Genomic DNA, 46,752 nt, shown 5'->3' with positions numbered 1-46,752 from the left:
ATGATAAAATCTTGCTGTGACATAGCCTTTTGTTCCTTTATTTCTCTATTTTTGACGACTTAAAGTTATAAAGGAGCGGCTATGTCATTTCAACTCACCCTAAAAGTCGAGCATCGCGTTATTTTACAAAAAATGTATCTTAAAAATAAATAGTTACAACAAAATGCATTATACAAAGAAAAATTATCTGGGGTGGATGTTAACACATCTGATATTCTCACGGCTATTAAGTGTGCCTTTACCCGTTGATTAGAATCAAGGCAATAAATTGCTCTTAGTCAACAAGGGCATTTTCAGTGCCATTTCCCGTAATACAACTGGAGAATTTTTACTCGCACCTTAGAAAGCAGTCCGGTACATTTATCATGGTATATACTTAAGTATGTTTTAAATTTTTTAGAGTAAAAACATGCTGGAATATATCGTAAAGCACGGTAATGATATGGTGAAGGTCTTGGGAACTATCGGGACTTTTATTGGTATTATTTTGTCTGTATTAAAGAAGCTTTATGCAGATGTGAGTGTTTTTAGAGAGAGAAGGGCAATAAAGTATATAAAATATCTCAATGAGTACAATATTTATTTAGATGAGCTGAGTAAAGACTATATTAAATATGAAATTGCCTCTGAAATAATGTTTGATGTTACAAAAATAAAATCTGATAAATTTAGAAATATATTTATCAAGTTGAAAAAAGATGGATTAGAGCCGGAATATATAGCTCTCCTTAAAAAATTGAAAACATGTACTGTTTTAAATTTTGGTATAGTTCAAGTCAATATTGGCACTTCTTATTACTTTTCTTATTGTTTTGAAAAAATATTTTCAACTTATTTTTTCACATTGGCATTTGTTGTATTGGTTGTGTTTTTATTCAAAGTGGATACCTTGAGTAATACTATCGGGAGTGCTTCAGATTTCTTTTTGGTTGTTTTAAGTATGATATTACTTATGGGGATTGGTATCTATTTATTAATGTTAAGTCCATCAAAATATCAAATCCGGAAGTTAAATGAAGAGTTAATGAAATATAAAATCGATGATGTTAATTTGTAGACTAGATTTGTTGATTTGACATTGTATCTAAACTTGAAGTCTGTTAGACAGTGAGTTTAATTCTGTTTATCTTCTGGAGCTACTCAAATGAAAGCAAGCTGTTTAACGGAAATTATATTACCTGATAATTATCATGCGAGAGATTTTTTAGCCTTTCATCAAAGGGATGAAATGGGTGTTTCTGAAATCGTGCAGCAGAATCAAATTAAAAAAGGGGTTATTTGGCATGAAAAACCCGCCCTTTTGACCATTATAATGGAAAAAAATAGGGCGAAAATACAGCTTGATATTGATGGTGATAAAGATTGTTCTTCACAACATGAAGCATTATCGACGCTAGCTTCCCATATGCTTGGTTTGAAACAACCTGTTGATATATTCGAATCTATCTATCAAGATCATCCTGTTATTGGAGAATTGGTTAGCAGGCAAATGGGCTTACGCATTTATCAATCTGCGACACCTTTTGAAGCGCTTACTTGGGCGATCATCGGGCAACAAATTAGCTTAAGTGCAGCAATTTCCATTAGACGGCGTTTTATTCAGGCAGTGGGGCTTCAGCACTCTTCTGGGTTACTGTGTTATCCGAATTATAAGCAAGTGATGCAATGTTCACAGCATGAGCTCCGTCAATGTGGTTTTTCTGTGGGTAAAGCCAATGCCTTATTGAATGTTTGCCAACTTATTGATTCTGGAGTATTGGAGCTAAATAGCCCAGAGGGAGAAAATGGGGTGAAACGGCTGACGGATGGCTTGCTGGCTATCAAGGGCATTGGCATGTGGACAGTTAATTATACCTTGCTACGAGGATTCAGTTACCTGGATGGTTCACTGCATGGCGATGTTGCTGTCAGGCGTAATCTCCAATATTTGCTCAGCCAGAAAGAAAAAGTGAGTGCGGAACAGGCAGAAAAATGGCTGGCAGATTTTTCTCCCTGGAAAGCGTTGGTAGGAGCGCATTTATGGCAACAGCAATCCAGTAGTGGATATTAATACCATTCTAACTTCCTTGTCAGATACTTTTCATCAAGTAGCAAGAAGACTGGAAAGAACATGGATGACAAGTTGGAGTTCATCATGATTCGGTGATTTGAGTATAACCACCGGATTGGTTTGGGGAAATAGGAGAAATTTTGGTTATGTTATCTTTTTTACCGTTTGAAGATTTGGCGCAACAGCTTTTACCTATGGCAATAGAAGGTGATGATGGTGCACATGATATTGCTCACCTTCATAGGGTATGGCGAAATGCCAAACAAATTTGTGAAGCGGAATCGGGTAATTTGCGATTAGTATTTGTCGCTGTGCTATTGCATGATTGTGTGAGTGTTGAAAAAAATTCGCCAAACCGACATCTTGCCTCACGCATGGCGGCAGAAAAAGCAGCATTGCTACTGAAAGATTTGGCATGGAACGAGGAGGAGATTAATGCTGTCTGCCATGCCATTGAAGCACATAGTTTTTCAGCAGGTCTATCTCCCAGAACTTTGGAAGCAAAAATCGTGCAAGATGCGGATCGGCTGGATTCTATTGGCATGATTGGTGTTGGACGTTGTTTTTACACCGCTGGCCGTATGGGTTCTTCATTGTATGACTTGCATGATCCACTGGCAAAGCAGCGCGAATATAATGATAAGGCTTATACTATCGATCATTTCTTTACTAAGCTGTTTAAAATTGAATCAGGATTTCAGACTGTATCAGGTAGAAAAATGGCGAATGAAAGGACAGAGCGAATGAAAATGTTCCTTGATGATTTTCTTGATGAGATTCAGGTTGAAGTAGCGGATTGAGGAGATTAGGTATAATAGGCGAAATTTTTATAAGTAAGAGAATGGGCAGTGACAGAATTATATACAGTAACCGAAAATTTTAGTGATGAATATTGGATGCATCGGGCAATAGATTTAGCAATGCAAGCGCAAGCAAAGGGAGAAATTCCTGTTGGTGCTGTATTGGTAGCAGATAATAAGGTGATTGCTGAGGGGTTTAACCATCCAATCACTGACCATGATCCCACCGCCCATGCAGAAATCATTGCCTTGCGGCTGGGCGGAAAACAATTGCAGAATTATCGTCTGTTGAATACGACACTGTATGTCACTTTAGAGCCTTGTGTCATGTGCGCAGGTGCGATGGTACACAGCCGGATACAACGGTTAGTTTATGGTGCCAGCGATATGAAAACCGGAGCGGCAGGCTCATGGATTGATATCTTGCGCCATCCAGGCATGAATCACCAAATTGAAATTACCGGCGGTGTGTTGGCGAAAGAGTGCTCCACTATGTTGAGTGCTTTTTTTAAACAGCGTAGGGAACAGCATAAGGCATTGAAAAAATGAAAGCTCAGCAACAGGAAATGCCATAGTCAGTTATATGTGAGATCTCTGACTTCGACTGACAGATAAAGTCGCGACTCATATAAATAAAGAATTCAATAATTAATTTTATTGAATTCTTTTCAAAAAATATCGTTTCCATATTTTTTTATTTTAAAATGTAACAATATGACCTGACCAAATACCACCATATGTCACATCTCTATCATTATCATCACCAACCTGATAATCAAAGAAGATCTCTCCATCATGTTCAGGAAATGCCAAATTATTATTTAATAGGTCATAAGGTATATTAAATTTCAATACGGCTGTTTTTCCATCTTCATTATCTGGCTGATATGGCATTGTATTTTTAAAAGGATAAGTTATTGTTTTGTTTCTAGAGTTAATATATAAAGTCAGAATGATTTCTGAACCAAGTTTTACTTTAGTGTTATCACTATTATCATTGGTTCCTGTTATTGTGACAAATAAACCCGCATCATCTGGATTATTTGTATGGTTAGATATTTTTTGATTATTTATACCGCCATCTTTTTCTATAAGCACATCGAAGCTAGAATAAACCTTACAGGATTCATATATTCTATCAATGTCTTTCCACGGTTTATTTGGTCTTCCTCGATAAGTAACACTTACAGGATAGGATTTAACTAAAGTATCTCCATTTCCTCTTATTACAAGATAAGAAAGTTGTGATAATTTATTTTCCTGAAAAATAAAGTATGGCAATTTAATTAAACATTGATTGTCTCCATTTATATCAATGGCTCTAGCGTAATACTTGTATTCACTATTAACATTAAATAATAAGAAATCATCAACTTTATAATTTTTACATGGCGTTGTATCTATCCAAAATTTGCTTTCTCCTTCTGATGTTAAATTACCGTCAATAGCAGTAACCACTTCAGGTGGTTGTTGATCATACCCCACATCATCAATAATGATAAAAATAATGCTATCAGAAACAGAAAAGTCGCTTGGTATTTTTATTATTGAAGACAAATAAATAATTAATGGTAATGGCTTAATAGGAGAGATGTAAAATTCCACCTTCCCTTCATTATCTGAGTTTATAGAAAAACCAGAATAAAGAGAAAGTTTTTGAATATTTATTTTCGTTCTTCCATCATTAGCATAAATGTATACTTCTTCTAGCTGATCAAATATCCTACTCTTTATAAAAATCGGAATTCCTGGTAATGGATTCCCATTTTTATCTTTGATAATTGTATGTACTTTAGTTGATATAGTATCTATTTGAGAACTATTAAATGACGCTGGCACTGATAAGAATTCATTATCCACGATTAATTTCAATGACTCAGGGTAAATTTCTTTTGAGATATATTGCAATGTTTTCTGCTGAACACCATTCAATGATGTTTTTACACTAAAATAAATTTCTTCATTTTCTGCTATAGAATTAATTACGGTAAGCGTCACTGTTGCCGTAGCCTTTTTATTATCACTCTCCAGAGTTAAGGTAATATCTTCAGTTGGTATAGAAATGTTTTTATTTTTAAAAAATGAAATTGTTGAACTGCTATCTATGATCTCATCAGATAATAATGTCACTGTAAACAAAAAACTCTGCCCTATGATTAAATTCCCTTTTTCTGGCAGTGAAAAAGTCATATCACTAGACATATATTTATTCCTCTCATATGTTTCATGTTTTTTATTTATTTTCTGTGCTAGCCAGACCCCATAATTATTCTTTCTATCGGAAAGAAATTTCCTTGCCGAAGTTATTTAATTCAATATCTAATATGTATATAAACTAAAAGATATAGTTAAATTTATAAAACTACCGAACACTCCCTTACTCCTCGATACATGAGGAGTAAGGAACTGTCTTATGTTCAGTTACTCACTAGAATGCAAGGCCATTTTTGTTAATTGTTTTATAAAATTACATTATGTTTGCTTTATATTTCAATCAATTAGAACCAGGAGGTGGTGTAGTACCAATATATCCGTCCCAAACAGCACTATACTGAATAGTTTCATCTTTAAAAAATTGATAGTCAAAACTGATATTACCCCTCCAATTAATATCAATAATATCGTTATAAGGAATATGAAAGTAAATAGAGTTTTTATTACCTGGGCCACCTATTTCTTTTAAACCAATCTGTTTGGTATAAGATTTAGTGAAATTTTTATTATCTGAATTAATATACATGTTTAGAGTAATATCTGTTATATCTAATGGAACTGGATTCAATTTCTCTTTAGAATCATTGCCTTGAGAGCGTATAATCTCAATAAATAATCCATTATAGGTGTACCCAGGATATTTCATAATGTTATCATAACCAATACTGTTAACAGGTGGTATAGCAATATTGGGGTCAACACCAATACTGGGATGAACTATGCACATATCATAGTTTCTCTTAACTTCTGACTCAGGTTCATAGAATACACCACCTAAATAAGTGACTGGTAGTGTTTCAGAATATAAGGTATCCCCTGTTGGTTTAACTACAGAATAAGAAAATTCATATGGTTTAGATTGTTGTTCAAATATTGAATAAGGAATTTTTATATTATACTGATCTAACTGTTTTTTAGGATTCGAAATAAGCACCTTATGACCAGTAAACTTAAGATTATTGGCCTGTATATCTTTAACAAAAAATAAAATTGTATCACCTGGTGATACTGTATCGTAACTACTTACTGATGTCATAAAGTATGGTAGTCCTGAATTTGCATATATACCACTGGGATCATAACCAAAAATATCAGGTGTTCCTATAGAATTCATATAACCTGGTTCAATATAATTAACTATATAGATTATTTTCTTAGCCAAAGATTCAATGTTATCCAGAATAATAGCCTTTAACTCAACTGTACCTACCAATGCTAGTTTAGGATGTAGATAAAACTTAACTAAGCCATCACCATCTGAAGTGAGCATTATCCCATCATTAGGTCCAATCTTTTCAGGAATAATATCAATATTGCTAGCATCCTTAAAATTAAACTCGTTCATTTTATGTGCAGCCACGGATGTAATAAATATAGGCGTACCAACTAGTTTTTTCCCAGATTTACTTTTCAAAGTCGTGTATACTGGCGTGAAATTATTCTCTAATGGTTTGCTATTACTGATGAGCGGTGTTTGCAAATAAGGTTTCTCAACAAAAAGAGCTAACGAGCCTACATCAATTTCATTCGCCTTGCCTATAAATCCTATAAAGTTGAAATCACCTTCACTAGTCGCTGCATCAGTATGAATTTCAAACTTAATCTCAGAACCATCTTGCACTGTTCCACCACTTGGATCTTCCACAGTAAAATTTAATTTGGCAGATGCTTTTTTATAACCGTCTGTGTAAATAAGTGAAATAGGATTATTAATATCCTGATCAAATTTTATATTTTTACTGATATTTTTTATAGTAACATGTTTGTCTGGTAAAATAAGTTGATCTGAACTTAATGTTACTGTAAAACTCACACTCTGGCCTATCACTAAATCTGCTTTCTGATTAATTGAAATCTCCATTTTATTATTATTCACAGCCTTAGCTTTGCCTGTGAAATTCACGTTATTAAATATAATTCCACTCGATTTTGCATCTGTATCTATTTCAAATATAATCTCATCACCATCATGTACTGGATTGCTTCCTACCGTCTTAAGTACTGTAAAACTCAAATCGGCAGTTGCAGTGAGACTTTTATCCCCATAAACAAGCTGAATAGGCTTACTAACATCTTGATCAAATTTTATATTTTTACTGACTTTTTTTACTGTTATAGACTTATCAGTATCAATACCTGTATCCGATGTTAATGTTACTGTAAATTTCTTTTGCTGACCTATAAATAAATCATCAGCCGGTTTAAGTGAAATGTCCATATGAGCCTTAGCTGTCATTTTATCACCTCGAATTATTATTATTACCACTAATAGATTGTATTAATTTTATTCAGTTTAAAAAACTTACTACATGAAAATAATTTTAATATTACCTGTTATGTAACCATTTCAACTTTGATGCTCAACATAGCCGTATAAAAAATAAAAAACCAATGAAAAAAAGTTATCAGTTGATAACTTTTTTTCATCACGACAGTTGATTATATTTGTACAATCCTTTTTGAACTTGTGTTTTTATTTTTTTCTGGATTTTAGAATATCTGGTAACAAAAAAGAATACCCTCCGTCTGTTTATCGAAGGTATTATTTTTAGAGTCATAAACCCTAAACGGTTTACTCTGACTATCAGAACCGGTATTTCTTACTATAATTGTGGCTTTATTGGGGTCTTTGTTATCGATTTTATCAAATATTCCCCAATCGTATAAATCAAACTTCCCACCCCATTCATTATATAGAGAATAAAAATCTGTGGGATTGTCAGGATCATATGCTTCTTTATCTGAATAGAAATCTCCCTTTGTTGAGTTTGAGGAATTATCAATGCAAGTAATATTGGGGCTGGGACTTAAGTAATGTGTATATTGTGGGTTAATGTCTGACACATTATTAATAGTAATTTCATACTTGTATAATTTAATCTCTCCGCTTTTCATTGTTACTTTTGTATTTATTTCAGCAGTTCCATAGGCATTAAATTGTATTGCTCCGCTTTTTTTATCACCAAAGGTTAACATTGCTTTTCCATATGGTGATTGGTTTTTATCTGCCGGTAAGCTATAAACAATATCGGTAATTTTCTTATCATCATAAAAAGAACCAGAATTTTCTGTCTCTCTTAATTCCCCTCGCAGCGAAGGAAAAATAGTGTGTGGATGATCCTTTCCACCTGTATTATCGAAATATTTAAATATTGCTGTATTATTTTTATTATAAACATATAGTACCGCAGGTTTCGGAACAGGACTAAATGCCACTTGTTCATCTGCATCATTCTTTACATCAGTACCATCTGGTTCAGTCATTTTTAATGTTACTTTGACCTTTTCAACACCGACCGAACTTTTTAATTTTGCATATAAATATCCATTCCCATCTGTTTTAAATTTATCCTTCTCGTTTGTGGGATCTGTCGGTGAATAAGCTTCAGGCTGAGGGAATTTAGTGTTCTCGATTTTGTCATGGTCGTGTATCCACTCCACATTTTTGAACGTATAATGAGGAATAGGCTCTGTCGTCCCTTTTTTTACTATCAATGCCTTGTAGTGATATTCTTTTGTACCATTACCTTGTAATGGATTGTTTTCATCAAAGTCCGTCACTTTAACCCAGGAAATATCGAATTCCGGCGGGGGCTCAACAAAATTCATCATATCTGAACATGTCGGCAAAGCCAGTTTTCTACCGTCGATATCAATACAAGCTTTCACTTGCTGTGCCTTACTGCTAACGACATTCGCTTTCAGCGTGCCATCATTGGGGTTCACTGATTGGGTGCTATCTGTTGATGGCGATAAGGTTGCACCTATCGCCTCTGTACCATTCTGGTTTTGAGGTTTAGACCACCTGAACCTAATACCTTGCCCTTTATAGGCTGTCTTATTTTTTTCACGCCATGCAGTTGCAGTGAGAGAATATTTTTCCTGCCCGCCAATAGTGACATCATGATCTTTTGGTGCCGTCTCTATGGTAATTTCCGGCCAACTAAAATTAATTTTCTCCTTTGATTCTCCTTGACTGGATTGACCAGTAACAGAAGCTATAACGACAATATTTGAAGCCTCAGTAGGACTGGTTAATGTTGCCGTTACTATCCCATCACCATTGGTTTTCTCTGAAGAAGGCGTCAATTCAAGGTTAACATGATCTTTAACCTGCCAATTTACTATTTTACCTGTTACGCCTTGACCAGCCACATCGGTGACTGTTGCTGTACAGGTGTAGGTTTCAGTGACTAATACAGGGTGTTCCCCATTAGCTTTACAGAGCACATTAATATTTTCAGACTTAATCGAAACCGGATCGGCGATAACGGCAGCCTGGTGTTCAATAGCCAGTGAAACCTTCACACCATTTAATGGCGCTGAGCTATCCAGTGTGGCGATTAATTCCCCTTTTTCATTTGTCTCTGTTTTTTGTGTTGTTAACTTAACATCCTGCCCTTTATCGTCTTTTGCTTGCCATATCACTCCATCGATAGGCTGGCTAATCACCTTGTTCTTCTGGCGATCAATAACAGTCGCTTTGAAGGTATAGAATTTTCCATCACCAACTGTCAGAGGGCCTTTGGGGTCAACGGTAAGGCCATCCTTAATATGGTAACTGGCTGTATCCGCGATAAAATCAACAGGGGTAGCTAAACTGGGGGGTTGCTGATTTTCAACAGAAAGCGAAACGATAACATTATCGACAACCGCTATACTGCTTAGTTTTGCCGTGAGTGTTCCACCAGGCCCCGTGCTATCAACCCCATTTTTAAAAGTGAAATTAAGCCCCTGGATATCATTGTTTTTATCCCAGTGAATGTTGGAAATTTTCTGACCTTCAGGCAAAGCATTTCCGCTTTGATCGACGATATAGGCTGTATAAGTGTAAATATTTTGAGTATTTGCGATTAACGGACTTTGATTATCAACCATAATGCGATCAACACGATATTCTTTCGGATCAGCAACAAAAGAAACCGCTTCGGCTGAAGCCGATTCCTTGTTTTCAATCGAAAGTGTCACCACAACATCTTTTAATGGCGTTTTACTGCTTAATGTTGCCTTTAATTTCCCGTTATCCGTCTTCACCGTACCTGTTGGAGCTTCGACAGAAATATCCTTAATTTCCTCACCCGCTAAATTTTTGCCGACAGCACTCCATCTCACATTATCAACTTTGTCGGCCGCTAAGCCGCCATCAATGATAATGTCTGCTGTATAAGTATATTTTTGTGTACCATCCGCTACCAGTGCTTTTTTGGGATCAGGCATCACACTCAATTTATTGTCTTTTATTTTGTAGTGGGGTTGCTTTTTATTAAACGTCACTGAACCTATTTTTTGCTGTGGAGCACCGTCTAGCTGTATATAAACATCGACTTTGTCATGTGGTTTTTTACTGATTAAAATATTAGGCGTTAATTGCCCTTTTTCATCGGATAATTCACCTTTTTCATTTGTTTGGGCAGGTTTATTATTCCATAGAAACTTTAAACCTGAGTCAGTGCCTAAAGCCGGCTCAGTTGTCCAGGAAACCTTATCGATTCTGGCATTCTTAACAAATTTTCCGGATGGTGAACCTTCATAAGTAATAATGGGAGCGTTAAATGTATATCCATTTTCTTTTTCACCCGTTGCTACTGATGATTCAGGTGAGATGATATTCACTTTTCCCTCTATGATAAAAGGCAAAACCTTCATAGGAACCTGAGTAAGTTTTGTCTTTACCTGACCATCTGTCATATATTCTAATAATATATCAAGCAGGTAATCATTTTTATGGTTTTCTTGATAGCTGGGGAGAGTAATAACAATACTCTGACCTGATTCAGAAGAAAGTTTACCATTGTTCTGTAGAAATGCTTTATCTGTAACAAGCCAGCGAACTTTTTTAATCTCAACATGAGAGGGGAGTGGGACATTAATTGGTATCTCTTGATGTCCATATCCAACAATAGGCTCTAGTGCGATCAATACTTCTTGTTCTCTTTTTAAGTGATCTAAAATAATATGGTTATTTCTTTCTACTAGATCATAACGGCTACCCGCTAATGTCCGCATTGAAGCGACATTAGCGGGTGATAATTGAATACTAAAGGGAGCCCCAAATTTATAATTCAAGTTTGCCAAAAACTGTGTTTCAGTATGGCCACTTTCTCCTTGTTTATAGTCCACACTCATAGTGAATAGTGGGATCGGGGTATAAGTCAGGCCTAATTTAGCCAGGCTGGGGTTTTTCTGTTTGGTGTCACGGTTAAATAAAGTTACATTATCACCAAAATATTGCTCATAGGTGAGTTTCATTCCCAGATTAGGGTAAGCAGGAAAGAAAAACTCCCCATTAATATCATAACCGTTGGCGGAGCGTTCATAATAATCTTGAAAGTTTCGTGATTTTTGCCAATCACTTAAACGATAATAGGTATTAGCTGAAAGTTTAATATAGTCGCCCCAAATTTCTCCTCCCAGCCCCAAACGTTGGTTTTTTCCAGTAAAGTCGTGATCATAAAACGTATTTAAGCCATACATCCAATTCTGATAAAAATAGCGACCACCTAAACCCAGATTCATGGTATTTCGGCTATCTTTGTTACGATAACCCAATTGGGAAAAGAACAGCCAATCTGCTTTGTTATCGTAAAGTGGTAGTAGTATATCGAGTGAGTTATCTTTCAGCGTCCATTTCCTATCTAGCCCAAAGTTAATTCTGGCAGTACCAAACTGCGATAACCATTTTTGAGTTTCTGAAGATAGGGAGCTATTAAATTTACCCAAAGCATAGGATTTTGCTTGTTTCGCGAGTTCTGAAGGGGAAGAAGATAAAATATGACTGACTGTTTGGACATTGCTAACAATAGTATGTGGGGAGCTAAGCGCCGAGGTATCATTAGTTTTTTGTAAATGAGTATACAGCTTATCATCAGCTCCAGCTAAAGCGTTAATCACTGTAGAAGGAATAAATAATGCATAGAAGAAAATAAACAAGCTAATGATTTTTCTAGTATATGATAACATATATAGGCGCCTCAAGAATTTTATATCAACTGATATATTCACTTAATTTTTCATCTTTTAAATAACCCATTTATTCCCGTCTATAACTTTAGTAATAAAATTAAAATTAGCATCATTTAAAATAGTTATCACTTAAACAGCAGAATATGCTGGATTTGTTCCTCTACTCAATGAGATAGCGGTTTGAATATACTGATATTTACTTTAATGATAGCCGTGTTGCTTTTATTATTACATAAAAATTCCAATAACAAAAAGTTATCAATTGATAATTTTTTATCATTTGTTTTTGGATTTTTGTCTGTTTATTCTAACACAGCATTAAAAAAACAATTTTTTAGTGATAATAACATTGAGTTTCTATTTTGTTAAATTGGGAATATTCACATCAAAAATAATTAATTTAATAGATTTATCTTCACTGAAATAGAAAAATACATTAGCCATTAATTATAACTAATATTAATTAAAACATGAGGTGATAACATGCCAGATCAGAACAATAAAATGGAAATAGCAATTCTGCATAATGCAGATTTAGTCATTGGTCAGTATGTTAGTTTTGTTGTCACATTAACTTCGGATGAAGCGATTTTTCCATTGAAAAAATAGTCATAAAAAATATGAAAAATCATTTCCATTAAAATATTTAAGTATATTTAATGAATAATGATATATCAATATATAAAACCATCATAATATTTTTTGATTTCAAAAATTGATTTTTTAAAAGGTTTTTTTATGAATAACAAAAGTAAAAATACTTTATTTACACCTAAATTTCCTCAAGGAAATTTAAGTGGCGTAATTAATATTTCCGATATTATAGCAATGAAAACTAAGTATATAGTTATGCAGGTGAATAAATATGAAGATGCAGAGCTATTGGATAAAATAGAAGGGGAGATTTATTTAAAAGATAATGTGAACACTAAGGTAAAAAGTGTTACTTATCATGTTACATCAGATGAAGAATTAGAATATGATTTTTATTTCTTATTGTTTCATGTTAATGAAATGGAGATATCTGGATTATGTGAAGCCAAATATACGGTAACAGATTTAAATGGTAATCATCTTGATTCGCCAACATCAAATATCACTATTATAGGGGATAATGACATGAATAATGCAGACAATGCAATAATTTTTCTTGATGCCAAAGATTCCAAATTAAGTTTACACACAATAAACCTTAAAGAAGGTGTTAGGCTTCGTGCTAAATTTAAAGATCTTGTGGTTGGTGATACTATAATAATAGAGGCTAAGTTTTTGAGAGAAGATGGTACAGAATTAGTAATTATACATTCTGATAATATAGATTTAGAGTCGGATGCAATAAATGATGGGCATAAGGATCATACAATTAAAACAAATCAAGTTAATTTTTTAGAAGTGAAAAATATTGTTGCAAAATTCACTGTTATGAATAAGAAAATAAACGAAAATCCTACACAAATTTCCATTATAAATGATTTGGATACTGTAAACATTAAAGTGCAAACAACCAAAAACATTGGCATCCCCCTGAGTGACAATCTCGATATAAAGCCTTTTTTAACCGCAGTAATATATACTGGCTCAAATAACAGTCCAATAAATGCTCGACTAACAAATGCTAAATTTATTGATGGTACATCTGATGCAGTGGTAGATAAGATCGATGAAAATGGTGTAGCTTATCTTCATATCTATAGTGATGATATTACTAAAAATAGTGTGTTAATTCTTAACTATGAAGATCCGGTTATTTCCCATAAAGTTCCTTTGGATTTTGGTAATTGGATATCATCTTCAGGGCAAGAACTCTTTTATACCTATAGTTCTTATGGTGTCGCTGATGGTACTTGTCAATGTCTACTTCTTATTAAAATCTTATCAAAGGACATTACAGATATTACAGTGAGTTTCGATAGTCCTGATATTAAAATTAATGGTTCGAATAATACTTTAGAAATAGCTAATCCTGATAGTAGCAAGATATTAGTTTATGAATTGACATCCATGAAAGCTGTTCGATCTAGTTTTACTATTAATGTTAGTGGTATTTCTATGGATCAAATTAGAAATACTATTGTTTTTGTCGACCCTCTTACATTTTGAGTAGAATAATATGAATATTTCAGTGAAATTTTTTCGATCTTATCAACTCTATCAAGGAAGATCTGCTATTGATATTCAGCTTTTAGTCCATGAAGGATTCATTGAGATTGCTGAATTAGACTTGGTTCTTGAATGCTCATTAGGTAGCTTTGTTGTTAATGGTCAGGATACAGGCCAGAAAAAATTGTCTTGTTCCACAGATGGCATAGGAGAAATTTCTGTTTCGATCGTCGGCTCAGAAATAGGGGGTGATGGCCAGTTAACTGTCTCCCTTCAAGAGAATGGTAGACAAATTGGTGTACAACCCTACCATCTCAACGCTACGGCATTTTATACACTTAACTTTGATTTTATTCATGTTATTGATGACTATGCAATGGCTGATGGTATGCAAAGTAATAAAGTCCAAGCGACGCTTACCGGAACCGGTTCAGGGGTAAATCTCGCCAATCGTAAGTTGGATTTAAGTGTTACAGGCTCAGCTTCTTTTGAGCAAGACTGTATTGTTCAGACCACTTCTATACATACTGACGCATCAGGAAATGTGAGTTTTGAACTTTATAACACAAATAAAAACGGTGAAACGGTAACACTCACTGGTTTCTTGGATGTTAGCAAAACAGCTCATGCGACTCAACAAATCCATTTTCAACCTAATCTGGACTGTGAAGATTTTCCCCCTGCTGATGGAAAATATATTAGAACAATTTTTACTTATGCCATTAATAATCAACAGTATCTTTTGCGTCAGAGTAAATGTAACCATTTAGTGACTGTATATCAACTGGTGGCAGGCGGAAAGCAGAGCGGTCAAACTTCCACTGGGCAAAAGTGGGTAAATTTTTATGATTTAATGTTTCCTTTTGTGCTTGGGAAAGAGCAATATATTTTTGGGTTAGCCAAGAATTTTATTAATACGTCAAAAAATACATATAATTCCTATTGGATAATTGCAAAACTAGATGAAAAAGGACACAAAGAAGTCATAGATAGTGGCTATTGGGATAGTGATTATGATGTCGGATTTGCTTATAAAACAGGTGGAGGGCAATTTATTTATCTCCATAGTAAAGGTAAAGATAATAAAGGAAAATTTCCTTATATTATACGAGAAATACTTCCAAATGGAAAAATGGGAACAATAATAGAACAAGGTGGCTGGGATAATTTCTACGGGGCAACATTTTTCTTTTCAATGGAAGGGAAAGAATATATATACATCCATACTAGCGATAATCGGGCAGTTTTTACTTATGAATTAAATGAAAATGGAAAGATAGGTAACTTAGCCTACTCTAATACTTGGGCATATTATTACTACCCGCAGTTTCCATATTCTATTGGAAATACTTATTATTACGCAGGACAAAGATTCTACGATAATTATTGGTTTGTCAGTTACCTATATAATGAAGGTGTGCCCGATCGAATAAATGAACATGACGATCTATGGAGTAGGAGTTATCAATATATGGTTCCATTCTCCATTGATGGGCACCAATATTTTTTAAGGCAGGATCAAAGTAAAGACCATTGGTTTATTACAGAAATTCTTGCTGATACTAGCATGGGAAGTGACACTGATGGGAGATTGTAACCTCTAAAAACTCTCAACACAAAAAATAAGATCAATTTTGCACTCACCAATAAATGACCTTATTGTGTATCCGTCATTTCGCAGCTATATCTGTAATATGCTGATTTTAAATGATTTATGTGAAATTTGATCACTTGTTAATTTTTAATTAAAACAATAAATTACGAATGCGGTGCGGAATGTCGAGTGCCAGACTTTTTCATGCGTTTTCAAGGGGAAAATAAATTCATCGCTTTTTTTAGCAAGATCCCTGATAGCAGCGTTAATCGCTAAGTGTTGTATCTCATAAGGCGTTTTACCTTTCAAGCCATCGGTGTGGTCTGTGATAGTTGTAAAACGCCTCTCATTCGCCAATTTGATTGTTAAATTTGTTATTGTTTTCAGTATTAGCCGTGTCGGTTTTAGCCTTTTCCACTTGGGGAGCGCTAATTATGGTGGTATCCGTTGGTGCTTCACTTCCCTCGGCTTTCTCGCGGTTGGCTTTTGCCCTCAGGTATCCCTCCAGGCTCAAATAGTAGCGTCGAATATTTTCAACGTAGCGATAAGCTTCATAGCCACGGGCATAACCATATGTCGTATTAGCGTAGTATTTTTTCTTGCTGAGCAGGGGAAGACGCGCTTTAACATCCAGCCAACTGTCCGGATTACCTTTTTGCGCCGCGGTTAATTTACGGGCATCAAGAAGGTGTCCATATCCCATGTTGTAAGCTGCAAGAGCAAACCAAATGCGCTCATCTTCAGGAATGGTTTTTGGCAAACGCTCCATCAGATAGTTCAGGTAAGCCATTCCACCTTTGACACTCTCTTCTGGATCCAGCCGATCGTGAACTCCAGCCCATTCGGCTGTCGGCCGCGTGAGCATCATCAAACCACGCACGCCAGTAGGTGAAGTGGCTTGTGGCTCCCAATGTGACTCTTGCCATGCAATAGCGGCCACTAATTGCCAATCAAGCGCTCCCGCGTATGCTTGAAAAATTGGCTGATAGGTTGGTAAGAGATTATTAATGGCGCGAATAAAGGAAATCGTATCGAAGTAATCGAATGAACCGATATGGCTGAAATATTTTTCTTGTAGCCGCGACATGATACCGTTTTCCGTCAACATACTGAAAAAATCGAGCATAGCGGAGTAGAGACTATAATCACTATTACGTTTTAAATACCAGGTCAGCGGATTCTCTTCACTGACATCAAACGCAACCGCCAAATTTGGGTGAATACGCTGTTGCAAGGCTAAACTGAGAGAGTCACTGATTGTATAGTCGATTTTTCCCTCAGAGAGTTGTTCGAGCAATTGCTGCGTATTTTGGTGTGGCGTTTCTTGCCAAGTGAGTTCAGGATAAGATGTTTCTTTCCACCTTTTCAGTTCGCTTACATGGGCTGAACCGGCCGTGACGATGAGTTTGCCTTTGAGATCACCAAACGAATGTGGACGTGTCGTTCCCTTACGATAAACCAGTTGTTGTATGACTGAAGCGTAGGCAGGGCCAGTGCGTGTTTGATTCAGCCTGTCTTTATTGTAGATAAGCCCGGCAGCCAGAAAGTCGGCTTTATCGTTTTCCAGATCGTCAAAAAGTTGCTTAATGTTGGGACGAAACTTAATGATAAGTTTAACCCCCAGATAATCGGCAAACCGCTTGATTAGCTCATAGTCGAATCCTGTTGGTTCGTTTTTGCTGTTAAGAGAGAGCAGGGGAGAGTTGATGGTACTAACCCGTAGCTCTCCTCGTGCCAGGATTTTGTTTATCTGCTCCTGCTGTTTATTGGGCCAATTGATGTTAAGGCCGATGATGGCAGCAGAGAGGAGCGCGATAATTACGATAACAAAATAATTTATCTTTATGTTATTCAAATAGTTATCTCTTTGCAGAACGATTAGGAACCGTGCGAAGTACAAGATAATAGCATGGTTAAATTTCCAGTAATCAAAGATTTTGCGTAACAAAAAGAGGATGTGCAACCCTATTAAACCCATTTTGGCACTTTATTGAATGTATCGCAGGGTGGATAAATAACCACGCAAACGGTTTCGTCAGAGGAAACATTCCTCTATAATGCTTGCAGTTTCCCCTGAGGCATCAGTCAGGCTTTGCTTCTAAGATGAGAGAACCTATTATTATGGAAATTCTGCGTGGCTCACCCGCTTTATCGGCATTTCGTATCACTAAGCTCCTTTCCCAGTGTCAAGATCAACATCTCCCTGTTACCGACATTTATGCAGAATATGTGCATTTTGCAGAAGTTAGTGCCCCAATCATGCAAAATGAGCGAGAGAAATTAAATAACCTATTAAAATATGGTCCCTCTTTGGCCGAACTTGAGCCTAAAGGACAACTAATATTAGTCACACCTCGTCCAGGCACGATATCCCCTTGGTCATCGAAAGCGACAGACATTGCCCACAATTGTGGACTGAACCAGATTGTTCGTTTAGAAAGGGGGATTGCTTATTATATTCAGGGTATTGGCATGGATGATGGGCACTGGCAAACGTTGTCGGCATTATTGCACGATCGCATGATGGAAAGTGTGTTCACTCAGTTTGAACAAGCCGAAGCCCTGTTTTCTCATCAGCAACCTGCGCCGTTAAAACAGATTGATATCTTGCAATCGGGACGGGCAGCACTGGAATCGGCAAATATTGAACTAGGGCTGGCTCTGGCTACAGATGAAATTGATTATTTGATGAGCGCTTTTCAGGCGTTGGGACGCAATCCAACAGATGTTGAGCTGTATATGTTTGCACAGGCAAATTCTGAGCATTGTCGCCATAAAATATTCAATGCAGATTGGGTTATTGATGGTCAGGATCAACCCAAGTCTTTGTTCAAAATGATCAAAAACACGTTTGAACAGACGCCAGATTATGTGCTTTCTGCTTATAAGGATAACGCGGCGGTTATGGAGGGTTCTCCGGTTGGCCGCTTTTTCCCTGACGCTGCAACCGGTGTTTATGATTACCATCAAGAACCTGCTCATATCTTAATGAAAGTGGAAACCCATAACCATCCAACCGCAATTTCGCCTTGGCCTGGTGCGGCAACGGGTTCAGGTGGCGAAATTCGTGATGAAGGTGCAACCGGACGGGGAGCTAAACCGAAAGCCGGATTGGTCGGTTTTTCAGTTTCAAACCTGAGAATTCCAGGGTTTGAACAGCCGTGGGAAGAGGATTTTGGTAAACCTGATCGTATTGTCAGTGCGTTGGATATCATGCTGGAAGGTCCATTAGGAGGCGCGGCCTTCAATAATGAATTTGGGCGTCCGGCATTGCTAGGGTATTTCAGAACCTATGAAGAACAAGTCTCTTCCCATAACGGTACAGAGCTGCGTGGTTATCACAAGCCCATCATGCTGGCAGGTGGGATCGGGAATATCCGTGAAGAACATATCCAGAAAGGAGATATTCCGGTTGGCGCAAAATTGATTGTGCTGGGCGGACCAAGCATGAATATCGGTTTAGGGGGCGGGGCGGCATCGTCGATGACATCGGGTCAGTCTGATGCTGACCTGGATTTTGCCTCTGTGCAGCGTGACAATGCGGAGATGGAGCGCCGTTGTCAGGAAGTTATCGACAGTTGTTGGCAATTGGGCGATCAAAATCCGATTTTATTTATCCATGATGTTGGGGCGGGTGGTTTGTCAAATGCCATGCCTGAATTGGTCAGTGATGGCGGCCGAGGCGGGCGTTTTGAGTTACGCAATATTCTTAATGATGAACCTGGCATGAGCCCATTGCAGTTATGGTGTAATGAATCCCAGGAACGTTATGTTTTGGCGGTAGCACCAGAACAGTTAGCCCTGTTTGAAGAAATATGTCGTCGTGAACGTGCTCCTTATGCGGTGGTTGGGGAAGCAACGGAAGAACGGCACTTGCTGCTGAATGACAGCCATTTTGATAATCAGCCAATCGATATGCCGCTGGATGTCTTGCTCGGTAAGACGCCAAAAATGCTGAAAAATGTACAGGTTTTGCAAGCTCAAGGGCAAAGTTTGGATCGCAAGGGCATTGAGTTGGCAGAAGCAGTAAAACGTGTCTTGCATTTGCCTGCCGTGGCAGAAAAAACATTCCTGATTACGATTGGCGATCGTTCCATAACCGGTATGGTCGCCCGTGACCAAATGGTTGGTCCTTGGCAAATTCCAGTCGCAGATTGTGCTGTGACTACTGCCAGCTTGGACAGCTATTATGGCGAAGCCATGTCAATGGGCGAGCGGGCGCCGATTGCATTATTGGATTTTGCGGCATCGGCACGTATGGCGGTGGGTGAAGCACTGACCAATATCGCCTGCGCCTATGTACAAGATTTGAAACGCGTGAAATTATCCGCTAACTGGATGTCGGCATCAGGCCATGCTGGTGAAGATGCAGGTTTATATGCCGCGGTTAAGGCCGTCGGTGAGGAATTGTGCCCAGCATTGGGATTGACTATTCCAGTTGGCAAGGATTCGATGTCAATGAAAACCCGCTGGCGTCAAAATGGGGAAGTGCGCGAAATGACTTCACCACTTTCATTAGCTATCAGTGCCTTTGCGCGAGTAGAAGATGTGCGCCGTACCGTGACGCCAGAGTTATCTACAGAAGATAACAATGCATTGCTGCTGATCGATCTGGGTAAAGGGCAAAATGCGCTGGGCGGAACGGCATTGGCTCAGGTTTATCGCCAACTTGGGGATAAAACCGCCGATGTTCGCAGCGTTGAGCAATTAGCGGGTTTCTTTAATGCGATCCAACATTTGGTTTCAGAACAAAAATTGCTGGCTTACCATGACCGTTCGGATGGCGGGCTATTGGTAACATTGGCTGAAATGGCTTTTGCCGGCCATTGCGGATTACATGCCGATATCAGTGCATTTGATGAAGATATCCTGGCCGCATTATTTAATGAAGAACTGGGTGCGGTAATTCAAATTCGTGAAACTGACAGAGAGCAAATTGAAAACCTGTTGGCAGATTATGGATTAAATGAATGTGTGCACTATCTGGGCAAGGCTCAGGCGGGTGATGATTTTGTGATTTCCAGTGGCAATATGGAAGTTTATCGTCAGAAGCGCAGTACATTGCGCTTATGGTGGGCAGAAACAACGTGGCAAATGCAGCGTCTGCGTGATAATCCTGAGTGCGCCGATCAAGAACATCAGGCAAAACAGGATGTGAATGATCCTGGCTTGAATGTGAAATTAACTTTCGACCCCGCGGAAGATATTGCGGCTTGCTATATTGCAAAACAAGTGCGTCCGCGCGTTGCGGTATTGCGTGAACAGGGCGTTAACTCTCATGTTGAGATGGCGGCAGCATTCCACCGAGCAGGCTTTGAGGCAGTCGATGTTCATATGAGTGACTTATTGGCGGGGCGGATCACATTAGATCAATTCCAAACATTAGTTGCTTGTGGGGGCTTCTCCTATGGGGATGTGCTTGGTGCGGGTGAAGGTTGGGCGAAATCCATTCTGTTTAATTCACGGGTACGTGATGATTTTGCCAGTTTCTTCGCAAGGCCAGATACCTTAACACTTGGTGTGTGTAACGGTTGTCAGATGATATCTAATCTGCATGAATTGATCCCTGGCACAGAACACTGGCCGCGTTTTGTCCGTAACCGTTCAGAACGCTATGAAGCCCGTTTTAGCTTAGTGGAAGTGGCAAACAGCCCTTCACTGTTCCTGAAAGATATGGTGGGTTCTCGCTTACCAATCGCAGTAGCTCATGGTGAAGGGCAGGTGGAGTTTAGAAACAACCTGAGTTTGATGGAGCTTGAAAAGCATCAGCAAGTCGCATTGCGTTTTGTGGATAACTACGGTTCAGTGACAGAAAATTATCCAGCGAACCCGAATGGTTCCGTGAACGGTATTACTTCAGTGACCAGCCTTGACGGCAGGGTCACGGTGATGATGCCTCATCCAGAAAGGGTATTCCGCACTGTTAGCCACTCTTGGCATCCTAAAGAATGGGGAGAAGATAGCCCGTGGATGCGTATTTTCCGTAATGCACGCAAACAGTTAGGTTAACAGTTAAGTTAATAGAAAAGGCTCTGAAAATTCATCAGGGCCTTTATTTTTTATAATTATTGCCTCTGACACTGTCTCTATATCACGACAATAGTGTTTATGATGTCTCAAAAAGGAGACATTTAATTGATTGATATAAATTGGAAAATATTTTTTCATGGCAAGGTGTCATAAATAGGCGACACTAATACTCATCAAATAGGAAGAAATACCGATAATAAAATGCAATGACTATACATTTTTATTTATTTTTAGTAATATCAATGAATTAAAAATTATTTTTCGATTTGGCACGTAATGTGCATAGTACTGTATAGTTGCTCATTCACCTTTTTATGTCGGCCCGCAATGAGGTGGAAACATGCCACATAAAGCCCAGAATGACGCCGAAGTAAGGTGCCTACCGTCCAACTTAATGATACTCGCCTTCGGGCCTTATCAAACACAGGGCGACACGTGGAGTGAGGCACCGCCTACATGTTCATCGAATAACATGAAGGTTCCTCACGGGCGGGATGGTAAAAAAGTTACTGTCCCGCCATCATTATTGCTGGTTATTCCTGCCTACCGTGTTTATGTATGCACCCGCATAGCTGCTAATTGCTTATTATTTCAATTATCCACTATTTCAACTATTATTCTGACCATTTTCGATAAGAAGATAAAAGTAACTGTAGCATCAATATCATTACAGGTTATGAGATGATTTCTTTGAAAAAATGGCGTTTATTTCCACGCTCATTGCGCCAATTAGTTGTCATGGCTTTCTGGCTGGTGTTATTGCCACTATTAGTTTTGGCTTATCAGGCTTATCAAAGTCTTGATCAACTTAGTAATCAAGCGGCTGAGATTAATCGCTCAACGCTGGCGGATGCTCGCCGTAGCGAAGCGATGGTTGGCGTAGCGCTTGAAATGGAACGCAGTTACCGCCAATACTGTGTATTAGGCGACAGTCGGCTAGAAAAACTTTATCAACGTCAATATCGGCAGTACATGAATATGCTCGGTAATCAGATGGCAATGTTGGCTAATGCGGAGTATACGAAGACATTTAACGAATTACTGTCAGGTTTGAGCAAGATTTCGTGTAGTAATGGCGCACCAGAAGCGGCTTCATCTAAATTACTTGAAGAATTCTCCAGGGCGAATAATCTCCTGGTACAGGAAATGCGTAATATTATTTTCAGTCGTGGTGAACAACTGCAAAAAGATATCGCTGATAAAGGACAATTTTTCGGTTGGCAAAGTCTCATTCTATTCTTGTTAAGTGCCTTCCTGATAACCTTGTTTACACGTATGATCATTGGGCCAGTAAAAGGCATTGAGCGAATGATTAATCGGCTCGGCAAAGGACAATCTTTGGAACAACAGATTGATGCCTTTAAAGGGCCACGGGAATTGCGTTCATTGGCCCAACGTATTATTTGGCTAAGTGAGCGTTTATCCTGGCTGGAGTCTCAGCGCCATGAATTTTTACGCCATATTTCCCATGAACTGAAAACCCCTCTGGCAAGTATGCGTGAAGGAACGGAGCTATTGGCTGACGAAATTGCAGGACCTCTGACGGCTGACCAAAAAGAAGTGGTCAGTATTTTGGACAGTAGTAGTAAGCATTTACAGCAGCTCATTGAGCAATTACTGGAATATAACCGTAAATTAGCGGATGGTGCTGCCGAACATCAGATCGTTGCTTTAAAAGAAATTGTGGATGGTGTCGTGTTATCCCATCAATTGCCGGCACGGGCAAAAAATATTCATACAGAAATTCAATTGGATATGGATTATTGTTGGGCGGAGCCTGGCTTATTGACACGGGTGATTGATAATCTCTACTCCAATGCAGTGCACTATGGCGCTGAATCCGGTAACATTTGGATTTCTAGTCGGCAAGTGGGGAAAAACCTTCAAATTGACATTGCCAATACAGGAACGCCTATCCCAGAATCAGAAAAGAGTATGATCTTCGAGCCATTTTACCAAGGAAAACTACAACGAAAAGGGGCAGTGAAAGGAAGTGGCCTTGGCTTGAGTATCGCGCAAGATTGCATTAAACAGATGCAGGGAGAGCTTTGCCTGGTAGACTCTGACTTTGCTGACGTATGTTTTCGAATCGACCTGCCATTAACCGCAGAGAATGACTAAATAATATGTATAACAGGTTTACCTACCGCTTTATGACGGAGACAGGACAGCAAAATATTGTGACTAAGCCAATGAAAAAAACGGCTATTAGGCCATCTATCTTGGCACGTGCTTCAACTCTGCGCTTGCGGGCCATATTGCTATTGTTTGTTCCCTATTTGCTGGCAGGATGCGTTAAAACCAGTGATTCAGACAATTTGGCAACTCTGGCGCAGTCTATCCTGCCAGAACCGAATGTTACGGATTATCGTCTTAAGGATTGTGATTCAATCTGGGATATCACGAAACCCGCAGCGATGGAAAACGGGCTTTATTGGTTGAGGTTTATTGATTGCACGGATCGGTTGTCTTCGACAGACGCTCGTGAGACAGCGAAACGGTTTACCTCGGATACGCCGGCTGACTGGCATCAAGTACTTAAGCAAAGTATTTTAATTGGCAGGGCGACTTCTGTATTAACTGAACGTCGGAAAATGGTGGAAAATTTTAATCGGTATAGTGCCCAATTTCCTGCCGCTTTGCGGCCATTACTCCAATTGTGGCGTGGGCAGCAATATCTGAAAATTAATCTTGCTGAAGAAAAAGCTAAATTCCAGCGCTTCCAGTTTGACAGCGATAATAAAATTGATCGCTTAAAAGAAATACAAGCACGTTTAGAATATGAGCTTCATTCCATGTCCCGCAAACTGGAAAACCTGACCGATATTGAACGCCAACTTTCCTCCCGTAAACAAGAACAAAGTAGTGTTGCTACTCCTAACACGGACACGGCATCGGATAATAAAGCAGAACCGAAAAACAAATCCGCAACAGACGCGGATACTAAAGCGGAAGCCAATCCTTCAGAAGAAAAATCAGAAGAAAAAGGAGCTGAATAATAATGACAGTACGCAATTCCGCCCATCTTCTTTTAGTTGATGATGATCCTGGCTTGCTCAAATTATTGGGAATGCGTTTGACCAGCGAAGGGTTTCGTGTCACGACCGCAGAGAGTGGCTATGAAGCATTACGCATACTGGCGAGAGAGAAAGTAGATTTAGTGATCAGTGACTTACGCATGGATGAAATGGATGGTATGGCACTGTTTGTGGAGATTCAGAAACAGTATCCCGGTATGCCTGTTATTATCCTGACTGCACATGGCTCTATTCCTGATGCCGTGGCAGCAACGCAGCAAGGTGTATTTAGTTTCCTGACCAAGCCGGTCGATCGTGACGCCCTTTATAAAGCTATTGATAATGCGCTGGAACTCTCAACACCAGCTATTGATGGGCAATGGAGTGAGAAAATCGTCACCCGCAGCCCTCTGATGCTGCGTTTATTGGAGCAGGCCAAGATGGTGGCTCAATCCGATGTGAGTGTGCTGATTAACGGGCAAAGTGGAACGGGTAAAGAGGTACTGGCTCAGGCTATTCATCGGGCAAGTCCCAGAGTGAAGAAACCTTTTATTGCTATTAACTGTGGTGCCTTACCTGAGCAATTGCTTGAATCTGAATTATTTGGTCATGCCAAAGGTGCATTTACGGGTGCTGTCAGCAGCCGAGAAGGGTTATTTTTAGCGGCGCAAGGAGGAACATTATTCCTTGATGAGATCGGTGATATGCCGATGGCGTTGCAAGTTAAGCTCTTGAGAGTGCTACAGGAGCGTAAGATTCGCCCACTAGGGAGTAATCGGGATATCGATATTGATGTCAGAATTATTTCTGCCACTCACCGTGACCTGCCTAAGGCTATGCAGCGTAATGAGTTTCGGGAAGATCTCTACTATCGATTAAACGTCGTGAATTTGAAAATTCCGGCCTTGAATGAACGTGCAGAAGATATTCCTCTATTAGCTAATCATCTGTTACGTGACGCTGCCAAACGCCATAAACCTTTTGTTCGTAGCTTTTCTACCACGGCCATGAAATGCCTGATGGCAGCCAGTTGGCCGGGCAATGTACGTCAATTAGTCAATGTCATTGAACAGTGTGTAGCATTGACGATGGCGCCGGTCATTAGTGATGCTCTGGTTACGCAGGCACTGGAAGGGGAAAATACGGCATTGCCGACATTCGTAGAAGCCCGTGGGCAGTTCGAACTGAATTATCTGCGTAAATTATTACAGATAACCAAAGGTAATGTGACCCATGCTGCCCGCATAGCAGGGCGTAACCGGACAGAATTTTATAAGTTGTTGGCACGCCACGAGCTGGATGCTAACGATTTTAAGGAATAACTTTTCTGCTACTCCAGAAATTCTTACACTAAGTAGAAATTATATACCCCGCTAAGTTGCAGATTGCTAAATACAGGGTATAGAAATTGAATTGCTTTGCTGCTGACATCCAGCAAAGAAGATAGATGATTTATGGCCCAGGAGAGCCGCATTCTATGAGTCGTACTCTTAATATCGCTCTTGCCCAATTAAATTGGTTGGTAGGAGACATTGAAGGCAACAGCGAACGTATGTTGCAGACAGTTCGGGAGCAGCAGGAAAAAGGCGCTGATCTGGTTATGTTTTCTGAGCTGGCGCTGTCTGGCTATTTTCCTGAGGATTTGTTGTTCCGCCCTGATTTACATCAGCGTTGCCGTGAACAATTGGTACGTTTGCAACAAGCCAGCGCTCAGGTTGGTATTTTGGTAGGGCATCCGTGGCAACAGGATGGCAAACTCTACAACGCGCTTTCCCTGTTTTGGCAAGGAGAAATTGTGGCGCGTTATTTCAAACAGCTATTGCCAAATTATGGTGTTTTTGATGAAGAGCGTTATTTCAAAGCGGGCGATCAAAACTGTGTTATACCATTTAAGGGTTATAACCTCGGTTTATTGATTTGTGAAGATTTGTGGTTTGACGCCCCAATTGATGCCCTGAAACAGGCTGGTGCAGAAATCATCTTGTCGATTAACGCTTCTCCTTATAACCGTGAAAAACCGAATATCCGCAGTACATTAATTGAGTCTCACAGCCAACGTACTCATCTGCCAATTATCTATCTTAATCAGGTGGGCGGGCAAGATCAGCTCATCTTTGATGGTTGTTCTAAGGTCTTTGATGCCAATGGTGAAATAACCCATCGCATGGCGGCATTTGAGGAACAGGTTGAGCAATGCCGTTTCAATGAGATGAAGATTGAACCAATGGCAAATCCGAACCCTCAATTGCCTCCTTTGGCGCAAGTTTATAAGGCGTTAGTACTTTCTGTACGTGATTATGTTCAGAAAAACGGTTTTAAAGGCGCTTTGCTTGGTTTGTCTGGTGGGATTGACTCAGGGCTGACATTGGCGATTGCTGTGGATGCTTTGGGGAAAGAGTACGTGCAGGCGGTTATGATGCCATTCCGCTATACCTCAGAAATGAGTATCCACGATGCCAGAGAACAAGCCGAATTGCTGGGCGTTGAATTTGACGTTGTCTCCATCGAACCTATGTTTGATGCGTTTATGGCTCAGCTTGAACCCATGTTCGCGGGAACAGAAAAAGATACGACAGAAGAGAATTTACAGGCACGTTGCCGCGCCGTTATTTTGATGGCAATGTCTAACAAGCGTCGTCGTCTGGTATTGACCACCAGTAACAAAAGTGAATCAGCAGTAGGGTACTCAACCTTGTACGGCGATATGGCGGGTGGTTTTAATGCATTGAAAGATGTGCCTAAAACGATGGTATTTGCATTGGCTAAATATCGTAATACCGTATCTCAGGCTATTCCTCAGCGTGTGATTGATCGACCACCATCAGCGGAGTTGGCACCAAATCAACTGGATCAGGACAGCCTGCCTCCGTATGACATGCTGGATGCTATTCTCGAAGGGTATGTTGAAAAAGATAAATCAGTGGCTGATCTGGTATCTGACGGTTTTGATGAAGCCATTGTGCGCAAGGTGATCCGACTGGTTGACATCAATGAATATAAACGTCGCCAGGCACCTATTGGCCCACGCATTACGCAGCGTGATTTTGGTAAAGACCGACGCTACCCGATTACCTCCGGTTTCGGGCGTAAGAACTGGTAATAACAGGAAGACTTCATGAAAAAGATTGATGCAATTATCAAACCCTTCAAGCTGGATGACGTGCGTGAAGCTCTGGCTGAAGTGGGTATCACTGGTATGACCGTGACAGAAGTAAAAGGATTTGGCCGTCAGAAAGGACATACTGAACTGTATCGCGGCGCAGAATATATGGTGGATTTTCTGCCAAAGGTAAAAATAGAAATTGTCGTACCGGATGATATTGTTGATACCTGCGTCGAAACAATCATGCAGGTTGCACAAACAGGCAAAATTGGTGATGGTAAAATTTTTGTTTTCGATGTTGCCCGTGTTGTGCGTATCCGTACTGGTGAGCAGGACGAAGAAGCGATTTAATCAACTCACTGAAATCACCTGAAAAAAGTGATAACGGAAATATTATCAGTTATCCCACAGCCTGATGGGAGATGGCGTGTGGGAATGTCCGATTTTTAGGCCGTTATCACTTGTCCTGTGTATTACGTAAGCCGTATTAAATAACTTTATGTGGGCCAAAACATTCATAATGAATATGTTGCTCATCAATGCCCATTGCCAGTAACTGCCTGGCGATATTTTGCATGAAAGCCACTGGCCCACAGAAATAGAATTGCATCCCTTCTACCACTATTGCTTCCTGCATGAGGGATAGATCCATAAGCCCAGTATGTTGGTAATGTATGCCTTTCTGATCTGTGTCTCTGGGCTCACGATACCAAACTTGTGAATACAAATTAGGCATAGATTGGGAAATTTCATTTACCTTATTTACAAAAGCATGATGGCCGCCATGTTCTGCGGCATGGAACCAGTTTATTGAGCCCGCGTGATTCTGGTTATGCAGATGTTGCAGCATACTCATCATTGGAGTCAAACCAACTCCGGCAGAAATCAGTGTGACTGGCGTATCAGATTGCACATCAAGGAAGAAATCACCGCGTGGTGCTGCCAGCATCACAATATCCCCTTCCTGTACCTTATCGTGCATGTGGTTGGAAACTTTGCCCTCGGATTCACGTTTAATGGCAATTTGGTAACTGGTTCCATTTGGTGCGGCGGTCAGGGAATATTGACGGATTTCACGGTTATCAAATGCGGCATCTTCTATATAAATTGCCAAATATTGCCCAGGCTTATAATCCATGACCTTGCCACCATCAACCGGCTCAAACTCAAAGCTAGTGATGACTTCACTTTGTGGTTGTTTCCGGCTAACACGGAACGGACGTAGATCGCGCCAACCTCCTTGCAGGGATTCACCGCTTTGATAAATTTCCTCTTCCCGATTGATAAAGACATTTGCCAATACGTTATAGGCTTTTCCCCAAGCGTTGAGAACTTCGTCATCAGGATGAAACATTTCGTCAATCGTTGCCAACAGGTGCTTACCTACAATCTGATAATGCTCAGGTTTAATGTTAAGGCTGGTGTGTTTATGGGCGATTTTTTCTACGGCAGGTAGGAGTGCTGACAGATTATCGATATTGCCCGCATAAGCGCAAAGGGCATTGAACAGTGCTTCACGTTGATCACCGTTAATCTGGTGACTCATATTAAAAATATCTTTTAATTCAGGATGATGTTTGAACATACGTTCATAAAAATGCGTAGTTAGTTTAGGGCCTGTAGAAACAATTAATGGAATGGTCGATTTTATGGTTGCGATAACCTGACTATCTAGCATGGGGTTCTCCTGAATTTTTCTCACATAACGCTGAAATTTATAAGTTGTATTTTAAATGCAACTTATAGGGTTTGGGAATATATCAAGTTGAGAAAAGATAATTATGTTTCCTTATATCAAAAAAATAGAATTTTCATTAGAATGAACCGCGAGCAGGATCACAAATATCAGCAATAAATCCGTAATTATTAGCGAAACAGTAGGTTATTTAGCTTCTGACAGGCTACCAATGCGTTATGCAAACGTTTGCGTAATTTATTTTGTCAAGACTATCTCATTCGATAAAAAGAGTTTACACTGTGTGCCATTCTGGCCCTCAGGGGTATTTTTTTAGAGATGTAGCTGAGTCAGGAGAACCAAATGTTAAAACGTGAAATGAATATTGCGAATTACGATCCCGAACTGTGGCAAGCGATGGAACAGGAGGTTTGTCGCCAAGAAGAACACATTGAATTGATTGCTTCTGAAAACTACACCAGCCCAAGAGTGATGCAGGCACAAGGCTCTCAGCTTACTAACAAGTATGCGGAAGGTTATCCGGGTAAACGTTATTACGGTGGTTGTGAGTATGTCGATGTGGTTGAACAGCTTGCGATTGACCGCGCAAAAGCCCTGTTTGGTGCGGATTATGCTAACGTCCAGCCACATTCTGGTTCTCAGGCAAATGCGGCGGTGTATATGACACTGCTAAAACCCGGCGATACAGTTTTAGGCATGAATCTGGCGCACGGTGGCCATCTGACTCACGGCTCTCCAGTTAACTTCTCTGGTAAACTTTATAACATCGTACCCTATGGTATTGATGAAAAAGGTAAAATCGATTACGACGATATTCGCACCCAGGCGCAAAAACATCAGCCTAAAATGATCATCGGTGGTTTCTCTGCTTATTCTGGTGTTGTTGATTGGGCGAAGATGCGTGAAATTGCCGATGAAATCGGTGCTTATCTGTTCGTTGATATGGCTCACGTGGCAGGTCTGGTTGCGGCAGGGGTTTATCCAAACCCAGTTCCTCATGCACATGTCGTGACAACCACAACGCACAAAACATTGGCTGGCCCGCGTGGCGGCTTGATTTTGGCGAAGGGAGGCGATGAAGAGTTTTACAAGAAACTGAATTCCTCTGTTTTCCCAGGTTCTCAGGGTGGCCCGTTGATGCACGTGATTGCCGGTAAGGCAGTGGCATTGAAAGAAGCGATGGAGCCTGAATTCAAAGCCTACCAGCATCAAGTCGCCAAGAATGCCAAAGCGATGGTGGAAGTCTTCCTGCAACGCGGTTACAAAGTGGTTTCCGGGGAAACTGAAAACCATCTGTTCTTGCTGGATCTGGTGGACAAAGACATTACTGGTAAAGATGCAGATGCGGCCTTGGGTCGTGCCAATATCACTGTGAACAAAAACAGCGTACCTAACGATCCACGCAGCCCATTCGTCACTTCTGGTATCCGTATCGGAACGCCTGCAATTACCCGCCGTGGCTTCAAGGAAACAGAATCCCGTGAGCTGGCTGGCTGGATGTGTGATGTGCTGGATAACATCAATGATGAAGCAATCATTGAAAGTGTTAAGCAAAAGGTATTGGATATCTGCGCAAAATATCCGGTTTACGCATAATTTAAATAAAATGTAGTAGCAGTAATAAGCCCGACTCATAACGTTAGTTTTGAGCGGGTTTTTTGTATCAAAAACGGGGGATTTGATGGTTGTTCCATCGACATTTTGGTTGGGTTTGGGCTATTTCACCTATTTTTTCTCTTACGGCATATTCTTGCCCTTCTGGTCTGTCTGGTTAAAAGGTGAAGGCATTGATGCTTCAATGATAGGGGTATTGCTAGGTGTTGGAATGGTAGCTCGCTTTGTCGGCAGTCTGGTTATCTCGCCTACGGTAAAAAACCCCGCTAAATTAATTAAAGCATTACGTCTCCTCTCATTGTTGGCATTGCTTTTTGCCATTGGCTTTGTATTCGACAGCCATTGGGCATGGCTTTTCTTTATTATGATTGGTTTCAATTTATTCTTTTCACCACTCGTCCCTTTATCAGATGCGTTGGCGGGAACATGGCAAAAGCAGTTTACGTTTGATTATGGCAAGGTAAGGGTTTGGGGATCGATTGCCTTTGTCATTAGTTCTTCGCTGGCGGGCGTACTGATGTCTGCCAATGGGATAAATTTCTCAATCAGCAGCCTGAATTTTGGCTGGAATATATCGTTTGACAGTTTAAATCATTGGATCGGCCGCGAGTTATTTGGCACACACCATATCATTCTGGCTTTTTTGGTGTTCAGTGTTACCGCCATGTCATTGGGTATGATGTTGAAACCTTCCATCATGCCGGCAGGTAAGATTAAAGCAGCCAATACCAATGCCGTCTCTTTTAAAGAACTCTTATCCGAAAAATCAGTGTGGCAGTTTTTACTCTGTGTAACGTTATTGCAGGCTGCTCATGCGGGGTATTACAGTTTTGGCTCCATTTATTGGGCGCAAGCGGGTTATTCCTCATCAACCATTGGTTATCTTTGGTCGTTGGGGGTGGTAGCTGAAGTGGTCATCTTTACCTTCAGCAAGCAACTGTTCCGCCGTTGGAGTGCCCGTAATTTGCTGTTATTGTCGGGAATTTGTGGTGTCGTTCGCTGGGGACTCATGGGAGCTTCGACCGAATTACCTGTGTTGATTATTATTCAAATCCTGCATTGTGGTACTTTTACCGTTTGCCATTTGGCAGCGATGCGTTTTATTGGCGCCAGAAAAGAAAACGAAATTATCCGGTTGCAGTCCACTTACTCTGCTTTAGCAATGGGAGGCGGTATTGCTGTCATGAGTGTGATTGCTGGTTTCATGTATGAACATATAGGACATGGTATATTTTGGTTAATGTCGCTGATTGTGTTGCCTGCCCTGTTCCTGAGACCAAAAGTTGTAGCCCATTCATTCTCACGCTAATAAAAAACCAAGGTAAGAAAAAGGGCACCTATCAGGTGCCCTAAAAACAACATTGCTTAAATTATATTTATTTAATCATAACGAATTAACGTTTTAATGCTTCAGTCAATTCTTCACGCATTTCAGACAGAATGTCTTTAACGATACGTGGGCTGCCTGCAACGATATTGCCGGAGCTGACATAGTTATGGCCACCAACGAAATCAGTAACAATACAACCTGATTCACGTACCAACAACTCACCGCCCAAGAAATCCCACGGCTTCAGGCCAATTTCGAAGAAACCATCTACACGTCCGGCAGCGACATACGCCATATCCAGTGCCGCAGAACCCGTGCGTCGGAAATCGGCACAGCGCTCAAATAATTTACCCAGTACATTCATGTAAGGGATAGCGTGCTGCTTGGCTTTGAATGGGAACCCTGTCGCAAGGACCGTTCCATCCAGATCACGAGCATTAGTACCACGCAGACGATAACCGTTCAACTGAGCGCCTTGACCACGAGTTGCAGTGAACAGCTCATTGCGCATTGGATCGTAAACGACGGACACCTCTGTGCGGCCTTTAATACGCACGGCAATGGAAACAGCAAAATGGGGAAGACGTTTAATAAAGTTGGTTGTGCCATCCAGTGGATCGATAACCCATTGGAAATCGTCTTCTTCTCCTAAATGTTCACCGCTTTCTTCGGTGATAATCGTATGCTTAGGGTAAGATTTACGGATGATGTCAATGATCAGCTTTTCTGCTTCACGATCAATATTGGTAACGAAATCGTTACTGCCTTTTTGGCTTGCTTCAACAGCATCAGGAGTTTCGTAGCTTTTGGCAATGTAGTTGCCGGCTTTACGTGCAGCGCGTATAGCGATGTTTAGCATCGGATGCATGGGGTATCTTCCACCAGAATTTTAAAGAACGGGAAACAAATCGGCGCGCAGTATAGCAGTCATTCGGCAAAATGACTAATGCTGTGTTAAGATATTCGGCTCTTATACTGAATTTAAAAGCCGTCATGTTAGAGAATATCCGCATTATTCTGGTAGAAACCTCCCATACAGGGAACATGGGATCAACCGCTAGAGCCATGAAAACAATGGGATTAGCCAATCTGTATTTGGTCAATCCGCTTGTCCAACCTGATTCTCACGCTATCGCACTTTCAGCCGGTGCAAGTGATGTTATCGGCAATGCAACGATTGTGAGTTCGCTGGATGAGGCGTTGGCTGGATGTGAGTTGGTCATTGGGACCAGTGCTCGCTCCCGAACCCTCTCCTGGCCGATGGTTGAGCCTCGTGAATGTGGTGAACGTTGTGTCGAAACCGCCAGCCACTCTCCAGTTGCCATCGTTTTTGGTCGTGAACGTGTAGGCTTGACTAACGAAGAGTTACAGAAGTGTCATTATCACCTCTATATCCCAACTAACCCAGAATATGGTTCGTTGAATTTAGCGATGGCAGTTCAATTGGTTAGCTATGAAATTCGCATGGCATACCTCGCAGCTCAAGAGCAATTAGTAGAGACAACGTCTCCAGAGCACGCAGAAGCAGAATATCCACCTATCGAAGATATGGAGCGTTTTTATCAGCACCTTGAACAGGTATTGCAAAAGTCTGGTTTTATTCGCAAAGCACATCCGGGTCAAATAATGAATAAATTAAGACGTCTTTATACCCGCGCACGGCCAGAAACCCAAGAGCTGAATATCTTGCGTGGTATACTGACATCTATGGAAAAGTGGGCTGAAAAATAAACTGATTTGGAAAATCCATAGTTAAAACTGTAGCAGGAAGTAACAGGAATTGGTCGCTGGAAAATAGCGGAAAGCAGTTAGGAAAACCACGGGATAGGCAGGTGGAAAAAGTGACAGGCAGTCAAATAATAGTTGAGTAAATTACTCGGTTAAATAGTTGACTAAAATACTCAGGAATGCCACAATTTCACCCATATTTCACCATGGAGTTTTTGTTATGAGACTGACATCAAAAGGACGTTATGCGGTAACAGCCATGTTAGATGTGGCGTTGCATTCACAAGAAGGACCGGTGCCGTTAGCCGATATTTCTGAACGTCAGGGAATTTCCCTTTCCTATCTTGAACAGTTGTTTTCCCGCCTGCGTAAAAATGGTCTGGTTTCTAGCGTCCGTGGTCCAGGTGGCGGTTATTTATTGGGCAGAGATGCCGGTAAAATTTTCGTTGCCGAAGTGATTTCCGCTGTTGATGAATCCGTTGATGCCACTCGTTGTCAAGGGCGAGAAGGTTGTCAAGGCGGCGATCGGTGTTTGACCCATACCTTATGGCGTGACCTGAGTGATCGCATTACGAGCTTCCTGAGTAGCATCAGTTTAGAAGAATTAGTAAATAACCAAGAAGTATTGGATGTTGCTGATCGGCAAGATAGCGATAAGCGCCGTACCCCTGGCCCTAACGGCAGACTTCAAGAGACGATTAACGTTAATCTGCGTGCGTAACTTGCGGCAAATACTTGTGTGGCAATGAAAGTATTAAAAGTGTCTTACGGAGCATGTGAGCAATGAAATTACCCATTTATTTGGACTATTCAGCAACAACACCGGTCGATCCGCGTGTTGCTGAAAAGATGATGAACTATTTGACTATTGACGGAGTCTTCGGTAACCCAGCTTCCCGTTCACACCGTTTTGGCTGGCAGGCTGAAGAAGCGGTTGATATCGCGCGCAATCAAATTGCTGACTTAATTGGCGCGGACCCGCGTGAAATCGTGTTCACTTCAGGTGCGACAGAATCAGATAACCTGGCTATTAAAGGTGCTGCAAAATTTTATCAGAAGAAAGGCAAGCACATTATCACCAGCAAAACTGAACATAAAGCGGTTTTAGATACTTGCCGCCAGTTGGAGCGCGAAGGCTTTGAGATCACTTATCTGGCGCCAATGAGCAATGGCCTGATTGATCTGAAAGAGTTGGAAGCTACCCTGCGTGAAGACACCATTCTGGTTTCCATCATGCATGTTAACAACGAAATTGGTATTGTTCAGGATATTATGACCATTGGTGAATTATGCCGCAGCCGTGGCATTATTTTCCATGTTGATGCCACCCAAAGTGTGGGTAAATTACCTATCGACCTCAGTCAGCTAAAAGTTGATCTAATGTCCTTTTCTGCCCATAAACTTTATGGCCCGATGGGAATTGGCGCGTTGTATGTTCGTCGTAAGCCTCGCGTGCGTATTGAAGCACAACAGCATGGCGGCGGTCATGAACGCGGTATGCGTTCAGGTACATTGCCTGTTCACCAGATTGTTGGCATGGGTGAAGCCTACCGTATAGCAAAAGAAGAGCTGAAATCAGAGGCAGAGCGCCTGCGTGGTTTGCGTCTGCGTTTGTGGAACGGTATCAAAGATATTGAAGAAGTTTACCTGAATGGTGATTTGGAACAGGGAGCGCCACACATTCTGAATGTCAGCTTCAACTATGTTGAAGGTGAGTCATTGATGATGTCATTGAAAGATCTAGCCGTATCTTCTGGCTCGGCATGTACTTCTGCGAGTCTGGAGCCTTCTTATGTCCTGCGCGCGCTGGGCATGAATGATGAACTGGCGCACAGTTCTATTCGTTTCTCTTTGGGACGTTTTACCACAGAAGAAGAAATAGACTATGCAATCAAGTTGATTCACAACGCGATTGGTCACTTGCGTGATCTTTCTCCATTGTGGGAAATGTTCAAGCAGGGTGTGGATATTAGCACCATCGAATGGTCTCATCATTAATCAGACGTTTTCAGGAGTAACGACATGGCTTACAGCGACAAAGTAATTGATCACTATGAAAACCCACGTAATGTTGGTTCATTCGATAACGAAGATCCGACAGTAGGGAGTGGCATGGTAGGAGCACCAGCTTGTGGTGACGTCATGCGACTGCAAATCAAAGTCAACGATGAAGGTATCATTGAAGACGCACGTTTCAAAACTTATGGCTGCGGCTCGGCAATTGCATCCAGTTCTTTGGTAACAGAGTGGATGAAAGGCAAATCGTTGGAACAGGCTGAGGCAATTAAAAACACTCAGATTGCTGAAGAGTTAGAACTGCCACCCGTGAAAATCCATTGTTCTATTTTGGCAGAAGATGCTATCAAAGCGGCTATTGCTGATTACAAGAGCAAGCGCCAGGCCAAATAACTTTTTTACAAAAAGAAAATAATTCTGGTGGATATTGCTGCAATATCCACCTTTACTGGTTTTAAAGTGAGGTGTTGTATGTCAATTTCCCTGACGGAAAGTGCAGCCCAACGTATTTCGGCTTTTCTTACCAATCGAGGAAAAGGTGTCGGATTGCGCTTGGCAGTGAGAACATCCGGCTGCTCTGGTATGGCATATGTGCTTGAATTTGCTGATACAATAAATGAAGAAGATCAGGTTTTTGAAGATAAGGGCGTGAAAGTCATCGTTGACGGTAAAAGCATCATTTATCTTGATGGTACTGAGTTGGATTTCGTTAAAGAAGGCCTGAATGAAGGCTTTAAATTCAACAACCCTAATGTTTCCAGCGAATGCGGTTGTGGAGAAAGTTTCCACGTTTAACCCTATTTTTTGACCCGCATTTTGCGAAACTAAGAGTAACTTATGGACTACTTTACTTTATTTGGGCTGCCTGCACGTTATGCGATTGATCGCGAACAGTTGGTAACCCGTTATCAGGAATTACAACGCCAGTTTCATCCTGATCGTTTTGCCAACCAGCCAGAACGCGAAAAAACGCTGGCACTCCAACAAGCTGCGACCATCAATGATGGTTATCAGACGCTAAAACACCCCCTGAAACGCGCAGAATACATGCTGTCTCAGCAAGGATTTGATCTATCCAATGAACAGCACACGATGCAGGATACGGCTTTTTTGATGCAGCAGTTGGAATTGCGTGAAGAGCTTGATGCCATTGAGCATCGTGTAGATTCAGAAACAGCATTGAACGATTTTTCATCTCGCCTGAATAAAATGATTAAAACCCGCAGTGAGCAGATGGAACAACAACTCAATGCTGCCGAATGGTCAATTGCAGCCGATACAGTCCGTAAGTTACGCTTTCTGGATAAATTGCACCAACAGGTTGAACAACTGGAAGAGCGGTTGTTGGATGATTTTTAGCGGACTTTTGACTGACTTTTAGCTGAATCGTATTGTTTAGAATGATTTTTGGCTGAATAAATTTCGGCTGACATAGATTTATGCTGATATAGATTTATAGGGGCACATATGGCTTTATTACAAATCAGCGAACCGGGTTTATCTGCTGCACCGCACCAGCGCCGACTGGCTGCGGGAATTGATCTTGGCACAACTCACTCTCTGGTTGCGACCGTCCGTAGCGGTCAGGCGGAAACATTGGCAGACAGTGATAACCGCCATTTACTTCCTTCTGTTGTACAGTACCGCAAAGAAGAGATTCTCGTTGGTTGGCAAGCGCGTCAACAGGCTGCCTCTGATCCTGCCAATACAATCAGTTCAGTTAAACGGCTGCTGGGACGCTCTTTAGCTGATGTTCAACAGCGTTATCCCAACCTGCCATACCTGTTTCAGGCCAGCGCAAATGGTTTGCCATTGATCAATACCTTGGCGGGGCTAGTCGATCCTATTCAGGTTTCTTCTGAGATATTGAAATCGTTGGCGCAACGGGCAGAAGAAACCTTGGATGGTAAACTTGATGGTGTTGTGATCACAGTTCCTGCTTATTTCGATGATGCTCAACGTCAGGGCACTAAAGATGCTGCTCGGTTAGCGGGTTTGCACGTTCTTCGCCTCTTGAATGAACCCACTGCGGCAGCCATTGCCTACGGTCTTGATTCCGGTCAAGAAGGTGTGATTGCCGTTTACGATCTGGGTGGCGGAACATTTGATGTCTCTATTCTTCGCCTTAGCCGAGGGGTGTTTGAAGTGCTGGCAACGGGGGGAGATACTGCCCTTGGTGGTGACGATTTTGATTCACTGTTAGCAAATTGGATACGTGAACAGGCTGGGATCAGCGATAACGACCACGGATTACAGCGTCAATTGCTGGATGTCGCTACCCAAACCAAAATTGCTTTGAGTGGGGCGGATAGGGCGGAAATCGATATTGCTAACTGGCAAGGTAGTATTACCCGTACCGAATTTAACGAATTAATTTCCTCTTTGGTCAAACGCACCTTACTCTCCTGCCGTCGGGCGCTGAAAGATGCCGGTGTGACGATTGACGAGATTTTGCAAGTTGTCATGGTTGGTGGTTCAACGCGAGTGCCATTGGTACGTAGCATGGTGGGCGAGTTCTTTGACCGCGAACCATTAACTTCTATAGATCCAGATAAAGTGGTCGCTGTTGGTGCTGCAATTCAGGCCGATATTCTGGTGGGGAACAAACCAGACAGCGACATGCTGTTACTCGATGTTATCCCGCTGTCACTTGGTTTGGAAACAATGGGCGGACTGGTTGAAAAAGTCATTCCACGTAATACCACTATCCCTGTTGCCAAAGCGCAAGAATTTACCACTTTTAAAGATGGGCAAAGTGCGATGAGCCTGCATGTGGTGCAAGGCGAGAGAGAACTGGTCAATGATTGCCGTTCACTGGCGCGTTTCACACTGCGTGGTCTTCCGCCATTACCGGCTGGTGGTGCACACATTCGTGTGACCTTTCAGGTTGATGCTGATGGTCTGTTGAGCGTCAGTGCATTAGAAAAATCCACGGGTGTTGAAGCTTCTATTCAGGTGAAACCTTCCTATGGTTTGTCGGATGAAGAAATTGCCCATATGCTCAAAGACTCCATGTCTAATGCACAGGAAGATGTGCAGGCACGCAAATTAGCTGAACAAAAAGTAGAAGCAGCTCGAATGCTGGAAAGTTTAACCAGTGCATTGGAAAAAGATGCGGATTTACTGAGTCAAGAAGAGCAGTCTGCGATTGACGCCGCTGCACAAGTATTAATTGAAAGCGCTCAGGGAACCTCCCCCGATGCGATTGAAAGTGCAATAAAACAATTGGACAAGCAAACGCAGGAATTTGCAGCGCGCCGTATGGACACATCAATCCGCCGGGCTTTGGCGGGTCATTCTGTGGATGAGATTTAATTATGCCTAAAATTGTATTTTTACCTCATAACGAACTTTGTCCTGAAGGGGCAGTATTGGAAGCGAAGGAAGGTGAATCCATTCTGGATGTTGCATTACGTAATGGTATTGAAATTGAACATGCCTGTGAAAAATCCTGTGCGTGTACGACTTGTCACTGTATTGTCAGGGAAGGCTTTGACTCACTGGAAGAAAGCTCTGAACTAGAAGATGACATGTTGGATAAAGCATGGGGATTGGAGCCTGAAAGCCGATTGAGCTGTCAGGCCAAAGTTACCGATGAGGATTTAGTCGTTGAAATCCCCAAATACACCATTAACCATGCACGCGAACACTGACAGGAGAGCAGAAAGTGAAATGGTCTGACAGTCGTGATATTGGCGAAGCACTGTATGATAAATTTCCTGATATAGACCCAAAAACAGTGCGTTTCACCGACATGCATGAATGGATTTGTGAGCTGGATGGTTTTGATGACGATCCACAGAAATCCAACGAAAAAATATTGGAAGCTATTCTACTGGTGTGGCTGGATGAATATGAATAGTGGACAACTTGCCCAAGACAAAAACCAGAGCAAAAAATAATATGCAATCTCACCGATTCTTGCTCAATAGCTTGGCATAGTCTGCATTTAGTGGAAAACTGGCAATCGCCAGTTTTTTTATAATCCCTCACTGTGAAACAGTGAACAAATAAGATAAGAAGTGAGAAAAAATGACAAAACAAATCATGCCCATAACACTGTCTTATGAGCCAGCTAACGCTTGCTGGGGTGAAAAAGCACTAATTAGCTCAAGTGAGCAGGGGATCACAATCCATTTGCAAGCCAATGGCAAGCTGGATGCCATTCAACGTGCCGGGCGTAAAATTGACGGGCAAGGAATTCGCAATATTGCTTTAGTGGGTGATGGCTGGGATCTGGAAAAAAGTTGGTCATTTTGGTTGGGCTTTCGTTCACCTAAAGGATTGCGCACAATTGAATGGCCACAACTCCCTGCGGCGGAAAAACAGGAGCTGGAAAGACGGATCAAATTCATTGATTGGGTGCGCGATACCATCAACCTTCCGGCAGAAGATCTGGGACCAGAACAGCTTGCCCAGAGAGCTATTGATTTATTGCGCGGGGTAGCGGGTGATGCCGTTAGTTATCGCATCATCAAAGGGGATGAGTTGCGTGAACAGGGATATGCAGGGGTATATACCGTCGGTCGTGGCTCTTCCCGTGCTCCTGTGTTCCTGGCATTAGATTTTAATCCAACAAAAGAGGCAAAAGCGCCTGTTTTTGCTTGTCTGGTTGGTAAAGGTATTACCTTTGATTCCGGTGGATACAGCCTCAAACCTTCTAATTTCATGGATTCGATGAAATCAGATATGGGCGGCTCTGCGACACTAACGGGAGCACTGGCTATGGCAATCAGCCGTGGTTTAAAACATCGTGTCAAACTGTTCCTGAGCATCGCAGATAATATGGTGAGTGGTAATGCTTTTAAATTGGGCGATATCATTCATTACCGTAACGGCAAAACGGTTGAAGTAATGAATACAGATGCGGAAGGGCGTCTGGTTTTGGCTGATGGTTTGATTGATGCCAGTGCAGAAAAAACGCAACTTATTATTGATGCGGCTACCTTGACGGGCGCAGCGAAAACCGCAGTAGGAAATGATTATCACTCAGTATTAAGTTTTGATGATCAACTGGTATCTGACTTACTGGCGGCGGCTGATAATGAAAATGAATTGTTCTGGCGCTTACCGTTAGCTGAATTCCATCGTAGTCAATTGCCATCCAACTTTGCTGATCTGAACAACATTGCGTCACCGGCACATTCGGCAGGAGCAAGTACCGCAGCAGCATTCTTGTCGCATTTTGTCGAAAATTACAAAAAAGGCTGGGTGCATATTGACTGTTCAGCAACTTACCGTAAATCCTCTGTAGAACAATGGGCTGCGGGTGCAACGGGATATGGCGTACGTACCATTGCCAATTTATTGCTGACAAAAGCAAAATAACAGGCCAATAAATTAAAATATCTATCTGAATAGCTCCTTTTATTAGGAGCTATTGTCGAGATTTATTGTTGCATTTTTCCGTATTCTTAACTTCACTTTATAACAGCATTAATTTAAATAGAATTCATTTAAAACAGAATTTTCCGGAGATCTTCATGAGTTTGTCAAATGGGTCTATCTCTACCGAAATAAAGGTTCCTAGTGGAAGCCGTATTACACTGAGTCAACCAGCAGAACAACCCACTCAGCTTATTGAATCCCTGATTGATTTATTCAAACAGCATAAACCTGTTCGGCGGGCTTTTTTAGTCATGGCTCATGATAAAAATGTGGATAAAACCCCCAATTTGTTAATTGGCGTGGAATTCAGTATGGCACTGACAGAGAGTGAGATTAATTTATTGATCCAAGCCGCCGGTGAACTGGCTTGCGAATATCTTGATGAAGATGAATCAGTCGATTTTTGCCTGCTTGATGAACAAGAAGGGGGAATTAGCCATTACTTGATTCAGCATACTCAACCTTTTTATCAGCGTAAATTGGGTAGCTGGTTGCGCAATACCATTCCGGTTGTCAATCAATTCAACGGTGGTTAGAACAAATAAATCGTGGTTATTATTAATTCAACGTAAACAGTGAGGAAAAAAGATGAAAGTTTTTTCGTATATTTTGCTGCTAGGCGTATTTTATATACCAACTGTTCTTGCTGATACATCAGTAACTGATAACCAGAAAATAACAGATCAGGAGCTTTCCCGTCAGGGAGTGCTGAGAGAGTGTACAGACCTATTGCCGACGGGACACAAATATACTATCAGTATTATTGGTACGTCAGATAAAACCACCCAAGATCCTAAAGGAAAGTTCACAGGGAAATTTATAGTCTCTGATGAAAGTCAACAGGATATAAGCAAGAAAAGGGCTGAAGAAGTTAATCCTTTTATTCAGTGTGTAACAGAGCAGGTTTTATAATTGACATTGAGTGAAAAACACGAATTCAATGATCTTGGTCAGTATGCCTGTTTGGGATTTAATCGCCTGAACAGGCATTATTTTATAAAATGGTTATTTTCATCGTGTATAACAAAGCGAAAATGTGATTTATGCTAAAAAATGATATTTTCGCTAAGAAAGTTTTAATAAAATGTTGTGTTTTTTGTAGGCAAGCAGAAACTCTCCTCCTATAATCAACGCCTATTTTTGTCCCTGTCAGATACAGGGTAGAGTTGCCCTTCAGTTCTGTTTGGGGCATAAAAATTAAAATGAATCATCGCTGAAAGTGCCAAAGAGGTTACGCAATGACAATTGAACGTACTTTTTCCATTATTAAACCCAATGCCGTGAAGAAAGATGTTATCGGTTCTATTTATGCCCGCTTTGAAAGTGCAGGGTTTAAAATTATCGCGGTCAAAATGTTGCATTTGACACGCGAGCAAGCGGAAGGTTTTTATGCTGAACACAAAGGCCGCCCTTTCTTTGATGGTCTGGTGGCGTTCATGACCTCTGGCCCAATTATGGTACAAGTTCTGGAAGGTGAAAATGCCGTTCAACGTCACCGCGATTTAATGGGTGCGACTAATCCTGATAATGCATTAGCGGGTACTCTGCGAGCAGATTACGCAGATAGCTTTACTGAAAATGCGGTTCACGGTTCAGACTCTACCGAATCTGCCAGTCGCGAAATTGCTTACTTTTTCAGTGATGATGAAATCTTCCCTCGCTGCTAACGCTTTTCGTTGTATGTAGCAATAGCTTCTAAGTAGCATATAAACAGTAAAGTTTGTACAATGATGCGCCCCACTGAGTTGATTCAGCGGGGCGTTTATTATTTTATTTCAATGTTCATTCAATATCGCTCTGATTAAAAGAGTGAATGATCATTGAATTGGCAGTCACCGCATGAAAACTTAATGCTGAAACCAGATCAGCATAGAGCCGAAAGTGTAACAACGAGGCGATGTAACAATGTCCCAACTTAACGAAACCGTATCACCTGCAACTTCCGTCGTATCTGTCACGCCTGAAAAGAAAAACGGTAAAGTCAATTTGCTCGACCTTAACCGTAAACAAATGCGTCAATTCTTTATCGATATGGGAGAGAAACCTTTTCGTGCCGATCAGGTCATGAAATGGATTTACCATTATTGCTATGACGATTTTGAGCAAATGACCGATATCAACAAAGTGCTCAGGGCGAAATTGCAACAAGTTGCCGAAATCAAAGCACCCGAAGTTGCAGAAGAGCAACGCTCTGCTGATGGCACTATCAAATGGGCGATTACTGTAGGTGGTCAACAGGTTGAAACGGTTTATATCCCAGAAGATGATCGCGCGACACTGTGTGTTTCATCTCAGGTGGGATGTGCTTTAGAGTGTAAATTTTGTTCTACGGCTCAGCAGGGCTTTAACCGTAACCTGCGAGTTTCTGAGATTATTGGTCAGGTTTGGCGCGCCGCTAAGATTATAGGATCACTGAAATCCAGTGGTCGTCGTCCCATTACCAACGTAGTGATGATGGGAATGGGAGAACCATTACTCAATTTGAATAATGTCGTGCCCGCAATGGAAATCATGATGGATGACTTCGGCTTTGGTTTGTCGAAACGCCGTGTGACATTGTCAACGTCCGGTGTTGTTCCTGCGCTGGATAAACTGGGAGATATGATCGATGTTGCACTGGCAATTTCTTTACATGCCCCCACTGACGATATTCGTGATGAAATTGTGCCAATTAACCGCAAGTACAATATTGAAGAGTTCTTGGCAGGAGTACGTCGTTACCTGACAAAATCCAATGCTAATCAGGGACGCGTTACGGTAGAGTATGTGATGCTTGATCATATCAATGACAGTGTTGAGCAGGCTCATCAATTGGCTGAATGCCTGAAAGATACCCCCAGCAAGATCAACCTGATCCCGTGGAACCCATTCCCAGGTGCACCTTATGGACGCAGCTCGAACAGCCGAATCGATCGCTTTGCCAAGGTTCTGATGGGATACGGTTTTACAACCATCGTGCGTAAAACGAGGGGAGATGATATTGATGCGGCATGTGGGCAGCTTGCCGGTGAGGTTATTGATAGAACCAAGCGAACAATGAAAAAACGCCAGGCAGGTGAACCTATTCAGGTAAAAACAGTCTAATTTTTTGTTTAATATCGATTAATGGCTAAAAATCTGGCAAAGTTTAACATATCCTTATAAATGAAGATGGTATGATACGGAAATCAATAATTTGGTCTATAGTTTGTTTTGTCCTGTTAACGGGATGTGTAGAACGATCAACGCATCGCGCTCATCAGGTTGTTGCCATAGATACACGATTGCAGCTAGGGAAGGCTTATTTGGCGGAGCGAAATTTACCGGCCGCTAAATATCATTTTCAAAAAGTCTTGCTGGCGGAACCTCATCATCCAGAGGCACATCTGGGCATGGCACTGTATGAACAATATGCAGGCCGTCCAGAAACCGCCAGTCAGCATTACAGAATGGCGATGCAGTATGCGGCTGAAAGTGATACCGTAGTACGTCATTATTATATTTTTCTTTGTGAACAAAAGCAGTATGAACAAGCTGAGCAATTGGTCATGAAAAATATGAAAAGCAATACAGACCGTTATCGCTGTGATAAGTGATTTTTTGCGTTCAACGCAGTATTTAGATGATTTCGCTACACAAATTAAGTGATATGTTCTATTAACTTAATTTGTGTAAATTCTTTAACCCAGAACAGTACCAGTATCCCTTGCTAATGAAGACTGAAACTTACCCAGAAGAAGCCAATCTGACAACAGGTCAGATTCTGCGTCAGGCTCGTGAAAAACATGAGCTTTCTCAGCAAATTGTGGCAGATCGCTTGTGTCTTAAACTGTCCACTGTTCGTGATATTGAAGAAGATAATATCCCGTCAAATATTTCACCGACATTCCTTCGTGGATATGTTCGCGCCTATGCAAAATTGGTTCAGGTGCCTGAATCTGAAATCTTAAGTACCTTGGATAAACAGATCCCCCCCGATGCCATAAAAACAGCGCCTATGCAAAGTTTTTCTGCGGGAAAAAAAAGCAAGAAACGTGACGGTTGGTTAATGAAGATAACATGGGCTGTTATCATTGTATTGTTGGGTATGACATTCCTGTGGTGGTGGCAGAACTATAAAGTACAACAAACAGAATTGTCTTCAATGGTCACGCAATCAACTGCCCAGAATAATAGTCAGTCAGGTTCTGAAAATGGCCTGGTGGCTCCAACCGCTGGGGAAAATAATGTAGCGCCTCTTAAAGAAAATCAATCCGTAACGGCTGCTCAAAATAGTGTTTCCCAAGAAAAAGCATCGTCGGCAGAGGCAAATAGCACTGAAGTAAGCAGCAATGCTCCAGTATCTTCCAGCGTGCCGGTATCCACAGCAACCAATCAATCTGCAACTAATGCAATGCCAGAAAATACAACTGCTGCTGCCAATGCAGAAGTGAATAATGCGGTTGTGAGTCCGTCATCGACTGATGTAAATAGTATCAGTACAGCGGGTAACGATGAGTTAGTGATAGATTTCAGCGATGAATGTTGGCTGGCGGTCAAGGATGCTAAAGGTAAGGTGTTATTTAGTGGTATCAAAAAGAGAGGGGATAGCCTAAAACTTTCCGGTAATTTACCTTACTCAGTGAATATTGGCGCCCCTGCCAAGGTTAAGGTTCAGTTCCGAGGAAAACCAGTAGATCTGAGTTCCTTCGTGAAGAAAGGCATCACGGCTAAACTGACACTGAAATAGATGCCTTAACTGCTTCGGCAGAGTTATTCACCACAGCATAGTTGTAATTCTTATAAACAAAAATACAGGGATGTAGGGGAGTAATGTAAAAATGCATAATGAATCACCGATAAAAAGACGTAAATCGACACGTATTTATGTCGGTAATGTTCCCATCGGGGGTGATGCACCGATTGCCGTGCAATCAATGACTAACACACGAACAACAGATGTTGAAGCGACAGTCAATCAAATTAAGGCGTTAGAACGTGTAGGTGTTGATATTGTTCGAGTGTCTGTTCCAACAATGGATGCAGCCGAAGCGTTCAAGTCCATCAAACAGCAAGTCAATGTCCCTCTTGTTGCCGATATTCATTTCGATTACCGCATTGCATTGAAAGTGGCAGAATATGGTGTTGACT

General features: G+C 41.0%; 38 protein-coding genes (1 of these 38 cut by a window edge). 32 read left to right on the top strand and 6 right to left on the bottom strand.

Features of this window, described 5'->3' with window-relative positions:
- Positions 1-409 precede the first annotated feature (409 nt).
- The 4 genes from Xedl_RS07560 to tadA all read left to right on the top strand — a co-directional run bounded on the left by Xedl_RS07560 (position 410) and on the right by tadA (position 3,399).
- Complete coding sequence (locus tag Xedl_RS07560; RefSeq protein ID WP_074023212.1) at positions 410-1,057, top strand: hypothetical protein; 648 nt, start codon at positions 410-412, stop codon at positions 1,055-1,057.
- Positions 1,058-1,144: 87 nt separating this feature from the next.
- Positions 1,145-2,050, top strand: a complete 906-nt coding sequence (locus Xedl_RS07555) for a DNA-3-methyladenine glycosylase 2 (RefSeq protein ID WP_074023211.1) — start codon at positions 1,145-1,147, stop codon at positions 2,048-2,050.
- Positions 2,051-2,196: 146 nt separating this feature from the next.
- The gene (locus tag Xedl_RS07550; protein WP_074023210.1) at positions 2,197-2,850 is read left to right on the top strand and encodes an HD domain-containing protein; all 654 of its coding nucleotides are present in this window, start codon (positions 2,197-2,199) and stop codon (positions 2,848-2,850) included.
- A gap of 96 nt (positions 2,851-2,946) precedes the next feature.
- The gene (gene tadA, locus Xedl_RS07545; protein ID WP_244149684.1) at positions 2,947-3,399 is read left to right on the top strand and encodes a tRNA adenosine(34) deaminase TadA; all 453 of its coding nucleotides are present in this window, start codon (positions 2,947-2,949) and stop codon (positions 3,397-3,399) included.
- 150 nt (positions 3,400-3,549) lie between these two features.
- Here tadA and Xedl_RS07540 read toward each other — a convergent pair whose 3' ends face one another.
- The 3 genes from Xedl_RS07540 to Xedl_RS07530 all read right to left on the bottom strand — a co-directional run bounded on the left by Xedl_RS07540 (position 3,550) and on the right by Xedl_RS07530 (position 12,024).
- Positions 3,550-5,052, bottom strand: coding sequence for a hypothetical protein (locus Xedl_RS07540; protein ID WP_074023208.1), 1,503 nt, complete (start codon positions 5,050-5,052; stop codon positions 3,550-3,552).
- Positions 5,053-5,344: 292 nt separating this feature from the next.
- Complete coding sequence (locus tag Xedl_RS07535) at positions 5,345-7,300, bottom strand: hypothetical protein (RefSeq protein WP_074023207.1); 1,956 nt, start codon at positions 7,298-7,300, stop codon at positions 5,345-5,347.
- A gap of 254 nt (positions 7,301-7,554) precedes the next feature.
- Positions 7,555-12,024 carry an inverse autotransporter beta domain-containing protein gene (locus Xedl_RS07530; RefSeq protein WP_074023206.1) on the bottom strand — a complete coding sequence of 1,490 codons (4,470 nt, stop codon included), beginning with the start codon at positions 12,022-12,024 and terminating at the stop codon, positions 7,555-7,557.
- Positions 12,025-12,510: 486 nt separating this feature from the next.
- Between Xedl_RS07530 and Xedl_RS35635 the strand changes: the two genes are divergently transcribed.
- From Xedl_RS35635 to Xedl_RS07520, 3 genes are all read left to right on the top strand, one after another.
- Entirely contained in the window at positions 12,511-12,636 is a 126-nt protein-coding gene (locus Xedl_RS35635) for a hypothetical protein (RefSeq protein ID WP_279625353.1), read from the top strand.
- Positions 12,637-12,765: 129 nt separating this feature from the next.
- Positions 12,766-14,127, top strand: a complete 1,362-nt coding sequence (locus Xedl_RS07525) for a hypothetical protein (protein ID WP_074023205.1) — start codon at positions 12,766-12,768, stop codon at positions 14,125-14,127.
- Between the two features lie 10 nt (positions 14,128-14,137).
- Entirely contained in the window at positions 14,138-15,724 is a 1,587-nt protein-coding gene (locus Xedl_RS07520; protein WP_074023204.1) for an Ig-like domain-containing protein, read from the top strand.
- Between the two features lie 343 nt (positions 15,725-16,067).
- On the opposite strand, the gene mltF is transcribed toward Xedl_RS07520, so the two are convergent.
- A complete protein-coding gene (mltF, locus tag Xedl_RS07515; RefSeq protein WP_074023230.1) occupies positions 16,068-17,576 on the bottom strand; it encodes a membrane-bound lytic murein transglycosylase MltF in 1,509 nt (502 codons plus the stop codon).
- Positions 17,577-17,842: 266 nt separating this feature from the next.
- On the opposite strand from mltF, the gene purL reads away from it, so the two are divergent.
- The 6 genes from purL to glnB all read left to right on the top strand — a co-directional run bounded on the left by purL (position 17,843) and on the right by glnB (position 28,222).
- The gene (gene purL, locus Xedl_RS07510; protein WP_074023203.1) at positions 17,843-21,730 is read left to right on the top strand and encodes a phosphoribosylformylglycinamidine synthase; all 3,888 of its coding nucleotides are present in this window, start codon (positions 17,843-17,845) and stop codon (positions 21,728-21,730) included.
- A gap of 702 nt (positions 21,731-22,432) precedes the next feature.
- Complete coding sequence (locus Xedl_RS07500; protein ID WP_074023201.1) at positions 22,433-23,872, top strand: sensor histidine kinase; 1,440 nt, start codon at positions 22,433-22,435, stop codon at positions 23,870-23,872.
- A gap of 5 nt (positions 23,873-23,877) precedes the next feature.
- Entirely contained in the window at positions 23,878-24,750 is an 873-nt protein-coding gene (qseG, locus tag Xedl_RS07495) for a two-component system QseEF-associated lipoprotein QseG (RefSeq protein WP_074023200.1), read from the top strand.
- Between the two features lie 2 nt (positions 24,751-24,752).
- Positions 24,753-26,090 carry a two-component system response regulator GlrR gene (gene glrR, locus Xedl_RS07490; RefSeq protein ID WP_074023199.1) on the top strand — a complete coding sequence of 446 codons (1,338 nt, stop codon included), beginning with the start codon at positions 24,753-24,755 and terminating at the stop codon, positions 26,088-26,090.
- A gap of 155 nt (positions 26,091-26,245) precedes the next feature.
- On the top strand, positions 26,246-27,868 hold the full coding sequence (locus Xedl_RS07485) for an NAD+ synthase (protein WP_074023198.1): 1,623 nt from the start codon (positions 26,246-26,248) through the stop codon (positions 27,866-27,868).
- Between the two features lie 15 nt (positions 27,869-27,883).
- On the top strand, positions 27,884-28,222 hold the full coding sequence (glnB, locus tag Xedl_RS07480; RefSeq protein ID WP_045971762.1) for a nitrogen regulatory protein P-II: 339 nt from the start codon (positions 27,884-27,886) through the stop codon (positions 28,220-28,222).
- 136 nt (positions 28,223-28,358) lie between these two features.
- Here glnB and hmpA read toward each other — a convergent pair whose 3' ends face one another.
- Complete coding sequence (gene hmpA, locus Xedl_RS07475) at positions 28,359-29,549, bottom strand: NO-inducible flavohemoprotein (RefSeq protein WP_074023197.1); 1,191 nt, start codon at positions 29,547-29,549, stop codon at positions 28,359-28,361.
- A 360-nt stretch (positions 29,550-29,909) separates the two neighbouring features.
- Between hmpA and glyA the strand changes: the two genes are divergently transcribed.
- Both glyA and Xedl_RS07465 read left to right on the top strand, forming a co-directional pair.
- A complete protein-coding gene (gene glyA, locus Xedl_RS07470; RefSeq protein ID WP_074023196.1) occupies positions 29,910-31,163 on the top strand; it encodes a serine hydroxymethyltransferase in 1,254 nt (417 codons plus the stop codon).
- A gap of 85 nt (positions 31,164-31,248) precedes the next feature.
- Positions 31,249-32,490, top strand: a complete 1,242-nt coding sequence (locus Xedl_RS07465) for a 3-phenylpropionate MFS transporter (RefSeq protein ID WP_074023195.1) — start codon at positions 31,249-31,251, stop codon at positions 32,488-32,490.
- 85 nt (positions 32,491-32,575) lie between these two features.
- Here Xedl_RS07465 and suhB read toward each other — a convergent pair whose 3' ends face one another.
- On the bottom strand, positions 32,576-33,379 hold the full coding sequence (gene suhB, locus Xedl_RS07460) for an inositol-1-monophosphatase (RefSeq protein WP_074023194.1): 804 nt from the start codon (positions 33,377-33,379) through the stop codon (positions 32,576-32,578).
- Between the two features lie 125 nt (positions 33,380-33,504).
- Here suhB and trmJ point away from each other — a divergent pair, with 125 nt between their 5' ends.
- The 17 genes from trmJ to ispG all read left to right on the top strand — a co-directional run.
- Positions 33,505-34,242: a tRNA (cytosine(32)/uridine(32)-2'-O)-methyltransferase TrmJ gene (gene trmJ / locus Xedl_RS07455; protein ID WP_074023193.1), complete on the top strand. Its 738-nt coding sequence runs from the start codon at positions 33,505-33,507 to the stop codon at positions 34,240-34,242.
- 217 nt (positions 34,243-34,459) lie between these two features.
- On the top strand, positions 34,460-34,960 hold the full coding sequence (iscR, locus tag Xedl_RS07450) for a Fe-S cluster assembly transcriptional regulator IscR (protein ID WP_074023192.1): 501 nt from the start codon (positions 34,460-34,462) through the stop codon (positions 34,958-34,960).
- A gap of 62 nt (positions 34,961-35,022) precedes the next feature.
- A complete protein-coding gene (locus Xedl_RS07445) occupies positions 35,023-36,237 on the top strand; it encodes an IscS subfamily cysteine desulfurase (RefSeq protein WP_074023191.1) in 1,215 nt (404 codons plus the stop codon).
- Positions 36,238-36,261: 24 nt separating this feature from the next.
- Positions 36,262-36,648, top strand: coding sequence for a Fe-S cluster assembly scaffold IscU (gene iscU / locus Xedl_RS07440; RefSeq protein ID WP_074019771.1), 387 nt, complete (start codon positions 36,262-36,264; stop codon positions 36,646-36,648).
- A gap of 78 nt (positions 36,649-36,726) precedes the next feature.
- Positions 36,727-37,050 carry an iron-sulfur cluster assembly protein IscA gene (iscA, locus tag Xedl_RS07435; RefSeq protein WP_074023190.1) on the top strand — a complete coding sequence of 108 codons (324 nt, stop codon included), beginning with the start codon at positions 36,727-36,729 and terminating at the stop codon, positions 37,048-37,050.
- Positions 37,051-37,092: 42 nt separating this feature from the next.
- On the top strand, positions 37,093-37,614 hold the full coding sequence (gene hscB / locus Xedl_RS07430) for a co-chaperone HscB (protein WP_074023189.1): 522 nt from the start codon (positions 37,093-37,095) through the stop codon (positions 37,612-37,614).
- Between the two features lie 108 nt (positions 37,615-37,722).
- Entirely contained in the window at positions 37,723-39,570 is a 1,848-nt protein-coding gene (gene hscA, locus Xedl_RS07425) for a Fe-S protein assembly chaperone HscA (RefSeq protein WP_074023188.1), read from the top strand.
- A 2-nt stretch (positions 39,571-39,572) separates the two neighbouring features.
- On the top strand, positions 39,573-39,908 hold the full coding sequence (gene fdx, locus Xedl_RS07420; protein ID WP_074023187.1) for an ISC system 2Fe-2S type ferredoxin: 336 nt from the start codon (positions 39,573-39,575) through the stop codon (positions 39,906-39,908).
- Between the two features lie 14 nt (positions 39,909-39,922).
- The gene (gene iscX / locus Xedl_RS07415; RefSeq protein WP_074019766.1) at positions 39,923-40,117 is read left to right on the top strand and encodes a Fe-S cluster assembly protein IscX; all 195 of its coding nucleotides are present in this window, start codon (positions 39,923-39,925) and stop codon (positions 40,115-40,117) included.
- A gap of 170 nt (positions 40,118-40,287) precedes the next feature.
- Positions 40,288-41,583: an aminopeptidase PepB gene (gene pepB, locus Xedl_RS07410; RefSeq protein WP_074023186.1), complete on the top strand. Its 1,296-nt coding sequence runs from the start codon at positions 40,288-40,290 to the stop codon at positions 41,581-41,583.
- 155 nt (positions 41,584-41,738) lie between these two features.
- Positions 41,739-42,179, top strand: coding sequence for an enhanced serine sensitivity protein SseB C-terminal domain-containing protein (locus tag Xedl_RS07405; RefSeq protein ID WP_074023185.1), 441 nt, complete (start codon positions 41,739-41,741; stop codon positions 42,177-42,179).
- A 52-nt stretch (positions 42,180-42,231) separates the two neighbouring features.
- Positions 42,232-42,555 (top strand): hypothetical protein, encoded by a 324-nt coding sequence (locus tag Xedl_RS33555; RefSeq protein WP_244149682.1) that lies wholly within the window; start codon positions 42,232-42,234, stop codon positions 42,553-42,555.
- 326 nt (positions 42,556-42,881) lie between these two features.
- A complete protein-coding gene (ndk, locus tag Xedl_RS07395) occupies positions 42,882-43,310 on the top strand; it encodes a nucleoside-diphosphate kinase (protein ID WP_074023184.1) in 429 nt (142 codons plus the stop codon).
- Positions 43,311-43,548: 238 nt separating this feature from the next.
- The gene (gene rlmN, locus Xedl_RS07390; protein WP_074023183.1) at positions 43,549-44,727 is read left to right on the top strand and encodes a dual-specificity RNA methyltransferase RlmN; all 1,179 of its coding nucleotides are present in this window, start codon (positions 43,549-43,551) and stop codon (positions 44,725-44,727) included.
- Positions 44,728-44,798: 71 nt separating this feature from the next.
- Positions 44,799-45,218 carry a fimbrial assembly protein gene (locus Xedl_RS07385; RefSeq protein WP_074023182.1) on the top strand — a complete coding sequence of 140 codons (420 nt, stop codon included), beginning with the start codon at positions 44,799-44,801 and terminating at the stop codon, positions 45,216-45,218.
- Positions 45,219-45,334: 116 nt separating this feature from the next.
- Positions 45,335-46,351, top strand: coding sequence for a cytoskeleton protein RodZ (gene rodZ, locus Xedl_RS07380; RefSeq protein ID WP_074023181.1), 1,017 nt, complete (start codon positions 45,335-45,337; stop codon positions 46,349-46,351).
- 91 nt (positions 46,352-46,442) lie between these two features.
- On the top strand, positions 46,443-46,752 hold the beginning of the coding sequence (gene ispG / locus Xedl_RS07375) for a flavodoxin-dependent (E)-4-hydroxy-3-methylbut-2-enyl-diphosphate synthase (RefSeq protein ID WP_074023180.1). 812 nt of this gene lie beyond the right edge of the window; only the first 310 of its 1,122 coding nucleotides appear in the window; the start codon lies at positions 46,443-46,445; its stop codon lies off the right edge, out of view.

This window comes from Xenorhabdus eapokensis, from assembly GCF_001908105.1.
Note: the sequence above shows the minus strand (reverse complement) of the source record. Positions and strands in the feature narration are given on the sequence as shown.

Coding starts and splice junctions, on each gene's coding strand:
- Xedl_RS07555 (WP_074023211.1), top strand. CDS start 1,145: ATGAAAGCAAGCTGTTTAACGGAAATTATATTACCTGATAATTATCAT.
- ndk (WP_074023184.1), top strand. CDS start 42,882: ATGACAATTGAACGTACTTTTTCCATTATTAAACCCAATGCCGTGAAG.
- Xedl_RS07550 (WP_074023210.1), top strand. CDS start 2,197: ATGTTATCTTTTTTACCGTTTGAAGATTTGGCGCAACAGCTTTTACCT.
- hscA (WP_074023188.1), top strand. CDS start 37,723: ATGGCTTTATTACAAATCAGCGAACCGGGTTTATCTGCTGCACCGCAC.
- Xedl_RS07385 (WP_074023182.1), top strand. CDS start 44,799: ATGATACGGAAATCAATAATTTGGTCTATAGTTTGTTTTGTCCTGTTA.
- glyA (WP_074023196.1), top strand. CDS start 29,910: ATGTTAAAACGTGAAATGAATATTGCGAATTACGATCCCGAACTGTGG.
- glrR (WP_074023199.1), top strand. CDS start 24,753: ATGACAGTACGCAATTCCGCCCATCTTCTTTTAGTTGATGATGATCCT.
- Xedl_RS33555 (WP_244149682.1), top strand. CDS start 42,232: ATGAAAGTTTTTTCGTATATTTTGCTGCTAGGCGTATTTTATATACCA.
- Xedl_RS07405 (WP_074023185.1), top strand. CDS start 41,739: ATGAGTTTGTCAAATGGGTCTATCTCTACCGAAATAAAGGTTCCTAGT.
- qseG (WP_074023200.1), top strand. CDS start 23,878: ATGTATAACAGGTTTACCTACCGCTTTATGACGGAGACAGGACAGCAA.
- hscB (WP_074023189.1), top strand. CDS start 37,093: ATGGACTACTTTACTTTATTTGGGCTGCCTGCACGTTATGCGATTGAT.
- Xedl_RS35635 (WP_279625353.1), top strand. CDS start 12,511: ATGCCAGATCAGAACAATAAAATGGAAATAGCAATTCTGCATAATGCA.
- Xedl_RS07500 (WP_074023201.1), top strand. CDS start 22,433: ATGATTTCTTTGAAAAAATGGCGTTTATTTCCACGCTCATTGCGCCAA.
- Xedl_RS07525 (WP_074023205.1), top strand. CDS start 12,766: ATGAATAACAAAAGTAAAAATACTTTATTTACACCTAAATTTCCTCAA.
- Xedl_RS07520 (WP_074023204.1), top strand. CDS start 14,138: ATGAATATTTCAGTGAAATTTTTTCGATCTTATCAACTCTATCAAGGA.
- Xedl_RS07530 (WP_074023206.1), bottom strand. CDS start 12,024: ATGTTATCATATACTAGAAAAATCATTAGCTTGTTTATTTTCTTCTAT.
- Xedl_RS07445 (WP_074023191.1), top strand. CDS start 35,023: ATGAAATTACCCATTTATTTGGACTATTCAGCAACAACACCGGTCGAT.
- Xedl_RS07540 (WP_074023208.1), bottom strand. CDS start 5,052: ATGTCTAGTGATATGACTTTTTCACTGCCAGAAAAAGGGAATTTAATC.
- fdx (WP_074023187.1), top strand. CDS start 39,573: ATGCCTAAAATTGTATTTTTACCTCATAACGAACTTTGTCCTGAAGGG.
- Xedl_RS07560 (WP_074023212.1), top strand. CDS start 410: ATGCTGGAATATATCGTAAAGCACGGTAATGATATGGTGAAGGTCTTG.
- suhB (WP_074023194.1), bottom strand. CDS start 33,379: ATGCATCCGATGCTAAACATCGCTATACGCGCTGCACGTAAAGCCGGC.
- glnB (WP_045971762.1), top strand. CDS start 27,884: ATGAAAAAGATTGATGCAATTATCAAACCCTTCAAGCTGGATGACGTG.
- iscA (WP_074023190.1), top strand. CDS start 36,727: ATGTCAATTTCCCTGACGGAAAGTGCAGCCCAACGTATTTCGGCTTTT.
- Xedl_RS07465 (WP_074023195.1), top strand. CDS start 31,249: ATGGTTGTTCCATCGACATTTTGGTTGGGTTTGGGCTATTTCACCTAT.
- pepB (WP_074023186.1), top strand. CDS start 40,288: ATGACAAAACAAATCATGCCCATAACACTGTCTTATGAGCCAGCTAAC.
- trmJ (WP_074023193.1), top strand. CDS start 33,505: ATGTTAGAGAATATCCGCATTATTCTGGTAGAAACCTCCCATACAGGG.
- hmpA (WP_074023197.1), bottom strand. CDS start 29,549: ATGCTAGATAGTCAGGTTATCGCAACCATAAAATCGACCATTCCATTA.
- Xedl_RS07485 (WP_074023198.1), top strand. CDS start 26,246: ATGAGTCGTACTCTTAATATCGCTCTTGCCCAATTAAATTGGTTGGTA.
- rlmN (WP_074023183.1), top strand. CDS start 43,549: ATGTCCCAACTTAACGAAACCGTATCACCTGCAACTTCCGTCGTATCT.
- purL (WP_074023203.1), top strand. CDS start 17,843: ATGGAAATTCTGCGTGGCTCACCCGCTTTATCGGCATTTCGTATCACT.
- Xedl_RS07535 (WP_074023207.1), bottom strand. CDS start 7,300: ATGACAGCTAAGGCTCATATGGACATTTCACTTAAACCGGCTGATGAT.
- iscR (WP_074023192.1), top strand. CDS start 34,460: ATGAGACTGACATCAAAAGGACGTTATGCGGTAACAGCCATGTTAGAT.
- iscU (WP_074019771.1), top strand. CDS start 36,262: ATGGCTTACAGCGACAAAGTAATTGATCACTATGAAAACCCACGTAAT.
- tadA (WP_244149684.1), top strand. CDS start 2,947: ATGCATCGGGCAATAGATTTAGCAATGCAAGCGCAAGCAAAGGGAGAA.
- rodZ (WP_074023181.1), top strand. CDS start 45,335: ATGAAGACTGAAACTTACCCAGAAGAAGCCAATCTGACAACAGGTCAG.